Genomic DNA, 56,353 nt, shown 5'->3' on the forward strand with positions numbered 1-56,353 from the left:
CCCTCGTCGACGAACTGGAACGCCAGGACAAGCGCTACGGCCTCGCCACCCTGTGCGTCGGCGGCGGCATGGGCATCGCCACGATCGTCGAACGCGTCTGACCACCCCGGCGGAACCAAGAGACTGCTACGGAGACCCTGTCATGACACAGAGCACCACCATCCGCTGGGAACAGGACCGCACCGGCCTCGTCACCCTCGTCCTCGACGACCCCGACCAGTCCGCCAACACCATGAACCAGGCGTTCCGCGCCTCGCTCGCGGCGGTCGCCGACCGTCTGGAGGCCGAGAAGGACACCGTCCGGGGCGTCATCGTCACCTCCGCGAAGAAGACCTTCTTCGCGGGCGGCGACCTGCGCGACCTGATCCGCGTCACCCCCGACACCGCCCAGGAACTGTTCGACGGCGGCATGGAGATCAAGCGCCACCTGCGCCGCATCGAGACCCTCGGCAAGCCCGTCGTCGCGGCCCTCAACGGCGCGGCCCTGGGCGGCGGTTACGAGATCGCCCTCGCCTGCCACCACCGCGTCGCCCTCGACGCGCCCGGCTCGAAGATCGGCTGCCCCGAGGTCACCCTCGGACTGCTCCCGGGCGGCGGCGGCGTCGTCCGCACGGTCCGCCTGCTCGGCATCGCCGACGCCCTCCTCAAGGTCCTCCTCCAGGGCACCCAGTACAGCCCGCGGCGCGCCCTGGAGAACGGCCTGGTCCACGAGGTCGCCGCCACCCACGAGGAGATGCTCGACAGGGCCCGCGCCTTCATCGACGCGAACCCCGAGTCGCAGCAGCCCTGGGACCGGCCGGGCTACCGGATCCCCGGCGGCACCCCGTCGAACCCGAAGTTCGCGGCGAACCTGCCCGCCTTCCCCGCCACCCTGCGCAAGCAGACCAACGGCGCCCCCTACCCGGCGCCCCGCAACATCCTCGCCGCGGCCGTCGAGGGCGCCCAGGTCGACTTCGAGACCGCCCAGGTCATCGAGGCCCGCTACTTCGTCGAGCTGGCCGCCGGACAGACGTCGAAGAACATGATCCAGGCGTTCTTCTTCGACCTGCAGGCCGTCAACTCCGGGGTCAGCCGGCCCCGGGGCGTCGCGCCCCGCCAGGTCCGCAGGGTCGCCGTCCTCGGCGCCGGGATGATGGGCGCCGGCATCGCCTACGCGTGCGCCCGCGCCGGCATCGACGTCGTCCTCAAGGACGTCTCCCTGGAGGCGGCCCTCAAGGGGAGGGGCTACTCCGAGAAGCTCTGCGCCAAGGCCGTCTCCCGCGGCCGCACCAGCCAGGAGAAGGCGGACGCCCTCCTGGCCCGCATCACGCCCACCGCGGACCCCCAGGACCTGGCCGGCTGCGACGCCGTCATCGAGGCCGTCTTCGAGGACACCTCGCTCAAGCACAAGGTGTTCCAGGAGATCCAGCACATCGTCGAGCCCGACGCCCTGCTCTGCTCCAACACCTCCACCCTGCCCATCACCGTCCTCGCCGAGGGCGTCGAGCGGCAGGCCGACTTCGTGGGGCTGCACTTCTTCTCACCCGTCGACAAGATGCCGCTCGTGGAGATCATCAAGGGCGGCCGCACCGGCGACGAGGCCCTCGCCCGCGCCTTCGACCTGGTCCGCCAGATCAAGAAGACACCGATCGTCGTCAACGACTCCCGCGGCTTCTTCACCTCACGGGTCATCGGCCACTTCATCAACGAGGGCGTCGCCATGGTCGGCGAGGGCATCGAACCCGCCTCCGTCGAGCAGGCCGCCGCCCAGGCCGGCTACCCGGCCAAGGTCCTCGCCCTGATGGACGAGCTCACCCTCACCCTGCCGCGCAAGATCCGAAACGAGTCGAAGCGGGCCGTCGAGGAGGCCGGCGGCACCTGGCCGGGCCACCCCGCCGAGGCCGTCATCGACCGCATGGTCGACGAGTTCGGCCGCCCCGGCCGCTCCGGCGGCGCCGGCTTCTACGACTACGACCAGGACGGCAGGCGCACCGGACTCTGGCCGGGCCTGCGCGAGCACTTCACCCGCGACGACGCGCAGAACCCCTCCGGGACCGTGCCCTTCGAGGACATGCAGGAACGCATGCTGTTCTCCGAGGCCCTCGACACCGTCCGCCTCCTGGAGGAGGGCGTCCTGACGTCCGTCGCCGACGCCAACATCGGTTCCCTGTTCGGCATCGGCTTCCCCGGCTGGACCGGCGGCGTCCTGCAGTACGTCAACGGCTACGACGGCGGCCTGCCCGGCTTCGTGGCCCGCGCGCGTGAACTCGCCGAGCGCTACGGCGACCGCTTCACCCCGCCCGCACTGCTGGTGGCCAAGGCGGAGCGGGGGGAGACCTTCACGGACGCCCGCTGAGCGGCCCGCCCGCCACGGGCCGCCGCCCGCGAGGGGGCGCCGCCGGTCACGGGGCGCCGCCGGTCACGGGGAGTCGCCCGTCACGGGGAGTCGCCGGTCTCCGTGACGGGCGGCTCCCCGAGCCACTCGCGCACCTCCTCGGTCAGCGACCGCTGGAAGGCCGTCAGCAGCGCCTGCACGACCAGCGGCTGCAGGTGCGCCGACAGCGACCGCACCGCCCGCGCGTCCCGCTCCGCCACGTCCTCGCGCAGCAGCCGCGACAGCTCGTGGGCCGCCGCCCGCGCGTGGTCCACCAGGACGGTGCGGGCCGCGAGGATCGCCTCCTGGGACAGCGGTACGTCGAGGAGGCGGACGCCCAGCCTGAGCAGCCCGGCGTCGACGCGGTACGCGCCGTCGCCGGCCCGCTCGCCCAGCACACCCATGGCGGCGAGCCGCGCCACGTCCTCGTCGTCCAGCGCCCGCCCCGCCCGCCGCTCCAGCTCCTCCGGCTCCACCGTCTCCACGGCGTCCGGCGCCCAGGACGCCACCACCGCCCGGTGCACGGCCAGGTCGCGGGCGTCGAGGCCGGGCGGCAGCCGGTCCAGGTAGCGCTCGATCGCCGCCAGCGTCAGGCCCTGCCGCTGCAGCTCCTCGATCAGCGCGAGGCGCGCGAGGTGCTCCTGCCCGTAGCGCCCCACCCGGCGCGGACCGATCACCGGCGGCGGCAGCAGTCCCTTGGTGCTGTAGAACCGCACCGTCCGCACGGTGACCCCCGCGCGCGCGGCCAGCTCGTCGACCGTGAGGTCCGGCTCCTCGGTCTCGATCGTCATGTGCAGCAGTATCGCTGTCACACCAGTGCTGTGAAACCCGTGGCGCCGACGGCCGCCGAACCGCGGACCTGAGCCGCTGTCAGCGGCGTCCCTTACGGTGGCGTCATGCCGGGGATCACGTACGTCCGGGGGGACGCCACCACGCCGTCGGTCAAGGGCGTCGAGGTGATCGCCCACGTCCGCAACGACATCGGGGGACGGGGCAAGGGCTTCGTCCTGGCGCTGTCGCGCCGCCGGCCCGAGCCGGAGAAGGCCTGCCGCGCCTGGCACCGCGACCGCGCGTCCGACGACTTCGGGCCGGGCGCCGTCCAGCTCGTGCGGGTCGAGCCGTACGTGTGGGCGGCCGACATGGTGGGCCGGCGCGGCGTCCGGACCGGCGGCAAGGGCGTACCCGTGCGCCACGAGGCGATCGACGCGGCGCCGGCACGCCTGGCGGAGGGGGTCGTCGAACTCGGTGCCTCCGTCCACACGCCCCGCATAGGGTGTGGTCCGGCCGGCGGCACGTGGTCCCGCGTCGAGCCGTTCGTCCGCGGGCGGCTCGTCGAGCGGGGGATCTCCGTCGCGGTCCACGACCACGGGGAGGGGCGCAAGTGAGCAGGGACATCGACGTGCTCGTGCTGGGCGGCGCGGGGGTGGACACCATCGTGTACGTGCCGGAGCTGCCGCTCCCGTACGCCGACAGCTACATGATCGACAGCGGGGTCCGCACCCGCGCGGGACAGACGGGCGACTTCGTCGCGCTGGGGCTGAGCAGCCTGGGCCTGCGCACCCACCACCTCGACTTCCTCGGCGACGATCCCGAGGGCGACCTGGTGCGCGCCCTGCACGAGGACCGGGGCATCGGCCTCACCGCGGTCCCGCAGCCCGCCGGCACCAAACGCGCGGTCAACCTGGTCGGCCCGGACGGCCGGCGCCTCTCCCTGTACGACACGAGCCGTTCCCACCCCGACGACCGGTTCCCCGACGACATCCTGCGCACCCTCGCCGGCGCCGGCCGGCACGCGCACGTGTCCATCACCCAGCCCTGCGCCCAGGCCCTGCCCGCTCTGCGCGAGAGCGGCGTGGGCATCTCCACCGACCTGCACGACTGGGACGGCGAGAACCCCTACCAGGCGGAGTTCGCGTACGCCGCCGACGTCGTCTTCCTCTCCACGACCGCCCTGGCCGACCCCGAGCGCACCATGCGCCGCGTCGCCGAGCGGGGCCGCGCCGAGGTGGTCGTCGCCACGGCCGGCGCCGAGGGCGCGTACCTGCTGGCCGACGGCGAGCTGACCCACGTACCGCCGGCGACGCCCCCGGCCCCGGTGGTGGACAGCAACGGCGCCGGTGACGCCTTCGCCGCCGCCTTCCTCTACGGCCGCCTCACCGGCGAACCCCCGCACCGGTGCGCCCGCTACGGCGCGGTCGCGGGGGCGTACGCCTGCACGGTGCCGTCCACGCGGGCGGCCGCCATCGGCCGCGACGCACTCCTCGCCGGTGCGGCCCGGGAGAGTCCCGTCCACTGAGCCGCCCGCACGCTCCGGCGCCCCGTCCGTCCGTCAATCGCCCTCTTCTGCACGGGAGTTGACCGCTGTACCGTCCCGCGCATGCCGACTCGCATGCGCTTCACGATCTGGAGACCGTTCGCGACCGCCGCCGTCGCCGCCCTGACGGCGGCCCTCCTCACCCCGGCGGCGGCCCACGCCGCGCCGCGCGAGAGCCTGCCCCGCTACTCCTACGACGACGCGATCCGCGAGGCCGTCTGGGTGGACACCCGCCTCGACGGCGACGGCGACGGCCGCACCGACCGGGTCGCCGTCGACATCGTGCGCCCCCGCGAACCCGCCCGGCAGGGCCGTGAGGTGCCCGTCATCATGGACGCCAGCCCCTACTACTCCTGCTGCGGCCGCGGCAACGAGAGCCAGCGCAAGACGTACGACGCCCAGGGCGCCGTCGACCTGATGCCGCTGTTCTACGACAACTACTTCGTGCCCCGCGGCTACGCCTTCGTCGGCGTCGACCTGGCCGGCACCAACCGCTCCGACGGCTGCGTCGACGTCGGCGGCCGCTCCGACGTCCTCTCCGCGAAGGCCGTCGTCGACTGGCTCAACGGCCGTGCCACGGCGTACACCACCCGCACCGGCACCACCACCGCCACCGCGGACTGGACCGACGGCCGCACCGGCATGATCGGCAAGAGCTGGGACGGCACCATCGCCAACGGCGTCGCCGCCACCGGCGTGAAGGGGCTGAGGACCATCGTCCCGATCAGCGCCATCTCCTCCTGGTACGACTACTACTTCCAGCAGGGCGCCCCGCTCTACGACTCCGGCCCCGACCGGCTCTCGTACTACGTCGACAGCCCCGACGCCCGCACCAGGTGCGACGCCGTCCAGCGCGAACTCGTCGACGGGGCGCCCCGCACCGGCGACCTGACCGCCCTGTGGGGCGAGCGCGACCACGTCCCCGACGCGAGCAGGGTGAAGGCCAGCGTCTTCCTCGTCCACGGCCTCCAGGACCTCAACGTCCGGATGAAGCACGTCGGCCAGTGGTGGGACGCCCTCGCCGAACACGGGGTGAAGCGCAAGATCTGGCTTTCCCAGACCGGCCACGTCGACCCCTTCGACTTCCGCCGCGCCGCCTGGGTCGACACCCTGCACCGCTGGTTCGACCACGAACTCCTCGGCTACGACAACGGCGTCGACCGCGAACCCGTGGCCGACGTCGAACGCCGGCCCGACCAGTGGGAGACCTCCAGGGCCTGGCCGCCGAAGGCCACCTGGCCCGTCACCCTGCGCCCCGCCGCCGGCGGACAGCCGGGCGTCGGCACCCTCGGCCTGCGCGAGGGCGGGGGCACCGCGACCTTCACCGACGACCCCGCGCTGAGCGAGACCGACTGGGCCGCGGCCGTCGACACCCCGACCCCCGCCAAGGCCGCCTTCACCACCGTGCCCCTCACCCGCGACCTGCGCCTGGCCGGCTCCTCCCGCGTCACCGTCACCGCCACGCCCACCACGCCCACGGCCCACCTGAGCGCCGTCCTGGTCGACCTCGGCCCCGACACCGTCCGCGACTACGCGGCGAGCGGCGAGGGCGTCACCACCCTCACCGACCGCACCTGCTGGGGCCTGAGCACCGCCGGCGACAGCGCCTGCTTCAAGGAGACACGGGCCGACACCACCGACGTCGAGCACACCGTCCTCAGCCGCGGCTGGGCCGATCTCGGCACCCACGCCGACCCCGGGAAGGGCGTCCCGCTCACACCGGGCAGGGCGTACACGATCACTCTCGACCTGGCCGCCACCGACCACGTCGTCCCGGCGGGCCACCGCCTGGCGCTGATCGTCGCCGGCACCGACAAGGAGCTCATCGACCCGCCCGCCGACACCCCGACCCTCACCCTCGACCTGTCCCGCACCACCGCCCGCGTCCCGTTCGTCGGCGGCACCCGGGCCTTCGCGGCCGCCACGGCCGGCGCGGCCGCGGCCGCCGCGCACTCCGGGCCGCTGGACGGCGTCGCGGCCCCACGGCCCGCGCCCCGCGTCCCGTAGGGGCACGGGTCCCGCAGGAGTGCCGCTCTCAGGAGGGGGCGGCCAGCCCGGCCGCCTCCTCCGCGCACCCCCACGCCACGGTCACCCCCGCACCGCCGTGCCCGTAGTGGTGCACCACCGCCCGGCCGTCCGGCAGCACCTCCCGCTCCAGCCGCACCGCCGGCCGCACCGGCCGCAGCCCCACCCGGTGCTCCAGCACCCGCGCCCCGGCCACCTCCGGCCGCAGCGCCGCACACCGCCGGACGATCGCCGCCGCCACCGCCGGGTCCGGCTCCAGGGACCACACCCCGTCCTCGGCCGTGCCGCCCAGCAGCAGCCGCCCCGGCTGCGGGAAGAGGTAGGCCATCTCGCCGTCCGGCGCGGTGGAGACGAGCCAGGTGCGCACCCCCGGGTTCGCCACGACGACCAGCTGCCCGCGCACGGGCCGTACCGAGGGGTCCGCGGCCAGCTCGCGCGCGCCCAGACCGGTGCAGTTCACCACCACCGGGGCGTCGGCCTCCGCCAGATCCCGCACCGTGCGCTCCTCGACCGTGCCGCCCGCACGCCGCAGCCGCTCCCGCAGCCAGGGCAGGTGCACCGCCATGTCGATCAGTGGCAGCCGGGCCCGGACGGCGGCGCCGCCGGGGTACTCCGCGGCCGTCGCCCGGCGCAGCCCGGCGAGCCGCCCGACGGCCCAGCCCTCCACGTCGTCCAGGCCGGTCTCGCCCATCACCCCGTCGACCAGGCGCACCCCCGTCGACTCCGGCCGCCGCGCCAGCTCCTCGTACACCTCCAGCGAACGCAGCGCCCACGTCCGCGCCGCCTCCACCGGCTCGATGTGGTACGGCCACCACAGCGCGCCCGCGACCGCCGAGGTGGTCCGCTCCACCGGGTCCCGCGTCCACACCCGGACCCGCCGGCCCCGCTCGGCGAGGACGACCGCCGTCGCCAGCCCGACGACCCCGCCCCCGACCACCACCACGTCTTCGCCGCACCCGGTCTCCACACCCGGACGGTAGCCGGTCACCGGCCGCCCGGCGAGGGGGCGGAGCCACCGCGCCCCGGCACCGGCGGTACGACTAGGATCTACCGTCTGATGACTGCCACCCTCGTCGCCAAGAACCTCGCCGCCGGCCACGGCGACCGCTCCCTCTTCTCCGGGCTCGACCTCGTCGTCGCCCCCGGTGACGTGATCGGGCTGGTCGGAGCCAACGGCGCGGGCAAGTCCACCCTGCTGACGCTCCTCGCCGGGCTCACCGCACCCGAGCAGGGCGAGCTGCGCCTGTCCCCGCCGACCGCGACCGTCGGCCACCTGCCCCAGGAGCCCGAGCGCCGCCCCGGCGAGAGCGTGCGGGAGTTCCTGGCCCGCCGCACCGGCGTCGCCGAGGCCCAGCGGACCATGGACGAGGCCACCCAGGCCCTCGTCGAGGGGGCGCCGGGCTCCGACGACGCGTACGCCACCAGCCTGGAGCGCTGGCTCGACCTCGGCGGCGCCGACCTCGACGAGCGCGCCGCGGAGATCGCCGACTCCCTCGGCCTCGGTGTCGACCTGGACCAGCCGATGACCTCGCTGTCCGGCGGCCAGGCGGCCCGCGCGGGCCTGGCCTCCCTGCTCCTGTCCCGCTACGACGTCTTCCTCCTCGACGAGCCCACCAACGACCTCGACCTGGACGGCCTGGAGCGCCTGGAGCGCTTCGTGACCGGCCTGCGCGCCGGCACCGTCGTCGTCAGCCACGACCGCGAGTTCCTCACCCGCACCGTCACCAAGGTCCTCGAACTCGACCTCGCCCAGCAGCGGATCAGGCTCTACGGCGGCGGCTACGACGCCTACCTGGAGGAGCGGGAGGTGGGCCGCCGGCACGCCCGCGAGGACTACGAGGAGTACGCCGACAAGAAGGCCGCCCTCCAGGACCGCGCGCAGACCCAGCGCTCCTGGATGGACAAGGGCGTCAAGAACGCGCGCCGCAAGGCGGCCGACGACAACGACAAGATCGGCCGCAAGTTCCGCAGCGAGGCCAGCGAGAAGCAGGCCGCGAAGGCCCGCCAGACCCAGCGCATGATCGAACGCCTGGAGGTGGTCGAGGAACCGCGCAAGGAGTGGGAGCTGCGCATGGAGATCGCGTCCGCCCCGCGCTCCGGCGCGGTCGTGGCGTCCCTGCGCGACGCCGAGGTGCGGCGCGGCGACTTCGCCTTCGGCCCCGTCACCCTCCAGATCGACTGGGCCGACCGGGTCGCGGTGACCGGAGCCAACGGCGCGGGCAAGTCGACCCTGCTGGGCGCGCTCCTCGGCCGGGTCCCGCTGGACGCCGGACACGCCGCCCTCGGCTCGGGCGTCCTGGTCGGCGAGGTCGACCAGGCCCGCAAGCTGTTCCACGGACCCGAGGCGCTGCTGGACGCGTTCGGCGCGGCCGTCCCCGACACCGAGCCGGCGGAGGTGCGCACCCTGCTGGCCAAGTTCGGCCTGAAGGCGGAGCACGTGCTGCGCCCGGCGGCCACCCTGTCACCGGGGGAACGCACCCGCGCGGCCCTCGCGCTCCTCCAGGGCCGGGGGGTGAACCTCCTCGTCCTCGACGAGCCCACCAACCACCTCGACCTGCCGGCCATCGAGCAGCTGGAGTCGGCCCTCGACGCCTACCGGGGCACCCTCCTGCTGGTCACCCACGACCGCCGGATGCTGGACGCGGTCCACGTCACCCGCCGCCTGGAGGTCGCCGCCGGCAAGGTGACGGAACGCTAGGACGCCTCCCGTCGGGCGTGCGGCGTCCGGCACGGTTCCCTCACGCTCGGCTCCGCTCGCGCGGGAGGGACTCCCACCGCCGCGTCGTCGGACCATCCGGGTGCGTCCGGTGCACGGGCGGTCCTCCGCCGTGCGACGCTCCCTCACTGCCGAACGGCGTGGGAGGTGTCCCCGGCACCGGACGCCGCGCGCCGACCCGACGCGAAAGGCCGGACACGCCCTGGGCACGCCACGACGGGTCCGTCGGAGCAGCTCGACCGCCGGGTCCGGTTCCCCGCGCTCCGCGGGGAACCGGACCCGGCGCGCGCGTCCTACCGCTTGCCCTTCGGGCCGTCGGTCAGGCCCGCCCGGCGCAGGGCGTCCGCCATCGCGCTGTTGGCCGGCGGCGGGGCCTGGCGAGAGCCGTCGGCCCGCCCGCCCCCGCCGCGCTGCCCGCCCTGCCGGCGCTGCTGCGGCGGACGGCCGCCGCGCTGCGGCCGGCCCTCGCCCGACGGCTCGCCCTTCGGGGCCGCCTCGTCGTCCAGCCGGAGCGTCAGCGAGATCCGCTTGCGCGGGATGTCGACGTCCAGGACCTTCACCTTGACGATGTCGCCGGGCTTGACCACCTCCCGCGGGTCCTTGACGAACGTCCTGGACAGCGCGGAGACGTGCGCCAGCCCGTCCTGGTGGACGCCGACGTCGATGAACGCCCCGAAGGCCGCCACGTTCGTGACCACGCCCTCCAGGACCATCCCGGACTCCAGGTCGGAGATCTTCTCCACGCCCTCCTTGAACGAGGCCGTCCTGAACGCCGGCCGCGGGTCGCGCCCCGGCTTCTCCAGCTCCTTGAGGATGTCGGTCACGGTGGGCAGGCCGAACGTGTCGTCCACGAAGTCGGCCGGCCGCAGCGAACGCAGCACCGCCGTGTTGCCCACCAGCGAGCCGACCTCCTGACCGGACGTCCTCACCATCCGACGCACCACCGGGTAGGCCTCGGGGTGCACGCTGGAGGCGTCCAGCGGATCGTCGCCGCCGCGGATCCGCAGGAAGCCCGCGCACTGCTCGTACGCCTTCGGGCCGAGCCGGGGCACCTTCTTCAGCGCCTGCCGGGACGTGAAGGGACCGTGGGAGTCGCGGTGCGTCACGATGTTCTCGGCGAGGCCGGAGGAGATGCCGGAGACGCGGGCGAGCAGCGGGGCCGAGGCGGTGTTGACGTCGACGCCGACGCCGTTCACACAGTCCTCCACCACCGCGTCCAGCGAACGCGACAGCTTCACCTCGGACAGGTCGTGCTGGTACTGCCCGACGCCGATCGACTTCGGGTCGATCTTCACCAGCTCGGCGAGCGGGTCCTGCAGCCGGCGTGCGATCGACACCGCGCCGCGCAGCGACACGTCCATGTCGGGCAGCTCCTGCGAGGCGAACGCGGACGCCGAGTACACGGAGGCGCCGGCCTCCGACACCATCACCTTGGTGAGCTTCAGCCCGGGGTGCCGGTCGATGAGTTCACCGGCGAGCCGGTCGGTCTCGCGGGACGCGGTGCCGTTGCCGATCGCGATCAGCTCCACCGCGTGCCGCTCCGCCAGCCGCGCGAGCTTGGCGATCGCCTCGTCCCACCGGTTGGCCGGGACGTGCGGGTGGACGACGTCCGTGGCCACCACCCTGCCGGTCGCGTCGACGACGGCCACCTTCACGCCCGTGCGGAAACCGGGGTCGAGACCGAGCGTCGCGCGCGTGCCCGCCGGGGCGGCGAGCAGCAGGTCGCGCAGGTTCGCCGCGAAGACGTCCACCGCCTCGTCCTCGGCGGCCGTGCGCAGCCTGAGCCGCAGGTCGATGCCGAGGTGCACCAGGACACGGGTGCGCCAGGCCCAGCGGACCGTGTCCTTCAGCCACTTGTCGCCCGGCCGTCCCCGGTCGGCGATGCCGAACCGGTGCGCCACGATCCCCTCGTACGACGACGGCCCGTCCGTCGGCTCCTCGGGCTCCAGGACGAGGTCGAGGACCTCCTCCTTCTCGCCGCGCAGCATCGCCAGGATCCGGTGCGAGGGCAGCTCGGTGAACGGCTCGGCGAAGTCGAAGTAGTCGGCGAACTTCGCGCCCGCCTCCTCCTTGCCCTGCCGCACCTTCGCGGCGAGCCGGCCCCGCACCCACATGCGCTCGCGCAGCTCGCCGATCAGGTCGGCGTCCTCCGAGAACCGCTCGGTGAGGATCGCCCGCGCCCCGTCCAGGGCGGCCTGCGGATCGGCGACGCCCTTGCCGGCGTCGACGAAGGCGGCCGCCGCGGCGAGCGGCTCCACGGACGGGTCGCCGAGCAGCCCGTCGGCGAGCGGCTCCAGACCCGCCTCCCGGGCGATCTGCGCCTTCGTCCGCCGCTTCGGCTTGAACGGCAGGTAGATGTCCTCGAGCCGCGCCTTGGTCTCGGCGCCCCGGATGCGCGCCTCCAGCTCGTCGCTGAGCCTGCCCTGCTCGCGAACGGACTCCAGGATCGCCGCCCGGCGCTCCTCCAGCTCCCGCAGGTAGCGCAGCCGCTCCTCGATCGTGCGCAGCTGCGCGTCGTCGAGCATCTCGGTCGCTTCCTTGCGGTAGCGGGCGATGAAAGGCACCGTGGAGCCGCCGTCGAGCAGCTCCACGGCGGACTTCACCTGCCGCTCCCGTACGCCGAGTTCCCCGGCGATCCTGCCTTCGATGGACCCTGCTTCGATGAACCCGGGTGTCGTCACGATCCCGTACCGCCTTCTCCACTGAGGTTGCGCGGCAATTGTGGCAGGTGGCGCCGACACCCGGGATCAGGGCGGGGCCGGGCGGCCCTCAGGCCCGGCCGTGCGAGGCTCCGCCGAACAGCCTGGCCAGGGCCCGGAAGGGCAGCGTCACCACAGTGGCGATGGCTCCACCGATCTGCCGCAGTACGTCTGCGATCGCACGGAACACGGAGGTCTCCTCTCGTCCCCGGCCGCGACGGCCGGACGGTGTCTTCTCCCGGCCCTCGCGGCCGGACCCTCCGTCTACCTCGACCGCGGCCGATCATGCCCGCCCCGGCACGGTCGTCTTCGCGGCCGGGCCGTTCGTCCCTTTTCGCCGGTGACGGGCCGGCCTGCGGCCCGTGGACGCCGACCGGCCGCCCCGGCCTCGGCTCCCGCCCCGGCCCGGCCTCGGCTCCCGCCCCGGTCCCGATCCCGTCACCGCGCCCCGGCCGTCCGCCGGTTCCTCGGGGAAGGCGGCGCGTGCGGACCGCCGTCGTCCTCCTCGGCCGCTTCACCGCCCTGGACACCGCCGGCCCCCGCGGTCGCCCCGCGACGCCGGATCACCGCACGGGGCGCCGGCCCGCCTCGTCGGAGAGTCTCGTCGGGGAGTTCGGCGCCCCGTGCCGGTTCATCCCGACGTGGTCCAGGTGAAGCGCGGCTCGCGGCGTTCCAGGAAGGCGGCGACCCCCTCCGCGGCGTCGCCGCCGCCGCGCGCCTGTGCCGCCCAGTGGGCGTCGCGGTCCGTGCGGCCGTCGGCGAACTCCTTCGCCGCGGCCTGCGTCAGCCGCGAGCGGGACACCAGCACGCGCGTGAACTCCTCCACCCGGCCGTCGAGCTCGCCGGACGGCAGCACCTCGTCGACCAGGCCCGTGCGCAGCGCCCGTGCCGTGTCGATCAACTCGCCGGAGAACAACAGGTACTTGGCGGTGGCGGGCCCCACCAGCGCCACCAGCCGCCGGGTGGCGGAGGAGGAGTAGACGATCCCGAGCCGGGCCGGCGTCACCCCGAACATCGCGCCCTCCTCGGCGAACCGCAGGTCGCAGGCGCCCGCCAGCTGCGCGCCCCCGCCCACGCAGTGCCCCTTCACGGCGGCCAGCGTCGGCTTGGGGAAGGCGGCGAGGGCCTCCTCGGCCTGTACGGCCAGCGCCTGGGCCTCGTCCGGCGAGCCCTGGAGCGTGGAGATGTCGGCCCCCGCGCAGAACGTCCCGCCCGCGCCGGTCAGCACCAGCGCCCCCACCCCGGGATCGGCGGCCAGCTTCGCCAGCAGCGGCGGCAGCGCCCGCCACATCGCGGCCGTCATGGCGTTGCGCTTGGCCGGGTGGTGCAGGACGACGGTGGCGACAGCGCCGGTGACACCGTGCAGAAGTTCGGGCTCCATGGCCCGGATGCTAATCGTGCCCCCGCGGGGCCGATCGGGCCCGGTGGGGTGAGCGGCACGACATCGAGGGAAGAATCGAGGGCAAAGAGGATCAAAGGGGGGGGCGACACGAGGAGGCGCCCATGGACACGTCCACCCGGCCCCGGGGCGAGGCGGCCAAACTTCGCAGGGGGTTCGGCTGGCTCGCCGTGCTCGGGGTGATCCTGGTGGCGGCCGGGCTCGTCGGGCTCGTCTACACCGGCGTCGCCACCCTGACGTCGATGCTGCTGTTCGGCTGGCTGCTCCTGATCGGCGGCGTCGTCGGCCTGCTGCACGCGATCCAGGCCCGGGGCACCAGCTTCCTCTGGCTCGGCGTGATCGTGGCGGCCCTGAACATCGCCGCCGGTGTCGTGATCATCCGCAAGCCCGACGAGGCCGCCGCCGCGCTCACCATGTTCGCCGCCCTGCTGTTCCTCACCGGCGGCCTCTTCCGGCTGGTCGGCAGCATGGTCGTACGGGGCCCGCAGTTCGGCTGGACCCTCCTGCTGGGCGCCTTCGACCTGCTGCTGGGCGTCCTGGTGCTGATCGACTGGCCGAGCAGCAGCCAGTACGTCATCGGCTGCTTCTTCTCCCTCGCCCTGCTCTTCGACGGCCTCGGCCTGCTCGCCACCGGCTTCGGCGGCCGGCGCATCGTGGGCATGGTCTCCGAACGCATGGCCGCCGAGCACGCGGTCCCCGAAGGCACGGCCGGCGGGACCGGTGCCGGGGTCGCGCCGGGCGGCCGCGCCGCCGAACCCGTACAACCCGAAGAGTGAGCGAAAGCGACACGAGCACGACAGAAGCGGTCGGTTCTCCGGCGGAAGGGGGCCGGAGCGGTCGGGAACGCTCCATATCGGCTGACTTCTGTTCAGGCACCCGGGGCGAAGCGCCGCGTTACCAACACTCGACGTGTGGTGACAATCGAGCGCAAGGACGGGGACCGGACGATGGAGAACCAGGGGCGCGGGCCCGGCCCACGCCCGGAGGGCGAGGCGGGGGCGCCCCCCGGGACGTCGGAGGACCCCCCGGCCGGCAGAGTGCCGCAACCGCAACCGCGCCCCCTGCCGTACGAAGGCGTGTGGCGGTTCACCGCGTCCGCCGTGGACGCCTCGGTCCCGCAGGCGAGACACGCCGTGCGGGATCTGCTGTACCGGCAGGGGGTACCGGCCTCGGACGACCTGGTCCAGGGACTCCTGCTGATCGTCTCCGAGCTGGTGACCAACGCCGTGCGGCACGCGGCCCTGCTGTCACCGGTCCTCGCGGTGGAGGTGGCCGTCGGGGCCGACTGGGTGCGGGTCTCCGTGGAGGACAGCCACCCCTACCGCCCGACCGCCCTGGAGACCGACCACGGCCGGACGGGCGGCCGGGGGCTGCTGCTGGTGCGGGAGATCACCCGGGAGGCGGGCGGGGTGTGCGACATCGAGCACACCGCGAGCGGCGGCAAGGTGATCTGGGTCGCCCTGCCGCTCAAGCCCGCGGGGAACCGTTAGGGTCTTTCGTTCGGATCACGCCGGGCTCGCGGGCCCCGGCACCGCACCCCGCAGCGTCGTCGGTCGCCAGGGCTCCGCCCCGACTCCCTCCTCCGCCTCGCGAGGCACGGCACCGGACCCCGCTCCCGATCCGGCCCGATCCGGCCCGGTCCGAACGAAAGACCCTGCCTCACCAGCCGGCCGAGGGGCCCGTCAGCTCCCGCACCGCCGGCCTGGCCGCGTCCAGCACGGTCATGAACCAGGAGGAGAACACGTCCTTCGCGTGCCGCTCCGCCAGCTCGGCGGGCGTCACGAAGGCCGTGCCGCCGACCTCCTCCGGGTCCGGCCGCAGCGCGGACTGCACCATCCCCACGAACAGGTGGTTGTACTCCTGCTCCACCAGGCCCGAGGCCGGGTCCGGGTGGTTGTAGCGGACCGTGCCCGCCTCCGCCATCAGCGAGGGGGACACCCCCAGCTCCTCGAACGTGCGCCGCGCGGCCGCCGCGAAGGGCGCCTCACCCGGGTAGGGGTGACCGCAGCAGGTGTTGGACCAGACACCGGGGGAGTGGTACTTGCCCAGCGCCCGCTGCTGCAGCAGCAGCCTGCCCCGCTCGTCGAAGAGGAACACCGAGAACGCCCGGTGCAGCCGCCCCGGCGCCTGATGGGCCGAGAGCTTCTCCGCGGTGCCGATGGTCACGCCGTCCTCATCGACCAGTTCCAGCAAAATCGCGTCCGCGGTGCCGTTCGACGACCCGGTCGTCGCGGTGGCAGGTGTGATCGGCATACCCATCCTTAACATCGGTCCTCGCGCCCCCAGTCTGCCGTACGCGCACGGCGCCCCCGGCACTTCCCCGCGAACGCCCGCATGTCCCGCCGCCCGGCGTGACCGCGGCCGTCGCCGCTCCGCCACCGGAAACGGGGCCCGGTGGGTGATCTTGCCCGGCGCCGCGGGCGCGGAACCGCGCGGAACGGATGTGCGAACGCCGGGCCGCCCGGGTCCTCAGTGGCAGAGCCGCGCCTCGTGCTGCGCGTGGCCGCGCGGCTCCAGCTGGAAGGTGCAGTGCGCCACGTCGAAGTGGTCGCCCAGGCAGCCCTGGAGCTCGTGCAGCATCTTCTCGTGGCCGATGGCGTCCAGCACGTCCGAGCGCACCACCACGTGCGCCGACAGCACCGGCATCCCCGAGGTGATCGTCCAGGCGTGCAGGTCGTGCACGTCCTCCACCCCGTCCAGGGCGAGCATGTGGCTGCGCACCTCGGCCATGTCGACGCCCTTCGGGGCCGCCTCCAGCAGCACGTCCAGCGTCTCGCGCAGCAGCTTCACGGTCCGCGGCACGATCATCAGGCCGATGACCAGCGAGGCGACCGGGTCGGCGGCCTGCCAGCCCGTCGTCAGGATCACCACCGCGGACAGCAGCACCGCGACCGAGCCCAACGCGTCCGCCGCCACCTCCAGGAACGCGCCCCGCACGTTGAGGCTGTCGGCCTGCCCGCGCATCAGCAGCGTCAGCGAGACCATGTTGGCCACCAGGCCGATCCCGCCGAACACGAGCATCGCGGCGCCCTCGGTGGGGGCCGGCGTGAAGAACCGCTGCACGGCCTCGTACAGGACGTACCCGCCCACGCCGAGCAGCAGCAGGCAGTTGGCGAGGGCGGCCAGAATCTCGGCGCGGGCGTACCCGAAGGTGCGGTTCCCGGTCGGCGGGCGGGCCGCGAAGTGGATCGCGAGCAGCGCCATGCCCAGCCCGAGCGCGTCGGTCGCCATGTGCGCCGCGTCGGCGATCAGGGCGAGGGAGTCGGCGACCACACCGCCGACGATCTCCACCACCATGACGGTGAGCGTGATCGCCAGCGCGGCGCGCAGCCGGCCGCGGTACGCCGCCGCGGCCGTGCCCGTGACCGGCGCGTGCGTGTGACCGTGCCCGTGATCGTGCCCAGCCCCCATGGGAAACAGCCTCCTGCGATCGGCCCGGGACCCCAGTGAACTACGGGTGCGGGGCATCCGGCAACGCGGCACTGAACACCGTTGTCATCTGCCCTGACCTGCGGAAACGAAGTCCAGGTCAGGCGCCCGCCGACAGCTCGGCCGACCGGTGCAGCCGCCAGCCCCGCCAGGCCGACCCGACCATCTCGCGCACCCCGCGCGAGGCGGTCCAGCCCAGCTCCCGGGCGGCCAGCTCGGCCGAGGCCACCGCGCGCGGCGCGTCCCCGGGGCGGCGCCCCTCGACCACGGCCGGCCGGGCGTCGCCGGTGACCTCGCCGATCAGGGTGACCAGCTCGCGCACCGAGACGCCCTCGCCGCGGCCGATGTTCACCGTCAGGTCGCCGCCCGCGTCCGGCGCGCCGAGCCGGCGGGCCGCCGCGAGATGTGCCTCGGCCAGGTCGGCGACGTGGATGTAGTCCCGTACGCAGGTGCCGTCCGGGGTCGGGTAGTCGTCGCCGAAGATCCGCGGGGCCTCGCCGCGGGTGAGCCGGTCGAAGACCATCGGGACGATGTTGAAGACGCCCGTGTCGGCCAGCGCGGGCTCGGCCGCCCCGGCCACGTTGAAGTAGCGCAGGCACGTCGTCGCCATGCCGTGCGCCTCGCCCGCCGCGCGCACCAGCCACTCCCCGGCGAGCTTGGTCTCGCCGTACGGGTTGACCGGGGCGCAGGGGGTGTCCTCCGTGATGAGGTCCACGTCCGGGTTGCCGTAGACGGCCGCGGACGAGGAGAACAGGAACCGCCGGACACCGGCCCCGGCGGCGGCCTCCAGCAGGGTGACCAGACCCCCGAGGTTCTCCCGGTAGTAGAGCGTGGGCCGCGCCACCGACTCGGCGACCTGCTTGCGGGCCGCCAGGTGCACCACCCCGGTCACCGCGTGCTCGGCCAGCACCCGCTCGAGCAGGCCGGCGTCGAGCGCCGAACCCGTCACCAGGGGCACCTGTGCCGGAAGCCGCGCGGGAACGCCCGCCGACAGGTCGTCCAGGACGACGACGCGTTCGCCGGCGCCGGTCATGGCCCGCGCCACATGTGCCCCTATGTATCCGGCCCCGCCGGTGATCAGCCACGTCATGGCCGCCCACCCTATGCCGAGGTCCCGGGTCCGTGCGCAATGTCGCGGATGTCCGCCGTGGGGGAGCGCGGTTTGTGGGCGGGGCCGCCGATCGCCCATGATGATCTCGGCGAAGGCCGCTCCGAGCGGTGTGGAGCGGACCTGAACGGCCGGTGAACACGGTCTTCCCGGCATCCGATAGCCTCTGCCGAATGCCGCGCGCCCGGTGCCGTCACCGGCGCCGTACAGGGGCGCCCGCCACGCAGAGCCCACCATGCAGAAGACCGGCGCGCACGCGCCGGGCCCCAGGGAGTGAGTTCGGTTGTCGACCGCCATCCTCACCGGTCAGCCGGTCCCCGGTTCGTCGATCGAGGCCGACCTGCGGTCCCTCGGCTTCGACGTCCGGACCGCCGCCGGCGCCGCCGAAGCGGAGACACTGCTCGCCGCCGTCCCGGAGAACCAGCGGGTCGCCGTCGTCGACAGCCGCTTCGTGGGCCACCGGCACGCGCTGCGCCTCGGCCTCACCGACCCCCGCTTCCCGCTCGCCGCGGTCCCCGGCGCCGTCACCGCCCAGCCGGCCGCCCGGCAGGCCCTGACCCGCGCGATGGCCCGCGAGAACTCCGCGAGCGGCGGCACCGCGCACGGCAGTGCCCCCGCACAGGTGAAGCCGGACGCGGGCGACGTGGACGCCCTCGCCGTGCACGGCGCCGCGGACGGCCTCACCGAGGACGGTCTCGCCGACCGCGTCGCCGCCGCCCTCGGCGCCGACGGCGGCGAGGTCCACCGGCCCGAGCTGGGCAGCCTGGTCGCCGCCGTCCCCGCCGACCCGCAGGCCCGCAACGAGGCGCGGCAGGCCGTCGGCGCCGTCGACGACGAGGCCGTACGCCTGAAGTCGGCCGTGAAGGCCCGCGACGGCTTCTTCACGACGTTCTGCATCAGCCCCTACTCGCGCTACCTGGCCCGCTGGTGCGCCCGCCGGGGCCTCACCCCCAACCAGGTCACCACCGCCTCGCTGGTCACGGCCCTGATCGCGGCCGGCTGCGCGGCCACCGGCACCCGCGCCGGCTACGTCGCCGCCGGACTGCTGCTGATCCTCTCCTTCGTGCTGGACTGCACCGACGGCCAGCTCGCCCGCTACTCGCTCCAGTACTCCACCCTCGGGGCCTGGCTGGACGCCACCTTCGACCGGGCCAAGGAGTACGCCTACTACGCGGGCCTCGCCCTCGGGGCGGCCCGCGGCGGCGGCCATGACGATGTATGGGCGCTCGCCCTCGGCGCGATGGTGCTGCAGACCTGCCGGCACGTGGTGGACTTCTCCTTCAACGAGGCCAATCACGACGCCACCGCCAACACCAGCCCCACCGCCGCCCTCTCCGGCAAGCTGGACAGCGTCGGCTGGACGGTCTGGGCGCGCCGGATGATAGTGCTGCCCATCGGTGAACGATGGGCCATGATCGCCGTCCTGACCGCGGCCACCACCCCGCGCGTCACTCTCTCCGTCCTGCTCGTCGGCTGCGCCCTGGCCGCGACGTACACGACCGCGGGCCGCGTCCTGCGCTCGCTGACCCGCAGGGCCAGCCGTACCGACCGGGCCGCGCAGGCCCTCGCCGACCTCGCCGACAGCGGGCCGCTGGCCGGCCCGGCGGCCCGCCTCCTGTCCGGCGCGCCCCGTCCCACGGCCCCCCTGAGCGCCGCCGTCGGTGCCGTCCTCGTCACCCTCGGGGCCTGGCTGTGGGGACCGAGCTGGTGGGTCGTGCTGATGGCCGCCGCCTACGTCCTGCTCTCCGCCGAAGCCGTCGCCCGCCCCCTCAAGGGCGCCCTCGACTGGCTCGTCCCCCCGCTCTTCCGCGCCGCCGAGTACGGCACGGTGCTGATCCTCGCGGCGAAGGCCGACGTGAACGGGGCGCTACCGGCCGCTTTCGGGCTGGTTGCCGCCGTCGCCTACCATCACTACGACACGGTGTACCGCATCCGCGGTGGCGCCGGAGCGCCGCCGGCCTGGCTGGTGCGCGCCGTCGGGGGACAGGAGGGGCGGACGCTGCTGGTGGCCGTGCTCGCCGCGGTGCTCACCGCCGGGCAGTTCACGGTCGCGCTCACGGTTCTCGCCGTGGCCGTCGCCCTCGTGGTGCTCGCCGAGAGCATCCGCTTCTGGGTCGCCGCCCACCGGGCAGGCGCCCCGTCCGTACACGATGAAGGAGAACCCGCATGATCGGCCTCGTGCTGGCGGCCGGCGCCGGACGGCGTCTGCGCCCCTACACCGACAGCCTTCCCAAGGCGCTGGTGCCGGTGGGGCCCGCGGGCATAGAGGGCGGACCCGATGCGGTCACCGTGCTGGACCTGACCCTCGGCAACTTCGCCGAGATCGGTCTGACCGAGGTCGCGGTCATCGTCGGCTACCGCAAGGAGGCCGTGTACGAGCGCAAGGCGGCCCTGGAGGCCAAGTACGGCCTGAAGCTCACCCTGATCGACAACGACAAGGCCGAGGAGTGGAACAACGCCTACTCCCTGTGGTGCGGGCGTGACGCGCTCAAGGACGGCGTGATCCTCGCCAACGGCGACACCGTGCACCCGGTCTCCGTCGAGAAGACCCTGCTCGCCGCCCGCGGCGACGGCAGGCGGATCATCCTCGCGCTCGACACCGTGAAGTCCCTCGCCGACGAGGAGATGAAGGTCGTCGTCGACCCCGCGAAGGGCATGACGAGGATCACCAAGCTCATGGACCCGGCCGAGGCGACCGGCGAGTACATCGGCGTCACCCTCATCGAGGGCGACGCCGCCCCCGAACTGGCCGACGCGCTCAGGACCGTCTGGGAGAAGGACCCCCAGCAGTTCTACGAGCACGGCTACCAGGAGCTGGTGAACCGCGGCTTCCGCATCGACGTGGCGCCGATCGGCGACGTCGCGTGGGTCGAGATCGACAACCACGACGATCTCGCCCGGGGACGGGAGATCGCGTGCCAGTACTGACCCGGCTGATCCCCTCGCCGGTCGTCGTCGACATCCGTCCGGGTGCCCTCGACGACCTCGTCGGGGTCCTCGCCGACGAGCGCATCTCGCACTCGGGCAAGCTCGCCGTCGCCGTCAGCGGCGGCTCGGGCGCCCGGCTGCGCGAGCGCCTCACCCCCGCCCTGTCCGGCGCCACCTGGTACGAGGTGGACGGCGGCACCCTCGACGACGCCGTACGGCTCGCCGGCGACATAAAGGCCGGCCACTACGACGCCGTCGTGGGCCTGGGCGGCGGCAAGATCATCGACTGCGCCAAGTTTGCCGCGGCGCGGGTGGGCCTGCCGCTGGTCGCGGTACCGACGAACCTCGCGCACGACGGACTGTGCTCCCCGGTCGCCACCCTCGACAACGACGCGGGGCGCGGCTCCTACGGGGTGCCGAACCCGATCGCCGTCGTGATCGACCTGGACGTCATCCGGGACGCGCCGGTGCGCTACGTGCGGGCCGGCATCGGTGACGCCGTCTCCAACATCTCCGCGATCGCGGACTGGGAGCTGGCCCACCGGGTCAAGGGCGAGAAGATCGACGGACTGGCCGCCGCCATCGCCCGGCAGGCCGGCGAGGCGGTCCTGCGGCACCCGGGGGGCGTCGGCGACACCGGCTTCCTCCAGGTGCTCGCCGAGGCGCTGGTCCTCAGCGGCATCGCGATGTCGGTGTCCGGGGACTCCCGCCCGTCGTCCGGCGCCTGCCACGAGATCAACCACGCCTTCGACCTGCTCTACCCCAGACGCGCCGCCGCCCACGGCGAGCAGTGCGGACTGGGCGCGGCCTTCGCGATGTACCTGCGCGGAGCCCACGAGGAGTCGGCGTACATGGCCGAGGTGCTGCGCCGGCACGGACTGCCGGTGCTGCCCGACGAGATCGGCTTCACGACGGAGGAGTTCGTCAAGGTCGTGGAGTACGCCCCGCAGACCCGCCCCGGCCGCTACACCATCCTCGAACACCTCGACCTCAAGACCGACCAGATCAAGGACACCTACGCCGACTATGTCAAGGCCATCAGTAGCTGAACTCAGACCGGTCGTCCACCCCGCGGGGGTAAAGGACCGGCGCAGCGGTGAGCATTGGATGGGACGCCTCTACATGCGTGAGGTGTCCCTGCGGGTCGACCGCTATCTGGTCGGCACCAGGGTCACGCCCAACCAGCTCACGTACCTGATGACCGTCTTCGGCGTGCTCGCGGCCCCGGCGCTGCTGGTGCCGGGGATCACGGGCGCGGTGCTCGGCGTGGTCTGCGTCCAGATGTACCTGCTGCTGGACTGCGTCGACGGCGAGATCGCCCGCTGGAAGAAGCAGTACTCCCTCAACGGCGTCTACCTGGACCGGGTCGGCGCCTACCTGACCGACGCCGCCGTGCTGGTCGGCTTCGGCCTGCGCGCCGCCGACCCGTGGGGCACCGGGCGCATCGACTGGCTGTGGGCCTTCCTCGGCACGCTCGCCGCGCTCGGCGCGATCCTGATCAAGGCGGAGACCGACCTCGTGGGCGTCGCCCGCCACCAGGCCGGGAAGCCCCCCGTGCAGGAGGCGGCCGCGGAGATGCGCTCCTCCGGCATGGCACTGGCCCGCCGGGCCGCCGCCATGCTGAAGTTCCACCGCCTCATCCTCGGCATCGAGGCCTCCCTGCTCATCCTGGTCCTGGCGGTCGTGGACCAGATGCGCGGCGACCTCTTCCTCACCCGGCTCGGGGTCGCCGTCCTCGCGGGCATCGCCCTGCTCCAGACCGTGCTGCACCTGGTGTCCATCCTCGCGTCGAGCAGGCTGAAGTGAGCACGCCCATGAAGGTCGGCGCGGTGATCATCACCATGGGCAACCGCCCCGACGAGCTGCGCGCCCTGATCGACTCGATCGCCGAGCAGGACGGCGACCGGGTCGAGGTGGTCGTCGTCGGCAACGGCGCGCCCGTCCCCGACGTCCCCGACGGCGTCCGCACGGTCGAGCTGCCCGAGAACCTCGGCATCCCCGGCGGCCGCAACGTGGGCATCGAGGCGTTCGGCCCGAGCGGGCGCGACGTCGACGTGCTGCTCTTCCTCGACGACGACGGCCTCCTCGCGCACCGCGACACCGCCGAGCTGTGCCGCCGGGCCTTCGAGGAGGACCCGGGGCTCGGCATCATCAGCTTCCGCATCGCCGACCCGGAGACCGGCGTCACCCAGCGCCGTCACGTGCCCCGGCTGCGCGCCTCCGACCCGATGCGCTCCTCCCGCGTCACCACCTTCCTCGGCGGCGCCAACGCGGTGCGCACCCAGGTCCTCGCCGAGGTCGGCGCCCTCCCCGACGCGTTCTTCTACGCCCACGAGGAGACCGACCTGGCCTGGCGGGCCCTCGACGCGGGCTGGATGATCGACTACCGGTCCGACATGGTGCTGCACCACCCGACGACCGCGCCCTCGCGGCACGCCGTCTACCACCGCATGGTCGCCCGCAACCGGGTCTGGCTGGCCCGGCGCAACCTTCCCGCGCCCCTGGTCCCGGTCTACCTCGGCGTGTGGCTGCTGCTCACCCTGCTGCGCCGCCCCTCGCGCCCGGCCCTGAAGGCGTGGTTCGGTGGTTTCCGGGAAGGGTGGACCACATCGTGCGGACCGCGCCGGCCCATGAAGTGGCGTACGGTGTGGCGGCTGACCCGACTGGGCCGGCCTCCCGTCATCTGACAAGCTCGTCCCCGAGGGCCCCGGGCCGTTCCGCGGCCCCCCGGCACGTGCCGGCCCGGTTCAGGCCGCGCATCCCGAAGACGAAAGTTTCCTACTGGTGAGTGAGACAACGCATGACGGCGGAGTCGCGGTGAGCGCGCCGCCGTCGCCCGACGAGGGCCTCACGGCGGAGCAGCTGGCCGCCAGGTACGGGCTGGCCGTGAGCGGCGCCCGGCCCCCGCTGCGGGAGTACGTCCGCCAGCTCTGGGGGCGCCGTCACTTCATCCTGGCCTTCTCCCGGGCGAAGCTGACCGCTCAGTACAGCCAGGCCAAGCTGGGGCAGCTGTGGCAGGTGGCCACGCCGCTGCTGAACGCCGCCGTGTACTTCATGATCTTCGGCGTGATCCTCAACGCCAGCCGCGGCATGGAGAAGGAGGTGTACATCCCGTTCCTCGTCACGGGCGTGTTCGTCTTCACCTTCACCCAGTCCTCGGTGATGAGCGGCGTCCGGGCGATCTCCGGCAACCTCGGCCTGGTCCGCGCCCTGCACTTCCCGCGCGCCTCGCTGCCGGTCTCCTTCGCGCTCCAGCAGCTCCAGCAGCTGCTGTACTCGATGGCCGTGCTGTTCCTGGTGGTGATCGGCTTCGGCAGCTACCCGGACGCCTCCTGGCTCCTGATCGTCCCGGTGCTGGTGCTCCAGTTCTGCTTCAACACCGGCCTGGCCCTGATCTTCGCGCGGGCCGGCGCGAAGACCCCGGACCTGGCGCAGCTGATGCCGTTCGTCATGCGGACCTGGATGTACGCCTCCGGCGTCATGTTCTCCATCCCGGTCTTCCTCGCCGACAAGCCGCAGTGGGTGGCGAACGTCCTCCAGTGGAACCCGGCGGCCGTCTACATGGACCTGATGCGCTTCGCCCTCATCGACCAGTACGGCGCCGAGAACCTGCCCCAGCACGTGTGGGCGGTCGCCGGCGGCTGGGCCGCGCTGTTCGCGATCGGCGGCTTCGTCTACTTCTGGCAGGCGGAGGAGAGGTACGGCCGTGGCTGAGCAGCCGCCGGGCAACCGGGTCCCCACCGTCATCGCCGACGACGTGCACATCGTCTACCGCGTCAACGGCGCCCGGACGGGCAAGGGCAGCGCCACCGCCGCCCTCAGCCGGATCGTCAGGCGAGGCGAGGAGCGGGGGGTGCGCAAGGTGCACGCGGTGCGCGGCGTCTCCTTCGTCGCCCACCGCGGCGAGGCCATCGGCCTGATCGGCTCCAACGGCTCCGGCAAGTCGACGCTGCTGCGCGCCATCGCCGGCCTGCTGCCGCCGGAGAGCGGCAAGGTCTACACCGACGGCCAGCCCTCCCTGCTCGGGGTGAACGCCGCCCTCATGAACGACCTCACCGGCGAGCGCAACATCGTCCTCGGCGGGCTCGCCATGGGCATGTCCCGGGAGCAGATCAAGGAGCGCTACCAGGAGATCGTCGACTTCTCCGGCATCAACGAGAAGGGCGACTTCGTCACCCTGCCCATGCGCACCTACTCCTCCGGCATGTCGGCCCGGCTGCGGTTCTCCATCGCCGCCGCCAAGGACCACGACGTCCTCATGATCGACGAGGCGCTGGCCACCGGTGACGCGAAGTTCCGCAGGCGCTCCGAGGAGCGGATCCGCGAGCTGCGCCGGCAGGCCGGGACGGTGTTCCTGGTCAGCCACAGCAACAAGTCGATCCGCGACACCTGCGACCGCGTGCTGTGGCTGGAACGCGGCGAACTGCGCATGGACGGACCGACCGAAGAGGTCCTCAAGGAGTACGAGAAGTTCACCGGGAAGTGAGCCGGTGCCGCCGGGGCCCCGCCGGAACCTTCCGGTGGGGCCCCGCGTCTGCAAAGGAAGCGTCAACTCCCGCCTGTCGTAGGAATCTTGACGCGAATCGGTGTGTTGTTGTGATGTCCGGGACACCCGCGCGGACCCCGGTGCGTTGTACAACGTAAGCTGTACCGGTCCCGAAACGCGGCAAGTGGGGCGATAATGCGCGACACCCTCGAGCGCCGACGCCGCGCGGGCGGTTGGGCGGCGTGTCCGAAATAGTGGGTGTCGGGTTGTCGGTGTAGAACGGGAGATGTGACGGCAATGGCTACGGAAACTCCCCAGCTCAACGCAGCATGTGCCGTCCCTGTCACGGGCAGTCGGCGATGACGGCGCCGGGCGTCGCGGACACGGAGCGCTCCACCCTCGCCAAGGCCGCCGACGAGAACTTCCCCGTGGCCCCCTTCTTCCTGCCCCGGGCCTGGCGCGAGGACCTGGTCGCCGTGTACGGCTTCGCCCGCCTCGTCGACGACATCGGTGACGGCGACCTCGCGCCCGGCGGCGCCGACGCCCGGCTGCTCGGCGTGCCGGCCGCCGAGGCCGAGGACCGGCTGGTCCTCCTCGACGCCTTCGAGGCCGACCTGCGGCGCGTCTTCGACGGCACGCCCCGCCACCCCCTGCTGCGCCGCCTCCAGCCGACCGTGCGCCGCCGCTCGCTCACCCCCGAGCCCTTCCTCGGCCTGATCGCCGCCAACCGCCAGGACCAGCTCGTCACCCGGTACGAGACCTACGACGACCTGCTGGCCTACTGCGAGCTGTCCGCCAACCCCGTGGGCCGGCTGGTCCTCGCCGTCACCGGCACCACGACCCCCGAGCGCGTCCGCCGCTCCGACGCGGTCTGCACCGCGCTGCAGATCGTCGAGCACCTCCAGGACGTGGCCGAGGACCTCGGCCGCGACCGCGTCTACCTGCCCGCCGCGGACATGAAGCGTTTCCACGTCCAGGAGGCGGACCTCGCCGCCGCGACCGCGGGGGCGTCGGTGCGCGCCCTGGTCGCCTTCGAGGCCCGGCGCGCCGCCGACCTCCTGGACGAGGGCGCCCCCCTCGTGGGCAGCGTCCACGGACGGCTGAGGCTGCTGCTCGCGGGCTTCGTGGCCGGCGGCAGGGCGGCGCTCCACGCGATCGCCGCCGCCCACCACGACGTCCTTCCCGGCCCGCCCAGGCCCGGCAAGCTCCGGCTGCTGCGCGAGGTGGGCACGACCCTGCGAGGAGAGGGGTGATCCGGACCGTGGACTCTCCGCCACCCGTGTCCGCACCGGTGCTCGCCGCCTACGGCTACTGCGAGACCGTCACCGGACAGCAGGCGCGCAACTTCGCCTACGGCATCCGGCTGCTGCCCACCGCGAAGCGCCGCGCCATGTCGGCGCTGTACGCGTTCTCGCGCCGCGTCGACGACATCGGTGACGGCGCGCTGGACGGCCGGGTCAAGAGCGCCCGGCTGCAGGACACGCGCGCGCTGCTCACCCGGGTCCGCGCGGGCGAGGTCGAGGAGGACGACACCGACCCCGTCGCGGTCGCCCTCGCGCACGCCGCCCGGACCTTCCCGATCCCGCTGGGCGGCCTGGACGAGCTGATCGACGGCGTCCTGATGGACGTCCGCGGCGAGACCTACGAGACCTGGGACGACCTGAAGACGTACTGCCGCTGCGTGGCGGGTGCCATCGGACGGCTCTCCCTCGGCGTCTTCGGCACCGAACCCGGAGCACGCGGCGCCGAACGGGCGCCGGAGTACGCCGACACCCTCGGCCTCGCCCTCCAGCTGACCAACATCCTGCGGGACGTCCGCGAGGACGCCGTCGGCGGGCGCACCTACCTGCCCGCCGACGACCTCGCCAAGTTCGGCTGCTCGGCCGGCTTCGACGGGCCGACGCCGCCGGAGGGATCCGACTTCGCGGGCCTCGTGCACTTCGAGGTGCGGCGCGCCCGCGCCCTGTTCGCCGAGGGCTACCGGCTGCTCCCCCTGCTCGACCGGCGCAGCGGCGCCTGCGTCGCCGCCATGGCCGGCATCTACCGCCGCCTGCTGGACCGCATCGAGCGCGACCCCGGGGCCGTCCTGCGCGGCCGGGTCTCCCTGCCCGGCCGGGAGAAGGCCTACGTCGCCGTCCGCGGCCTCTCCGGCCTGGACACCCGCCACGTGTCCCGGCTGACCGGCAGGAGGCCGATCTGATGGACCCACAAGGCGATGCGGACCACGGTGACGTCACCGGCGGGAAACGGCACGCAACCCTCCGCCGCGACGCCGCGTCCCTGACGGCGACGGCACGCCGTACCGGGTCCGACCGGCAGGGCGGGCGCGCAGGGGAGGGCGCACGATGAGCGACGAGCCGGGCTCCGGCATCCCGGAGACCTCCGGGCGGGACGCCGTCGTGATCGGCGGCGGGCTCGCCGGCGTCACCGCCGCGCTCGCGCTCGCCGACGCGGGCGCGCGCGTCACCCTGCTCGAGGGCCGGCCCCGGCTCGGCGGCCTGGCGTTCTCCTTCCGGCGCGACGGACTCACCGTCGACAACGGCCAGCACGTCTACCTGCGCTGCTGCACCGCCTACCGCTGGTTCCTCGACCGCATCGGGGGCGCCGCGCTGGCGCCGCTGCAGGACCGGCTCGACGTGCCCGTCGTCGACCTCGACAAGCCCGCGGGGCGACGGCTCGGCAGACTGCGGCGCGACGCGCTGCCCGTCCCCCTCCACCTGGGCCGCAGCCTCGCCACCTATCCACACCTCTCGCTCGCCGAACGCGCCTCGGTCGGCCGGGCCGCGCTCGCGCTCAAGGGCCTCGACCTCACCGACCCCGCCCTGGACTCCCAGGACTTCGGCGGCTGGCTGGCCGCCCACGGGCAGTCGCCGCGGGCCGTGGAGGCCCTGTGGGACCTGGTCGGGGTCGCCACCCTCAACGCGGTCGCCGGCGACACCTCCCTGGCACTGGCCGCGATGGTGTTCAAGACCGGCCTGCTGTCCGACCCGGGCGCCGCCGACATCGGCTGGGCCCACGTCCCGCTGGGCGAACTCCACGACCGGCTGGCCCGCGAGGCCCTCGACTCCGCGGGCGTGCGCACCGAGGTCCGTGCCCGCGTCACGGCCGTCTCGGCCGCCGCCGACGGCACGTGGACCGTCCGCGCTCCCGGCGTGCCCGGCGAGACGCTCCGCGCGGACGCCGTCGTGCTCGCCGTACCGCAGCGCGAGGCCCACGGCCTGCTGCCGGCCGGGGCGCTCGACGCCCCCGAGCGGCTCCTGGAGATCGGCACGGCGCCGATCCTGAACGTGCACGTCGTCTACGACCGCAAGGTGCTCGGCGTCCCCTTCCTCGCCGCCCTCGGCACCCCCGTGCAGTGGGTCTTCGACCGCACCGGCGCCTCCGGGCTGCGCGAGGGCCAGTACCTCGCCCTGTCGCAGTCCGCCGCGCAGGACGACATCGACGCGCCCGTCGCCGCCCTGCGCGAGCGCTACCTGCCCGAGCTGGAACGGCTGCTGCCGGGCACCCGCGGCGCGACGGTGCGGGACTTCTTCGTGACCCGGGAGCGCACGGCCACCTTCGCTCCCGCCCCCGGCGTCGGACGGCTCAGGCCCGGCGCCCGCACCAAGTCACCCGGCCTGTACCTGGCCGGGGCGTGGACCGCCACCGGGTGGCCCGCGACCATGGAGAGCGCGGTCCGCAGCGGCGTGAGCGCGGCGGACGCCGCCCTCGCCGCGCTCGGCCGGCCCCGCCCCCGCCACCTCTTCGCGTTCGAGGAGGCGGCCCACTGCATCGTCCCGGAGGACGCTGCGTCCGACAGCGGCCGCGCCGCGGGCCGGGCCCCCGGCCGAGAACCGGAGGGCCCCGGTGTTCCCCTGCGAGGTGGGACCCGGTGACGTTCGATCAGCACGGCCCGGCACACCCCCGCACGCCCTCCGGTACCGCGACAAGAGGAGAAACTGTGCCCACTGTGCCCCCGGTCGAGAAGACCGCAAGGAGGACCGCGGTGGACGTGACCGCACTGCTGGAGCGCGGCCGGACCCTGGCCACACCGGTGCTGCGCGCGGCCGTCGACCGCCTGGCGTCTCCGATGGACACGGTCGCCGCCTACCACTTCGGCTGGATCGACGCCCAGGGCAACCCGACCGACGGGGACGGCGGCAAGGCCGTACGCCCCGCGCTCGCCGTGCTCTCCGCCGAGGTCACCGGTGCCGCGCCCGAGGTGGGCGTGCCCGGCGCGGTCGCCGTCGAACTGGTCCACAACTTCTCGCTCCTGCACGACGACCTGATGGACGGCGACGAGCAGCGCCGCCACCGCGACACCGTCTGGAAGGTGCACGGTCCCGCCCAGGCCATCCTGGTCGGCGACGCGCTGTTCGCCCTGGCGGGCGAGGTCCTCCTCGAACTCGGCACGGTCGAGGCGGGCCGGGCCGCCCGGCGACTGACCGCCGCCAGCCGCGCCCTGATCGACGGCCAGGCCCAGGACATCTCCTACGAGCACCGCGACCGCGTCAGCGTCGCGGAGTGCCTGGAGATGGAGGGCAACAAGACCGGCGCCCTGCTGGCCTGCGCCAGCTCCGTCGGCGCCGTGCTCGGCGGCGCCGACGCGCACACCGCCGACAGCCTGGAGCGCTACGGCCACCACCTCGGCCTGGCCTTCCAGGCCGTCGACGACCTCCTCGGCATCTGGGGCGACCCGGAGGCCACCGGCAAGCAGACCTGGAGCGACCTGCGCCAGCGCAAGAAGTCCCTGCCGGTCGTGGCCGCGCTCGACGCCGGCGGCCCCGCCTCCGAACGGCTCGGGGAGATGCTCGCCGCCGACGCCGAGCGCAGCGACTTCGCGAACTTCTCCGAGGAGGAGTTCGCGGCCCGTGCCGCGCTCATCGAGGAGGCCGGCGGCCGCGAGTGGACCGCCGAGGAGGCACGCCGTCAGCACGCCGTCGCCCTCGAGGCCCTGAACGCCGTCGACATGCCCGAGCAGGTGCGGGAACGGTTCACGGCGCTCGCCGACTTCGTCGTCGTACGAAAGAGATGATCACTATCGGTCGAATAACCCTCGCGTAGTCGCCGGCCGGTGTCGCGGGAAGAGACGCACCGGCCGACGGCGGACCCACAGCAGACGCAACGCCATGCACACTGCACGAAGGGGAAGCCATGACAGCGACGACCGACGGAAGCGCCGGGGCCCTCCCGCCCCGCGCTGCCGCGGCCAGCGAAACCCGTATCGACGTCCACATCGACATCCCCGCGGCGGCCGGGGTACAGGAAGCCGCCGTGCGCGCCGTAAGGCGCGCGACCGACCTCCTGCTCGCCCGGCAGGACATCGAGGGCTGGTGGAAGGGCGACCTCGAGACGAACGTCACGATGGACGCCGAGGACCTGCTGCTCCGTCAGTTCCTGGGCATCCGGGACGAGGCGACCACCCGCGCCGCCGCCCTGTTCATCAGGGGCGAGCAGCGCGAGGACGGCACCTGGGCCACCTTCCACGGCGGCCCCGGCGACCTGTCCGCCACCGTCGAGGCCTACGTCGCCCTGCGGCTGGCCGGGGACGAGCCGGACGCGCCGCACATGGCGAGGGCCTCCGCCTGGGTCCGCGACCGGGGCGGGATCGCCGCGGCCCGGGTCTTCACCCGGATCTGGCTGGCGCTGTTCGGCTGGTGGAAGTGGGAGGACCTGCCCGAACTCCCCCCGGAACTGCTGTACTTCCCCAGATGGTTCCCGCTCAGCATCTACAACTTCGGCTGCTGGGCCCGGCAGACCATCGTGCCGCTCACCGTCGTCTCGGCCAAGCGCCCGGTGCGCCCGGCGCCCTTCGGACTCGACGAGCTGCACACCGACCCGGCCGACCCCAACCCGCCCGGACCGCCGGCACCGCTGGCCAGCTGGGACGGGCTGTTCCAGCGGCTGGACAAGGTCGTGCGCGGCTACCGCGCGGTCGCGGTGCGCAGACTGCGCAGGGCCGCCCTCAACTCGGCCGCCCGCTGGATCATCGAGCGGCAGGAGAACGACGGCTGCTGGGGCGGCATCCAGCCGCCCGCCGTGTACTCGATCATCGCCCTGTACCTGCTCGGCTACGACCTCGAACACCCCGTGATGCGGGAGGGACTGAAGTCGCTGGACCGGTACGCGGTGTGGCGCGAGGACGGGGCCCGCATGGTCGAGGCCTGCCAGTCGCCTGTGTGGGACACCTGCCTGGCCACCATCGCGCTGGCCGACGCGGGGGTGCCGGCCGACCACCCCCAACTGGTCAAGGCCGCCGACTGGATGCTGGGCGAACAGGTCGTGCGGCCCGGCGACTGGTCCGTGCGACGGCCCGGACTGCCGCCCGGGGGATGGGCGTTCGAGTTCCACAACGACAACTACCCCGACATCGACGACACCGCCGAGGTGGTCCTCGCGCTGCGCCGGGTCCGCCACCACGACCCGGAGCGGGTGGAGAAGGCGATCGGCCGCGGGGTGCGCTGGAACCTGGGCATGCAGTCGAGGAACGGCGCCTGGGGGGCGTTCGACGTCGACAACACCAGCCCCTTCCCCAACCGGCTGCCGTTCTGCGACTTCGGGGAGGTCATCGACCCGCCGTCGGCGGACGTCACCGCGCACGTCGTCGAGATGCTCGCCTTCGAGGGGCTCTCCCGCGACCCGCGCACCCGGCGCGGCATCACCTGGCTGCTCGCCGAACAGGAGCCCGACGGTTCGTGGTTCGGGCGCTGGGGCGTCAACTACCTGTACGGCACCGGCTCGGTGGTGCCCGCGCTCGTCGCCGCCGGACTCTCCGTCCGGCACCCGGCGATCCGGCGGGCGGTCGCCTGGCTGGAGCGCGTCCAGAACGACGACGGCGGCTGGGGCGAGGACCTGCGCTCCTACGACGACCGGGCGAAGTGGAGCGGCCGGGGCGCCTCGACCGCCTCGCAGACGGCCTGGGCGCTGATGGCGCTGCTGGCGGCGGGGGAGAGGGACTCGAAAGCCGTCGAGCGGGGCGTCGCCTGGCTCGCCGGGACCCAGCGCGAGGACGGCTCCTGGGACGAGCCCCAGTTCACCGGCACCGGCTTCCCCTGGGACTTCTCCATCAACTACCACCTGTACCGGCAGGTCTTCCCGCTGACCGCGCTCGGCCGGTACGTCCACGGCGAGCCCGCCGCCCCGAAGACACCGGCTCCCCCCGAGGCCGAGGGGAACTGATGAACACGCGGCCCGCCCCCGCCCCGCTGCTGATCGCCTGCGCGCTCGGCATCGAGCACCTCGCCCTGCGCATGGGCGACCGCGGCGGGGCGGGCGGGCCGGTGACCGTCCTGCGCACCGGGATGGGACCGAAGGCGGCCGAGCGCTCCGTGACCCGGGTCCTCGGCGACCCGGTGCTCGGCGGAGCGGTCGTGCTCGCCACCGGCTTCTGCGCGGGACTGGCCCCCGGTATGCACCCCGGCGACCTGGTGGTCGCCGAGGAGACCCGCGACCCGCGCGGCACCGTGCCGTGCGTGAACACCGAACTGCTCGTCAAGGAACTCGTGCGCACCCTGCCCGGGCGCACCGTCCACACAGGCCCCCTGACCGGCTCCGACCACGTGGTGCGCGGACCGGAGCGGTCCGACCTGCTCGCCACCGGCGCGATCGCGGTCGACATGGAGTCGGCGGCCACGCTCCTGAGCGCCGTCCGTACGGGCGCGCGCCCGGTTGCGGCCGTCCGGGTGGTCGTGGACGCTCCTGAACATGAACTCGTCCGGATCGGCACGGTGCGCGGTGGAATATCGGCTTTCCGCGTCCTTCGTTCCGTCCTGCCCGCATTCTTCGAATGGCACCGCAACGTGCTGCTCCCCCGGAGGTGAGCCAGATGGCCATGCCGCTGCGCCAGTCCATCAAGGTCGCTACTTACCTGGCTGAACAAAAGCTCCGCAAGCGGGAGAAGTTCCCGCTCATCGTCGAGCTGGAACCGCTCTTCGCCTGCAACCTCAAGTGCGAGGGCTGCGGCAAGATCCAGCACCCGGCGGGAGTGCTCAAACAGCGCATGCCGGTCGCCCAGGCCGTGGGGGCGGTGCTCGAATCCGGCGCGCCCATGGTGTCGATCGCCGGCGGCGAACCGCTGATGCACCCTCAGATCCACGAGATCGTCCGCCAGTTGGTGGAGAGAAGAAAGTTCGTCTTCCTCTGCACCAACGCGCTGCTGATGCGCAAGAAGATGGACAGGTTCACGCCCTCGCCCTACTTCGCGTTCGCCGTGCACATCGACGGGCTGCGCGAGCGGCACGACGAGTCGGTCGCCAAGGAGGGCGTGTTCGACGAGGCCGTGGAGGCGATCAAGGAGGCCAAGCGGCGCGGCTTCCGGGTCACCACCAACTCGACCTTCTTCAACACCGACACCCCGCAGACCATCGTCGAGGTGCTCGACTTCCTCAACGACGACCTCAAGGTCGACGAGATGATGATCTCGCCCGCCTACGCCTACGAGAAGGCCCCCGACCAGGAGCACTTCCTCGGCGTGGAACAGACCCGCGAGCTGTTCAAGAAGGCCTTCTCCGGCGGCAACCGGCTCCGCTGGCGGCTCAACCACTCGCCGCTCTTCCTGGACTTCCTGGAGGGCAAGGTCGACTTCCCGTGCACGGCCTGGGCGATCCCGAACTACTCCCTCTTCGGCTGGCAGCGCCCCTGCTACCTGATGAGCGACGGCTACGTGCCGACGTACCGCGAGCTGATCGAGGAGACCGACTGGGACAAGTACGGCCGCGGCAAGGACCCGCGCTGCGCCAACTGCATGGCGCACTGCGGCTACGAGCCCACCGCCGTCCTCGCCACCATGGGCTCGCTCAAGGAGTCGCTGCGCGCCCTGCGCGAGACGGTCTCCGGGAACAGGGAGTGAGGCCGTGACCGCCGTCTCCCTGGGCGTCCCCGAGGTGCCGCCCCGGCCGGTCGCCGAGCGCCGCAGGAGCCGGCGGATCCAGGTCGGGTCCGTGGCGGTGGGCGGGGACGCTCCCGTCTCGGTGCAGTCGATGACGACGACGCGGACCTCGGACATCGGGGCGACGCTGCAGCAGATCGCGGAGCTGACGGCGGCGGGCTGTCAGATCGTGCGGGTGGCGTGTCCGACGCAGGACGACGCGGACGCGCTGGCGACGATCGCGCGCAAGTCGCAGCTGCCGGTGATCGCGGACATCCACTTCCAGCCCAAGTACGTGTTCGCCGCGATCGAGGCGGGCTGCGCGGCGGTGCGGGTCAACCCGGGCAACATCAAGCAGTTCGACGACAAGGTCAAGGAGATCGCGAAGGCGGCCAACGAGCACGGCACCCCGATCCGCATCGGCGTCAACGCCGGCTCGCTGGACCGCCGACTGCTGCAGAAGTACGGCAGGGCCACCCCGGAGGCGCTGGTGGAGTCGGCGCTGTGGGAGGCGTCGCTGTTCGAGGAGCACGACTTCCGCGACATCAAGATCTCCGTCAAGCACAACGACCCGGTCGTGATGATCGAGGCCTACCGCCAGCTCGCCGCCCAGTGCGACTACCCCCTCCACCTCGGCGTCACCGAGGCCGGCCCCGCCTTCCAGGGCACCGTCAAGTCGGCCGTCGCCTTCGGCGCCCTGCTCTCGCAGGGCATCGGCGACACCATCCGCGTCTCCCTCTCCGCCCCGCCGGTGGAGGAGGTCAAGGTCGGCAACCAGATCCTGGAGTCCCTCAACCTCAAGCAGCGCGGACTGGAGATCGTCTCCTGCCCGTCCTGCGGCCGCGCCCAGGTCGACGTGTACAAACTGGCCGAGGAGGTCACCGCGGGCCTGGAGGGCATGGAGGTCCCGCTGCGGGTCGCGGTCATGGGCTGTGTCGTCAACGGCCCCGGCGAGGCGCGCGAGGCCGACCTCGGAGTGGCCTCCGGCAACGGCAAGGGCCAGATCTTCGTCAAGGGCGAGGTCATCAAGACCGTCCCCGAGTCCAAGATCGTGGAGACCCTCATCGAGGAGGCCATGAAGATCGCCGAACAGATGGAATCCGACGGCGCCGTCCCGGGGGAGCCGGCCGTCACCGTGAGTTGAACAGCACGGACCGAGAGGGGGCCCGAGCGTGACGATCCTGGAGAACATTCGGCAACCACGCGACCTGAAGGCGCTGTCCGAGGCGGAACTCGGCGAACTGTCCGGTGAGATCAGGGAGTTCCTGGTACACGCGGTCGCCAGGACCGGCGGACACCTCGGGCCCAACCTGGGGGTGGTGGAACTGACCGTCGCCCTGCACCGGGTCTTCGAGTCGCCGGTCGACCGCATCCTGTGGGACACCGGCCACCAGAGCTATGTGCACAAGCTCCTGACGGGACGTCAGGACTTCTCCAAGCTGCGCGGCAAGGGCGGCCTGTCCGGCTATCCCTCGCGCGAGGAGTCCGAGCACGACGTCATCGAGAACAGCCACGCCTCCACCGTCCTCGGCTGGGCCGACGGCCTCGCCAAGGCCCGCCAGGTGCGGGGCGGGACGGGCCACGTCGTCGCGGTCGTCGGCGACGGCGCGCTCACCGGCGGCATGGCCTGGGAGGCGCTGAACAACATCGCGGCCGCCCGGGACCGGCCGCTGATCATCGTCGTCAACGACAACGAACGCTCCTACGCCCCGACCATCGGCGGCCTCGCCGACCACCTCGCCACCCTGCGCACCACCGACGGCTACGAGAAGGTGCTGGCCTGGGGCAAAGAGGTGCTGCTGCGCACGCCCGTCGTCGGCCACACCGTCTACGAGTCGCTGCACGGCGCGAAGAAGGGCTTCAAGGACGCCTTCGCCCCGCAGGGCATGTTCGAGGACCTCGGCCTGAAGTACGTCGGTCCCATCGACGGCCACGACGTCCGGGCCGTCGAGTCGGCGCTGCGGCGGGCCAAGCGCTTCCACGGGCCGGTGCTGGTGCACTGCCTCACCGAGAAGGGCCGCGGCTACGGACCCGCCCTCGCGCACGAGGAGGACCGCTTCCACACGGTCGGGGTGATGGACCCGCTGACCTGCGCGCCGCTCGTCCCGGCCGGCGCCCCCTCCTGGACGTCCGTGTTCGGCGACGAGATCGTGCGGATCGGCGAGGAACGCGACGACGTCGTGGCGATCACCGCCGCCATGCTGCACCCCGTCGGCCTGGGCGCGTTCGCCGCCCGCTTCCCCGACCGGGTGTGGGACGTGGGGATCGCCGAACAGCACGCGGCGGTGTCCGCGGCCGGCCTGGCCACCGGGGGCCTGCACCCCGTCGTCGCCGTCTACGCCACCTTCCTCAACCGGGCCTTCGACCAACTGCTGATGGACGTGGCCCTGCACCGCTGCGGGGTGACGTTCGTCCTCGACCGCGCCGGGGTGACCGGGGCCGACGGCGCCTCCCACAACGGCATGTGGGACATGTCCGTCCTCCAGGTGGTCCCCGGCCTCCGGATCGCGGCCCCGCGGGACGCCGGCCAGCTGCGCGCGCAACTGCGCGAGGCGGTCGCCGTGGACGACGCGCCCACCCTGGTCCGCTTCCCGAAGGAGTCGGTCGGGCCCCTGATCCCGGCCGTCGACCGCGTCGGCGGCATGGACGTCCTGCACCGCGGCACGGCGCCGGAGGTCCTCCTCGTCGCCGTCGGCGTCATGGCGCCGACCTGCCTCGGCGCCGCCGAACTGCTCCAGGCCCGCGGCATCGGCTGCACGGTGGTGGACCCGCGGTGGGTCAAACCGGTCGACCCGGCGCTGCCCGCCCTGGCCGCCGAACACCGCCTCGTCGCCGTGGTGGAGGACAACAGCCGCGCCGCGGGCGTCGGTTCGGCCGTCGCCCTGGCCCTGGGGGACGCCGAGGTCGACGTGCCCGTACGGCGCTTCGGGATCCCGGAGCAGTTCCTCGCCCACGCCAAGCGGGCCGAGGTGCTCGCCGACATCGGGCTCACGCCGGTCGAGATCGCCGGACGGATCGGCGCGAGCCTGGCCGCCCGCGAGGCGCGCGGCACGACCGGCGGCCCGGCCGGGCGGGCGGCGCGGGACACCGCCGGGAAGGCGGCCGCCGGCCCGGCACGGGGGACGGCCGGGAACCCGGCCGACAACACCTCCGACAGGACCACCGAAGCCCCCGGCGAGGAGACAGCGCGATGACCACGGAGTTCGACCTCGGCGCGCTGCTGGCCGAGCGCGGAGCCGAACGCTACGAGCTGCACGGCAGGTACCTCAACCACCAGCTGCCGCGCATGCTGCACACCATCGGCTTCGACAAGGTCTACGAGCGGGGCGAGGGCGCCTACTTCTGGGACGCGGACGGCAACGACTACCTGGACATGCTCGCCGGGTTCGGGGTGATGGGCCTCGGCCGCCACCACCCCGTCGTCCGCAAGGCGCTGCACGACGTCCTCGACGCCTCGCTCGCCGACCTCACCCGCTTCGACTGCCAGCCGCTGCCCGGACTGCTGGCCGAGAAGCTCCTCGCCCACAGCCCGCACCTGGACCGGGTCTTCTTCGGCAACAGCGGCACCGAGGCCGTGGAGACCGCGCTGAAGTTCGCCCGGTACGCCACCGGCAGACCCAGGGTCCTGTACTGCGACCACGCCTTCCACGGACTGACCACGGGCTCCCTGTCGGTCAACGGCGAGGACGGGTTCCGGGACGGCTTCGCGCCGCTGCTGCCCGACACCGCCGTCCCCCTCGGCGATCTCGACGCGCTGGCGCGGGAACTGCGCCGGGGCGACGTGGCCGCGCTGATCGTCGAGCCGATCCAGGGCAAGGGGGTGCACGAGGCCCCGCCCGGCTACCTGCGCTCCGCCCAGGAGCTGCTGCACCGCCACAAGGCGCTGCTGATCGCCGACGAGGTGCAGACCGGCCTCGGCAGGACCGGCGACTTCTACGCCCACCAGCACGAGGAGGGCGTCGAACCCGACCTGGTCTGCGTCGCCAAGGCGCTCTCCGGCGGCTACGTGCCGGTGGGCGCCACGCTCGGCAAGGACTGGATCTTCAAGAAGGTCTACTCGTCCATGGACCGGGTGCTGGTGCACTCGGCGAGCTTCGGTTCCAACGCCCAGGCCATGGCGGCCGGGCTGGCCGTGCTGTCCGTCATGGAGAACGAGCAGGTCGTCGCGAACGCCCGCGCGACCGGAGAGCTGCTGAAGTCCCGGCTCACGGCGCTGGTCGACGAGTACGAGCTGCTCGCCGACGTCCGCGGACGGGGCCTGATGATCGGCATCGAGTTCGGCAGGCCCCGCTCGCTGAAGCTGCGCGGCCGCTGGACCATGCTCCAGGCGGCCCGCAAGGGCCTGTTCGCGCAGATGGTGGTCGTCCCGCTGCTCCAGCGGCACCGCATCCTCACCCAGGTCTCCGGCGACCACCTGGAGGTGATCAAGCTGATCCCGCCGCTGGTCGTGGGGGAGCGGGAGGTGGACCGGTTCGTGGACGCCTTCACCGAGGTGATGGACGACGCGCACCATGGCGGGGGGCTCGTCTGGGACTTCGGCCGGACGCTGATCAAGCAGGCGGTGGCCGACCGGTAGGCCTGCGAGCGACCGGCGGCCGACCGGAAGGGCGGCCGCCGGGCCTCTCCGGAAATCCTTTGCCTCTCAGGCAATAAATTTGCCACAGAGGCAAAGGTGCGGCTGAATGAGGGTATGAGCCACCCCGCTTCGGAGACCGGGCCCGAGCCCGGGCCGGCGGACGACCTCGGCGTCGTCGCCCCGCAGCTGCGCGCCCTGCGCCGTCGCGCCCTCCTCACCCTGGAGGCCGCGGCCCGCACGGCCGGACTGTCGCCCGCCCACCTCTCCCGGCTGGAGACCGGGCAGCGCCAGCCCTCACTGCCGATGCTGCTCGCGCTCGCCCGTGTCTACGGTACGACCGTCTCGGAACTGCTCGGCGAGACGGTCGCCGACCGCGACGCCGTCGTGCGCGCCGCCGACATGGAGCCCACCCACGCGGGCGGCTGGACCTACCGGCAGTCCGGCGCCCCGGGACGGGGCATGCAGGCGCTGCACGTGCAGGTGCCGTACGGCTCACAGGGCGACATCGTGCGGGTGCATCCCGGCGAGGAGTGGCTGCACGTCCTGCGCGGGCGGCTGCGACTGCGGCTCGGGGACGCCACGCACCTGCTCGGGCCCGGCGACAGCGCGCACTTCGACTCGCTGACCCCGCACCGCATCGCCGCCCAGGACCCCGAAGGGGTCGACCTGTTGTTCGTCCACACCCTGTTGCAGAGCCCGACGGCCGCGCTGTGCCTCGGCCCCACCCCTGGAGAGACGCCATGACCGACATGGAGGAGAAGTTCCCCCGGAGCCTATGGATCCGGCTGATCATCTACATCGCGGTGGGGCACCTCTTCGCCGGGTTCCTCTGGCTGCTGTTCGAGGTCGGAGCCAAGCAGTAGACGCCAAGCAGTAGACGCCGAGCAGCGCAGGCCGAGCAGCGGACACCGGGCGATGGGCCCGGTCCGGTGCTCGCCGGCCGGCCGGCACCGGACGCCGGGAGCGCCCGCTCAGTCGAGCAGGCGCTCCCGGAGCCGTTCGCGGGTCTCCGGGGCCAGCCCGAGGCCCTGCTCGAGGTAGGCGTCGACGCCGCCCCAGGTCTCCTCGACGGTGCGGAAAGCGGCCGCCAGGTACTCGGCGCGGGCGTCGAAGAGGGGGCTCAGCAGTTCCATGACCTCGGGGGAGTACGCCTCGGCGGAGGTGCCGTTGCGGCGCACCCGGTAACGGCGGTGCTTGGCGTTGGACTCCAGGTAGTCGGCCAGGATCGCCTCGTGCTCCACGCCCACCGCGAGCAGCGTCACGGCGATGGACAGGCCGGCCCGGTCCTTGCCCGCCGCGCAGTGCATGAGCGCCGGGACGCTGTCCTCGGCGAGGGAGTGCAGCACGCGCGAGTGCTCGCCCGTGCGCTCCGTCACGATCGAACGGTAGGAGGCGATCATCCGGCCGGCCGCCTTGCCGTCGCCGAGGATCTCCCGCAGCTGGTCGATGTCGCCGTCGCGGACCATCTTCCAGAACTCGGCCCCGTCCGCCGGGTCGGAGAGCGGCAGGTTCACGTTGCGCACGCCCGGCAGCTCGACGTCCGGGCCCTCCAACCGCTGGTCCGCCGCGTTGCGGAAGTCGAAGACCGTGTGCAGGCCCAGCGAGGCCAGGAACGCGGCGTCCTCGTCGGTGGCGTGCGCGAGGTGTCCGCTGCGGAACAGCACGCCGTGACGGACCCGTCGGCCGTCGACGGTCGGCAGGCCGCCCACGTCCCGGAAGTTCCGCACTCCGGCCAGCTCGGGCTCGGTCGACGGGATCTGCTGCGTCACGGGGGCTCCTCCCGGTCGTCGGTCCCGGCCGGCGCGGCTCGACGTGGCCGACGGAACACCTCCCTGACCATACGACACGCACGCCCGGGGCAGACGGGTCCCGGGCCGGGCCTTCGAGAGCTCCGCCGGCCCCGCGCGCACCGGCGTCCGGCGCGCGGACGTGCCGGCGGCGGCCGCCCCGGAAGGACCGGCCGGGCACGTGGCCGAGGTGCGTCCGGGGCGTGTCCGGCCGCGTGGTGTCCCTGATGCGGAAGTTGTCCATCCGCGCCGCATATGCGAATTCCGTCCGAATTGAAGCATTCGCTCCAACTGGCTCCGGAATAAGGGGTTCTGGATCCAGGTCGCGTGAGCAGCGTCATATCCGTGACCCTCAGTCGCCCGTCATGTTCACGTAATACGCCTGTTTCACCGAGCTGTTCACCGGAAAACAGGCCTCTCGATTCACGCAGGGTCACCGGCGATCCCTCCGGGGGATCAAGAGAAATGCCCGGCGGGTACAACCTTCGCTTGTCCCCGTGCGTCGCGGTCGCTTACGTTCCAGACCAATCCGGACGGACGCCCAATCCTGCCGCCGACCGGAAGTCCGCACACCCACCCGTGAACGGCAGGAGCGGGGGACCCACAGGCAGTACCGCCTGTTCCGGTCTCCGGAACGGCTAGGGGTAAAGCCGCGCCCCGGCGCGGCCGGACATCTCCAGTCCGCACCCGACAGCTCACCTCGCAGGCGCCGGAGAGGAATTCGTCATGCCCGCCAAGGGTAAGCACCGCCGTCCGAAGACCCAGCGCTTCACCCGCTCCATCGCCGCCGCCGGAACCGGTGGCGCCGCGCTCGCCCTCCCCCTCATAGGGGCCACCGGTGCGCACGCCGCACCGTCGCAGTCGGCGGCGCAGGCGGTCTCCGAGGCCTCCGGACCCTCCGCCGCCCAGGAGAAGGCCGTCCAGGCCGCCCCCGTGGCGCAGAAGTCCGCGAAGTCCGCCACGACCTACACGGTGCGGTCCGGCGACTACCTCTCGAAGATCGCGGACGAGCAGGACGTCAGCGGCGGCTGGAGCCGGCTCTACGCGGACAACCGTGAGGCCGTCGGGAGCGACCCGTCGCTGATCCACCCGGGTCTGAAGCTGTCCATCGGCAAGAAGGCCGCGACGGGCACGACCGGGTCGCCGTCCGGTTCCTCCGCTTCCTCCGGTTCCTCTGCTTCCTCCGGTTCCGCCTCCTCCTCGTCGAAGCAGTCCTCGGGCTCCTCCGCGAAGTCGTCGGCGTCCTCGAAGTCGTCGTCGTCCTCCTCGGACTCCGCGAACCAGGGCTCCACGAAGTCCTCCTCGCAGGCGTCCACCTCGCAGGCCGCCGGGAACGCCGCCGGCTTCGCCCTCCCGGTCTCCGGCGCCACCGTCGGCACCCCGTACAAGATGTCCGGCAGCATGTGGTCCAGCGGGTACCACACCGGTGTCGACTTCGTCGTCCCCACCGGCACCTCGCTCAAGGCCGTCGGCGCGGGCACGGTCGTCTCCGCGGGCTGGGGCGGCGCGTACGGCAACCAGGTGGTCATCAAGCTCGCCGACGGCTTCTACGCCCAGTACGCCCACCTGTCCTCGCTCTCCGTCTCGGCCGGCCAGTCCGTCTCCGGCGGTCAGCAGATCGGCCTCTCCGGCGCCACCGGCAACGTGACCGGCCCGCACCTGCACTTCGAGATCCGCACCGGTCCCGGCTACGGCTCGGACGTCGACCCGCTCGCCTACCTCCGCTCGCACGGCGTCTCCGTCGGCTGACCCACCGTCCGGCCTCCCGCCCGACGCGCCGCCGAAGGCCGGCCCCGAACCCCGGGGCCGGCCTTCGGCGTTCCCGCACGCGCGCACCGGCGCACACCGGCACCGGCACCCGCACTCACCGGCGCCCGCGCCCGCGTACCCCGGTGCCCGCACCCGCGCACACCCACACCCGCGCCCGCGCGACCTGGAGCCATTTCCGGATCGAGGACTTCCGGGTGTGGTCGTCGTACCGGCATCGGTGACGAGGGGCTTATTCCCGCATTGGCCAAGTCTTTAGGAGTGGCTTATCTCACCGACCGTCAACCCCTTCCTACGGTCGCGTAAGTCACATTCGAAGGTGAATCATGAACGGCTGTGGCAGACGATTCGAAGAATGACGACAGTTCAGTGATCGGGTCGTACGTGGCGGTGGGGGACAGCTTCACCGAGGGCGTCGGCGACCCCGGTCCCGACGGGAGGTTCGTCGGCTGGGCCGACAGGTTCGCGGTGCTCCTCGCGGACCGGCGGCCCGAAGGCGACTTCCGGTACGTCAACCTCGCGGTGCGCGGCAAACTGCTCGACCAGATCGTGGAGGACCAGCTTCCGCGAGCGGCCGAGATGGCGCCGGACCTGGTCTCCTTCTGCGCGGGCGGCAACGACATCCTCCGTCCCGGCACCGACCCCGACGAGGTCGCCGAACGCTTCGAGCGGGCGATCGCGGCCCTCACCGCGGCGGCCGGCACCGTGATGGTGACGACCGGGTTCGACACCCGTGGCGTCCCCGTGCTCAAGCATCTGCGCGGCAAGATCGCCACCTACAACGGACACGTGCGCGCCGTCGCCGACCGGTACGGCTGCCCAGTCCTCGACCTGTGGTCCCTGAAGTCCATCCAGGACCGACGGGCCTGGGACGGCGACCGGCTCCACCTGGGGGCGGAGGGCCACACGCGGGTGGCGCTGCGCGCCGGCCAGGTCCTCGGCCTGGAGGTGCCCGCCGACCCGGAGCAGCCCTGGCCGCTGCTCCCGCCGCGCGGCACCCTGGAGATCCGGCGCGACGACGTGCAGTGGGCGCGCGAGTACCTGGTGCCGTGGATCGGGCGGCGGCTGCGCGGGGAGTCCTCGGGCGACCACGTGACCGCCAAGGGCACGCTCTCGCCCGACGACATCAGGATGCGGATCGCCGCGGTGGCCTGAGCCCGGCGCGAGCCCGACCGGCGCGGCCGGCCGTTCCCCCGGGGGGCGGCCGGCCACGCCACGGGCGAGGCGGACGCGCGTGGTGCGGGCCCGTGCCGCCCGCGACGATGCGGCGGTGCCGCCCGCGACGATGCGGCGGTGTCACCCGCGACGGTGTGCGGACCCGCCCGCGACGCGGTGTGCGGACCCGCCCGATCCGGCCTCAGCGCTCCCGGGCGTCCGACGGCTCCGCCACCGGACCCAGTTCCCGGGCCAGCGCCTCCTCCACCCACTCCTGCGCGCGGCTGCGGGACACCGCGCCGTCGTAGGACGTCAGCTGTACGGCGAGGCCGTCGAGGAGCGCCGTCAGGCGCAGGGCCGTCCCGGCCGGGTCGGGACAGCGGAACTCGCCCGCGGCCACCCCCTCCGCGATCACCTCGGCGAGCGCCGCCTTCCACCGCCGGTCGAGGTCGCGGGCGACCTCCCGCAGCGCGGGTTCGCGCAGCGACACCGCCCAGCCCTCTATCCACAGCCGCCAGCCCTTGGCCGGCCCCGTGGGGGCGTACCAGCGCACCGCCGACCGCAGCCGGCGCAGCGCCGTCGTCCGGCGGCCGAGCAGTTTGCGCAGGTGGGCCAGGTCGCCCTCGGCGGCGTAGGCGAACGCCTCGGCGACGAGCCGTTCCTTGGTGGAGAAGTGGTAGAGCACCAGCGCGTTGCTCACGCCGAGCGTCGAGGCCACGTCGGCGATCCTGACCGCCGCCACGCCCCGTGCCTCGATCTGCTCGATGGCCGCCCGCAGCAGCTCCTCGCGCCGCTCGGCCACACTCAACCGGACCCTCGCCACGCCGTCACCCTACACAGGGTCCGCGACCTGCGCGGACGTCCTCGGAGGTGGTGCCGAAGCGCTCCGCGACGACCGGCAGCCGCCGCTCGGCGATGGCGTGCGCGGCCTGACGGGGGGTCGTTCCGTCGGCCTCCGCGCGCGCCAGTACGCGTTCCGTCAGCGCGCGCATCGAGCGGCGCGTGTGGGCGAAGGCCTCCCCGGCGTCCGCGCCGATGTCGCCGAAGAGCGTCCACCACCACCAGGCGTTCGTCGCGGAGTTGACGACGACGTCCGGCAGCACGCTCACCCCGCGCGCGTGCAGCAGCCTCTCCGCCTCGGGCAGGACCGGCATGTTGGCCGCCTCGGCGATCCAGCGCGCGGTGATCCGCTTCTGCTCCCGCGGCCCGATCGCGTACGACACGGCGGCCGGCACCAGCACCTCCGCCCCGGCCGACAGCCAGGCGTCGCCGGGGAGTTCGTCGAAGCCCGGACGCAGCGCGCCGCGGTCGACGGTGCCGTGGGCGTCCCGCGCGGCCAGCAGCGCCTCCACGTCGAGGCCCGCCGGGTCGGCGATCGTGCCCTTGACGTCGGCGACGGCCACCACCGTCAGCCCCGCGCGCGCGAGGAAGCGCGCCGTCGCCCCGCCCATGGTCCCGAACCCCTGGAGGGCCACCCGGGTGCCGCCGTACGGCACCCCGGCCCGGTCCAGAGCCGTGAGCACGGACTCGGCGACCCCGCACCCGCCCACCAGCTCGTCCAGGCCGATCCCGTCCACCTCCACCGCGAAGGCGTCCGCGAGCCGTCCGCGGGCCGCGCGCTCGTCGTCGAGCAGCGGATAGACGGCCTGGATCGACGACACCAGCCCGGCCTCGGCGGCGGCCCGGTCGACGACGTCCTGAGCGAGCCCCAGGTCCTCACCGGTGGTCCAGCAGCTCTCGACGTACGGCCGTACCGCCCGCAGGTACCGCACCAGCAGCCCGTACGCCTCCGGGTCCCGGGGATCGCAGTCGATGCCGCCCTTCGCCCCGCCCAGCGGGACGTAGCGCGCCTTCGGGTCGTAGTGCAGGACCTCCTTGAGGCTCATGCCGCGGGCGAGGCCGGTCACCTCCTCGAGGGTGCAGCCCTCCCGCATCCGCAGACCGCCGCTGCAGACGCCGCGCACCAGCCGGTCGACGACCAGGTAGCCCCGACGGCCGGTGAGGTGGTCGGTCCAGGTGAGGGACAACAGGGGGGCGGTCATACGGGCTCCTCGCCAGGGACCTTTACTGAACAATGGGTCAGTATCAGGAGCCTCCGGGCGTCCTGTCAACGCGCTGCGGCCGGCCCTCCGAACGGGTGAGCGGGGGTTTGTCGGACCGGCCGACCATAATGGGAATCCTCAGCGACTCCACCTGGAGGTACCGTGGCCGGATTCCGTTCCCTGAGCCCCGGGCTCCGCGCACTGCAGCCCGAGGCCTTCGGCGCGGACCCGAGCGGTGAGCGCATGGCGCGCATCCGCAGATCACCCCACTTCGCGAACGGGGTCTTCCAGAACCCCGGCGGTCCGGCGCGGACCCGGCCCTCGGGCTCCGCCCTCGACTTCGCCAAGGCCTTCTTCGACAAGGACACCCGCCCCCGCCGTGCCCCCTCCGGCACGATCCCGGTGCACCCCACCACCCTCGCCGACCTGGCCCGGCCGCCCGCCACGGGCCTGCGCCTGACCTGGATGGGGCACTCCAGCGTGCTCGCGGAGATCGACGGGCACCGGGTGCTGTTCGACCCGGTCTGGGGCGAGCGCTGCTCCCCGCTCCCCTTCGCCGGCCCCAGGCGGCTGCACCCGGCCCCCCTGCCGCTGGCCGCGCTCGGCCCGGTCGACGTCGTCGTCATCTCGCACGACCACTACGACCACCTCGACCTGCCCACCGTCAAGGCGCTGGCGGACACGGACACGCTGTTCGCGGTGCCGCTCGGCGTCGGCGCCCACCTCGAGCACTGGGGTGTGTCCGCCGACCGGCTGCGCGAGCTGGACTGGCACGAGGCGACCCGGATCGGCGGCCTCACCCTCACCGCCACCCCGGCCCGCCACTTCTGCGGCCGGGGCCTGCGCAACGGCCAGCACACCCTGTGGGCCTCCTGGTCCGTCGCCGGTGACGAGCACCGGATCTTCCACAGCGGGGACACCGGCTACTTCGACGGCTTCAAGGAGATCGGCGCCGAGCACGGCCCGTTCGACGCCACGATGATCCAGATCGGGGCGTACTCCGACCTGTGGCCGGACATCCACATGACCCCCGAGGAGGGGCTGCGCGCCCACCTCGACCTCCAGGGCGGTCCGGGCGGGGTGGTCCTGCCCATCCACTGGGCCACCTTCAACCTCGCCACGCACGCGTGGTCCGACCCGGGGGAGGGCACCCTGGCCGCCGCGCGTGCCGCCGGCGCCCGGATCGCGCTGCCCCGCCCCGGCGAGCCCTTCGAGCCGGCCGCGGAGACGGTGCCCGCCGAGCCGTGGTGGCGCGGCGTGGCGGTCGCCCCGGCGGGCGGCTGGCCCGAACCGCGACCGGAAGCCAAGGCCATGGCCGATACGGTGAGTGACATCTCGAAGGGTGCGGCCGAGGACGGGGGCACCCCGGAGGCCGTCCCGGCGGGCTGACCCGGCCCTCCGGGCCGGACCGGACCACCCGCCGACGGGGCCGGGGAGCGAACCGCTCCCCGGCCCCGTCGGCCGTGCTGGAACATCCCTGACCAGGTCTGATCGTTTTCTTTGCCTCGCCCGCCCGAGTGCTGCGCGAACTCATCGGTCTGTTGTACGAAGCCTCATACCAGAGTGGGACGCTCGCCGGGAGACTTCGCCGACTGCCCCTCGCGCGTCCCGGATCGACGACTACGGTGAGTGTCCGTCGGGCGGGAAGGCGTCGAGGGCTCTCGGCCGCCCCGGCCGACACCGCGATGGCGCAAGCCCGAGGACGCACCCCACGCGAGCCCCGGGCCCGACGGACAGTACGAGGACACCGATGTCTCACCTCCGCGCACCGGCCGCACGCGCAGACCGCCGTGAGGGCGGACGGCACGGAAGGCCGGCAGCAGGCACCGCACCCGCACCGGCCGAGAGGCACATACGGTCCCAGCTGCTGCGACTCGCCGTGCTGCCCCCGACCGCCGTCGCCCTCAGCGCCTGCGCGGCCGTCCTGTTCACCGTGCGCTCCACCGGCGCCAGGCCGGGACCGACCCTGTGGGCCGTCCTCGCCGGGGCCGTCGCGGTGACCGGCGTCGGCATCGTCGTCGCCGCCGTGGCCGCCGGCCGGGCCGCCCGCTCCGTCAGCGACCGCGTCACCGCCCTGCGCCGCGGCAGCGCGCGGGGCGAGGCCGAGCTGCGGGCCCTGCTCGACGCGCTGCGCCGCGGCGAGACCCCGCCGCAGCGCAGGACGCGCGGCGGCCCGTCCGGCGACGCCGACGAGTTCGAGCTGCTCGCCGCCGACCTGTCCCGCGCCCACGACGGGGCCGTCACCGCCGTCGTCCAGGCCGCCCGGCTCTCCAGCCGGACCGGCAGCGAACAGAAGCTGGAGGTGTTCGTCAACCTGGCGCGGCGCCTTCAGTCCCTCGTGCACCGCGAGATCTCCACCCTGGACGAGCTGGAGAACGAGATCGAGGACCCCGACCTCCTCAAGGGCCTCTTCCACGTCGACCACCTCGCCACCCGGATCCGCCGGCACGCCGAGAACCTCGCCGTCCTCGGCGGCGCCGTCTCCCGGCGGCAGTGGAGCAACCCCGTCCCCATGACCGAGGTGCTGCGCTCCGCCATCGCCGAGGTCGAGCAGTACTCGCGGGTCAGACTCGTCCCGCCGGTCGACGGCGAACTGCGCGGGCACGCCGTCGCCGACGTCATCCACCTGCTCGCCGAACTCGTCGAGAACGCCACGGTGTTCTCCGCCCCGCACACCCAGGTCCTGCTGCGCGCCAACCTGGTCACCTCCGGGCTGGCCGTCGAGGTCGAGGACCGCGGCCTCGGCATGCCCGTCGACGAACAGGACCGCATGAACGCCCTGCTCGACGACCCCGACCAGGTCCACGTCGGCCGCCTGCTCGCCGACGGCCGCATCGGCCTCTACGTCGTCTCGCAGCTGGCCCGCCGCCACGGCATCCGGGTCCGGCTCCAGAACAACATCTACGGCGGCATCCAGGCCGTGCTCGTCGTCCCGCAGGCCCTCCTGGGGCCGGCCGGGCCGCCGTCGCCACGCGCCGAGGAGAGCGGCGCGGGCGTGGTGCCGGCGGGCACGGCGGACGGGCAGGCACAGCGGGGCGGGGAGCGGCCGCCCCTGGCCCTCCAGGCCGGCCCGCCGCCCCAGGAGCAGGTTCAGGAGCAGGTTCAGGTCCGGATCCAGGGGCAGGGCCACGTCCAGGGCCGGCCGGGCACGTGGCCGCAGCCGCCACAGCAGCAGCCGTACGGCCGGGGACAGGTCCCGTCCGGGTCTCGGCACGGGCATCGGCTCCAGCCCCAGGCACCCTCACCGGCGTCCGCTCACGTCGCCCCCACGGAACGACCGCTGTCGGAGCGTCAGTCGCGACCCCCCGCTCCCCGGCCCTCCCGGAACGACTCCCCGGTCCGTCCGCCGACCGCCTCCCCCCAGGCCGCCCCCGGGAACCCCCACCTCGCCCCGGAAGGGCATCCGCACAGCGGCACCGGTCACGCGCCCTCCGCCCCCTCGTCGCCCGCCCCGCCCTCCGTCCCGTCCCCCGCCGCCCCACCTCCCGTCCCGTCCTCCGTCCAGCACGACACCGCCGACCCGGTCGGCGACCGCCAGGTCCCGCTGCCCGTGCGCGGCGCGCACGAGGAGCGGCCCAACCCGGCCGAGGCGGTGCCCGGGATCCGGCCCGGCGACCGGGCCGCCGTGGAGGAGGTGGCGGGCCTCGTGCCCACCCCGCGCGCCGGCGCCGTGCGCGGCACCATGGGCAAGCCGCGACTGCCCCGCCGCCGCGCCCGGGAGCACATCGCCCCCCAACTGCGCGGCGGCCCCGCCCCCCGCCCGGACACCGAGCGGCCCGTCGGCCACGACCCCGGTCTGATGGCCGCCTTCCAGCGCGGCATCGGCCTCGCCGAGACCCGGCAGAGCCTGGAGGCGGACGTCCTGCCGGGCCGGACCGACCCGGCCGCCGCGGACGTACCGCACCCGACGGCCCCCTTCCTCCGGCCCGACGCCGGGGCACCGCCCGCGCCCGGCCCGCCCGGCCGCCTCGACCACCGGTCCACCACCCGGCACGACGGGAGCGCACCAGCCGGATGAGCACCCCCCTCACCACCCCTTCCCCCACCGCTCCCGCCGACCTTCGTACCCCACCAAGGAGTCGATCCACCATGGCGAGCGATGCGCCGACCGGCCAGGTATCCGATCTCGACTGGCTGATGAGCGGCCTCGTGCAGCGCGTACCGCACACCAGGAGCGCGGTCCTGCTCTCCTGCGACGGCCTCGTGAAGTCCGTCCACGGCCTCGACCACGACAGCGCCGACCACATGGCGGCCCTGGCCTCCGGGCTGTACTCGCTCGGCCGCAGCGCCGGGCTCCGCTTCGGCGACGGCGGGGAGGTGCGGCAGGTCGTCGTCGAACTCGACTCGACGCTGCTGTTCGTCACCACCGCGGGGTCGGGCACCTGTCTCGCGGTGCTGGCCGGCCGCGAGGCCGACGCCGCCGTGCTCGGCTACGAGATGGCCATGCTCGTCAAGAGCGTGCGTCCCTACCTGGTGACCGCGCCCCGGCGGCACGCCGTCGAACCCTCGGTGACGGGACCTTGAGGGCGGTGACGGCCGGCGACGGGCCCTGGCTCGACGACGCGGCCGGACGGCTGGTGCGTCCGTTCACGGTCAGCAACGGCCGCACCAGACCGACCGTCGCCCTGGACCTCATGTCACAGGTGCGAGCCACCGGCACGACCCCCCTCGGCTACCTCGGTCCCGAGCACGCGCAGGCACTGGACCTGTGCCGGGCCCCCGTCCCGGTCGCCGAGGTCGCCGCCCACCTGAGGCTGCCGGCGGCCGTCACCAAGGTGCTGCTGGCGGACCTCCTCGACTGCGGGGCGCTGACCACCAGGCCCCCCGAGTTCCACCACCGCCCCACCGACCGGGCCCTACTGGAGGCAGTGCTCGATGGACTACGACGACAGCTCTGACCACGACGACGGCTCTGACCACGACGACGGCTCCGCCCCCTTCCCGACCGCGCTGAAGATCCTGGTCGCGGGCGGCTTCGGGGTCGGCAAGACCACGTTCGTCGGCGCGGTGAGCGAGATCGCGCCCCTGAGCACCGAGGAACTGCTCACCACCGCCGGCGCCGCGACCGACGACCTCGACGGCATCGAGAACAAGGTCGAGACGACCGTGGCCATGGACTTCGGCCGCATCGGCCTCGACCCGCAGCACGTCCTGTACCTGTTCGGCACCCCCGGACAGGAACGGTTCTGGTTCATGTGGGACGAGCTGTCCGAGGGAGCCCTCGGCGCCGTCGTCCTCGCCGACACCCGCCGCCTGGAACAGTGCTTCGCGGCCGTCGACTTCTTCGAGGAGCGCGGCCTCGCCTTCATCGTGGCCGTCAACGAGTTCGACGGCGCCCACCGCTACGACCCCGAGGAGGTGCGCGCCGCGATGGACCTCGACCCGGCCGTGCCCGTCGTGCGCTGCGACGCCCGCATCTCCGCCTCGGGTGTGCAGACCCTGCTCGCCCTCGTCCGCCACCTCATCGCCCACGCACCGGCGGCGCCCCGGCCGAGCCGCGGCGCCCACCGGTGATCCCGCACCATCACCCCGTACCCCCGTGACCGGAGCCGCACATGCCCCACGTCCCCAGCGACGGAGCCCGCCCATGAGCTACGACCCGTCCCGCCCGGCCGGTCGCCTGCTGCTCACCCCCGAGGACGAGGAGGCTCCCGCCCGTACCCTGCGGCTGCGCGGCCTCGGTCTGGGGGAGCGGGCCGAGCCCGGTCTGGACGCCTTCGCCGACCGCCTCGCCGAGGTGACCGGCGCACCGTACGCGATGGTCAACTTCATCGACGTGGAACGGCAGTTCTTCGCCGGTCTGCGCACACCGCCCGGCGGCCGGGCCGCCCGCGGCGGCAAGCCGGAGCTGGGCCGCCGGCTCGCCCGCGAGTACGGCTACTGCCCGTACGTCGTCGCGCGGCGCAAGGCGCTGGTCCTGGAGGACGTCCGCGACTACCCGCGGTTCGCGGGCAATCCGGTCGTCGAGGAGTACGGCATCCACTCCTACCTCGGCGCCCCGCTGATCGACACCGCCGGCATGGTGCTCGGCACGGTGTCCGTGGCGGACCTGACGCCCCGGCCCTGGGGCAGGGCGGGGCTGGAGACCATCAAGGCGACCGCGGCGGACCTCGCCGCACGGCTGGAGCACGGGGAGGCCTGGGGGCCGCCCCGGTGAGCCGGACCGGCCTCCGTCACCGGCCTCCCGTCACCAGCCCCGCCACACGTTGTCGAAAGCGGCGTCCTCCACGGACCGCCGCTGCCGTACGGCGGTCAGCTCCGTCACCGCGTCGCCGACGGCCACCAGCACCGTCGCCACCCGGTCGGTCAGCGGGCCGGGGAAGCCGTCGCCCTCCTCCTCGCGGACACCGGTGGTGACGGCCAGGCCCGCGAGGACGGGCTCGTCCGCGGCCCAGCGCTCGACGGCCCGGCGCCGCACCGGTGAGTCCTCGTCCCCGCCCCGGCCGGAGCGCCCGGCGGACCTGCGGCCGCGCGGGCGCGTCAGCACGCCGTCGGCCTCCATCCGGGCGGTGTAGGCCGCGGCCAGCCCGCGGCCCCGGCGCCACAGCCACTCCTCGACCGACTCGTACGGCTCCCGCCGCACCACCGAGGCCGCGGCCTCCGCGAGGAGCCCGTCGGCCGGGGCCGGGGCCGGGGCCGCGCCGGGCGTCACCCGGTCGCCGTCGAGGGCGAGCACGTCCGCCTCCACCAGGTCGATCAGCTCGGCCCCCGCGAGGGCGAGCGAGAGTTCGCCCCGCTCCACGGGGCGCGCGGGCGGCACGTCCAGCGAGACGATCAGCAGGTCCTGCGCCGTGGTCATGGGCTGTTCCCCCTCGGTCGGCTCCCCGGGGCGTTTCCCCCGGTCGGTTCCCCCTCCAGAGTGGCACGGGAGCGGCCCGGCGGCCGGGGCGTGAAGCGCAGCTGTGGCGCCGCTTAAGAAAGTCTCGATGGACCACGCCGCCGCGGTACGGCAGATTGCTACCGGATTCCACCCCTCTTCCCCCGCCACGGGCCTCCTTCGGCATGCCCGGCGCGGGGATCTCACCGTCAGGAGCCGTAGCGTTGAAGGCGCTGGTCAAGGAGAAGGCGGAGCCGGGACTGTGGCTCGCGGACGTGCCCGAGCCCACCGTCGGGCCCGGTGACGTACTGATCAAGGTGCTGCGCACCGGTATCTGCGGCACCGATCTGCACATCCGGGCCTGGGACGGCTGGGCCCGGCAGACGATCCGCACCCCGCTCGTGCTCGGGCACGAGTTCGTCGGCGAGGTCGTCGGGACCGGACGGGACGTCGGCGACATCAAGACCGGCGACCGGGTGAGCGGTGAGGGGCACCTGGTCTGCGGCCGGTGCCGCAACTGCCTGGCCGGGCGCCGTCACCTGTGCCGGGCCACCGTCGGGCTCGGCGTCGGCCGCGACGGCGCGTTCGCCGAGTACGTGGCGCTGCCCGCCGCCAACGTCTGGGTGCACCGGGTCCCCGTCGACCTCGACGTGGCGGCGATCTTCGACCCGTTCGGCAACGCCGTCCACACCGCCCTGTCCTTCCCGCTGGTCGGCGAGGACGTGCTGATCACCGGGGCCGGCCCGATCGGCCTGATGGCCGCCGCCGTCGCCCGGCACGCCGGTGCCCGCAACGTCGTCGTCACCGACGTCAGCGAGGAGCGCCTGGAACTCGCCCGCAAGATCGGCGCGAGCCTCGCGCTGAACGTCTCGCGGGCGACCGTCGCCGACGGACAGCGCGAACTGGGCCTGCGCGAGGGCTTCGACGTCGGGCTGGAGATGTCCGGCCGCCCCGAGGCGATGCGGGACATGATCGCCAACATGACGCACGGCGGCCGGATCGCCATGCTGGGCCTGCCGGCCGAGGAGTTCCCGGTCGACTGGGCCCGGATCGTCACCTCGATGATCACCATCAAGGGCATCTACGGCCGCGAGATGTTCGAGACCTGGTACGCGATGTCCGTGCTGCTGGAGGGCGGCCTCGACCTCGCCCCGGTGATCACCGGCCGGTACTCCCACCGCGACTTCGAGGCGGCGTTCGCCGACGCCGCGAGCGGCAGGGGCGGCAAGGTCATCCTCGACTGGACCGCGTAAGTCATCTGCTTTCCTAGGAGCTTCTGAGATGTTCGACTCCGTGCGCGACGGCCTGCGCGCCACCCTCGACGAGATCCGCGCCGCCGGCCTGCACAAGCCCGAGCGGGTCATCGGCACCCCGCAGTCCGCCACCGTCGCCGTCACCGCCGGCGGCCGGCCCGGCGAGGTCCTCAACTTCTGCGCCAACAACTACCTCGGCCTCGCCGACCACCCCGAGGTGATCGCCGCCGCCCACGAGGCCCTGGACCGCTGGGGCTACGGCATGGCGTCCGTGCGCTTCATCTGCGGCACCCAGGAGGTCCACAAGGAGCTGGAGGCGCGGCTGTCGGCGTTCCTCGGCCAGGAGGACACGATCCTGTACTCCTCCTGCTTCGACGCCAACGGCGGTGTCTTCGAGACGCTGCTCGGCCCCGAGGACGCGGTGATCTCCGACGCCCTGAACCACGCGTCGATCATCGACGGCATCCGGCTCTCCAAGGCCCGCCGCTTCCGCTACGCCAACCGCGATCTGGCGGACCTGGAACGGCAGTTGAAGGAGGCCGTCGAGGGGGGCGCCCGCCGCCGGCTGATCGTCACCGACGGCGTCTTCTCCATGGACGGCTACATCGCCCCCCTCGCCGGGATCTGCGACCTCGCCGACCGCTACGACGCGATGGTCATGGTCGACGACTCCCACGCCGTCGGCTTCGTCGGCCCCGGCGGCCGCGGCACCCCCGAGCTGCACGGCGTGATGGACCGCGTCGACATCATCACCGGCACCCTCGGCAAGGCCCTCGGCGGCGCCTCCGGCGGCTACGTCGCGGCCCGCGCCGAGATCGTCGCCCTGCTGCGCCAGCGCTCCCGCCCCTACCTCTTCTCCAACACCCTCGCCCCGGTCATCGCCGCCGCCTCCCTCAAGGTCCTCGACCTGCTGGAGTCGGCCGACGACCTGCGCGTCCGGCTCGCCGAGAACACGGCCCTCTTCCGCCGCCGCATGACCGACGAGGGCTTCGACATCCTCCCGGGCGACCACGCCATCGCGCCCGTGATGATCGGCGACGCGGCGCGGGCGGGCCGGATGGCCGAGCTGCTGCTGGAACGCGGGGTGTACGTGATCGGCTTCTCCTACCCGGTCGTCCCGCAGGGGCAGGCCCGCATCCGGGTCCAGCTCTCCGCCGCGCACTCCACGGCCGACGTCGACCGTGCCGTGGACGCCTTCGTGGCGGCGCGGGCGGAACTGGAGGCCTGACCGGGCCGGTCCGGACACCCGGGGATAATCGACCCATGATCGAAGCGCGGCGGCTCCACATCCTTCGTGCGGTGGCCGACCACCGCACGGTGACGGCGGCTGCCGCCGCGCTGTACCTCACCCCGTCCGCGGTCTCCCAGCAGCTCACCGCCCTGGAGCAGGAGACCGGCCACCGCCTGGTGGACCGCAGCGCCCGGGGCGTACGGCTCACCCCGGCCGGTGAGATCCTGCTCGTCCACACCCACGCGGTCCTCGCCCAGCTGGAGCGGGCGGAGGCGGAACTGGCCGCCTACCGCTCGGGCGCGGCCGGCACGGTCACCGTGGCCGCCTTCGCCACCGGCATCGCCCTGGTCGTCGCGCCCGCCGTGACCCGCCTCGCCGGCAGCGACCCGGGCATAAGGATCCGCGTCCAGGACGCCGAGGGCGACGCCAGCCTGCCGATGGTCCTCGACCGGCAGGTCGACGTCGCCGTGGCCGTCGAGTACCGGGGGGCGCCCGCCGCCGACGACCCCCGCCTCGCGCACTTCCCGCTCTACGCCGAGCCCTTCGACGCGGTCGTACCGGTCGCCCACCGCCTCGCCGAGTGCGCCGAGGTGCCGCTGGCCGAGCTGGCCAAGGACCCCTGGATCGGCCCGTACCCGGGCAACCCGTGCCACGACGTGGTCGTACTGGCCTGCGAGCACGCCGGGTTCCAGCCCCGCCTGGAGCACTCCTCGGACGACTTCCGCGCGGTCGTGGCGCTGGCCGCGGCCGACGCGGGCGTGGCGCTGGTCCCGCGTTCGGCCCTGCGCGGCATGGACCTGACCGGAGTGGTCGTCCGCCCGGTCGACGGGGCGGCCCCGACCCGCCGCGTCTTCGCGGCCGTACGCCGCGGGTCCGAGGAGCACCCGCTGATCCGTCCGGTGCTGGAGGCACTGGCGGAGGTCACCCCGGTCTGATTCTCCCGTATTCGGGATACCGTCCCGGATACGAGACAGCCCATCGAGGGACGGCCTGCCGGGGAACGGATCGACGCCCGGCCGGCCGGGCTGCGCGCCGAGCGCGGCTGGTCGCCGGGGGAACCGGCCGAGCGCACCGGGGCGAGCCGCTCCACCCCGTCCCGTGCCGAGTGCGCCGAGACCGGCCCCGCCGCCCTGCTCGACCGCCCGTGCCACGCCTACGGCCGGACCATGTCCCGGCTGCTCGGCGAGGTGGAGGCCGAGGCGGGACCGGTGCCCCCGGTGCGGGCCGGGGAGCAGTCCGTCCGGGAGGACCGGGCCTCCGGGTTCGTCCGGCGCTCCGTGTCGCCGCCGCACCCCGCGCTGCGCGGCGAACTCGTCGAGGGCCGGCTCGCCGCGGGCGCCGGCCTCGCCCACGACCGGCCGCCCGTACCCGGCCTGGAACAGCACATCCGGGTCCTGGAGGGCGTCCTGGAGGTGACGGAGCA

Annotated in this window: 51 protein-coding genes, 1 pseudogene and 1 riboswitch (1 of these 53 cut by a window edge); of the genes and pseudogenes, 40 read left to right on the forward strand and 12 right to left on the reverse strand. The window is 73.6% G+C overall.

Translation table 11 applies throughout. From position 1 onward, the window contains the following. Both ACZ5FU_RS21080 and ACZ5FU_RS21085 read left to right on the forward strand, forming a co-directional pair. Window positions 1-101 (forward strand): annotated as a pseudogene (locus ACZ5FU_RS21080) (beta-ketothiolase); the annotation flags it as partial. 41 nt (window positions 102-142) lie between these two features. Then, window positions 143-2,335 carry a 3-hydroxyacyl-CoA dehydrogenase NAD-binding domain-containing protein gene (locus ACZ5FU_RS21085; protein WP_468836589.1) on the forward strand — a complete coding sequence of 731 codons (2,193 nt, stop codon included), beginning with the start codon at window positions 143-145 and terminating at the stop codon, window positions 2,333-2,335. An 80-nt stretch (window positions 2,336-2,415) separates the two neighbouring features. Here ACZ5FU_RS21085 and ACZ5FU_RS21090 read toward each other — a convergent pair whose 3' ends face one another. Beyond that, window positions 2,416-3,144 (reverse strand): MerR family transcriptional regulator, encoded by a 729-nt coding sequence (locus tag ACZ5FU_RS21090; protein WP_451530917.1) that lies wholly within the window; start codon window positions 3,142-3,144, stop codon window positions 2,416-2,418. A gap of 105 nt (window positions 3,145-3,249) precedes the next feature. Here ACZ5FU_RS21090 and ACZ5FU_RS21095 point away from each other — a divergent pair, with 105 nt between their 5' ends. The 3 genes from ACZ5FU_RS21095 (at window position 3,250) to ACZ5FU_RS21105 (ending at window position 6,674) form a co-directional block, all read left to right on the forward strand. Further along, entirely contained in the window at window positions 3,250-3,738 is a 489-nt protein-coding gene (locus ACZ5FU_RS21095) for a macro domain-containing protein (protein ID WP_468646689.1), read from the forward strand. Further along, complete coding sequence (locus tag ACZ5FU_RS21100; protein WP_451530919.1) at window positions 3,735-4,649, forward strand: PfkB family carbohydrate kinase; 915 nt, start codon at window positions 3,735-3,737, stop codon at window positions 4,647-4,649. The genes ACZ5FU_RS21095 and ACZ5FU_RS21100 overlap by 4 nt, the downstream gene beginning before the upstream one ends. An 81-nt stretch (window positions 4,650-4,730) precedes the next feature. Beyond that, the gene (locus tag ACZ5FU_RS21105) at window positions 4,731-6,674 is read left to right on the forward strand and encodes a Xaa-Pro dipeptidyl-peptidase (RefSeq protein ID WP_468836594.1); all 1,944 of its coding nucleotides are present in this window, start codon (window positions 4,731-4,733) and stop codon (window positions 6,672-6,674) included. A 28-nt stretch (window positions 6,675-6,702) separates the two neighbouring features. Here ACZ5FU_RS21105 and ACZ5FU_RS21110 read toward each other — a convergent pair whose 3' ends face one another. After that, on the reverse strand, window positions 6,703-7,659 hold the full coding sequence (locus ACZ5FU_RS21110; protein WP_451781942.1) for an FAD-dependent oxidoreductase: 957 nt from the start codon (window positions 7,657-7,659) through the stop codon (window positions 6,703-6,705). 90 nt (window positions 7,660-7,749) lie between these two features. Here ACZ5FU_RS21110 and ACZ5FU_RS21115 point away from each other — a divergent pair, with 90 nt between their 5' ends. Continuing rightward, window positions 7,750-9,390 (forward strand): ABC-F family ATP-binding cassette domain-containing protein, encoded by a 1,641-nt coding sequence (locus ACZ5FU_RS21115; RefSeq protein WP_451781944.1) that lies wholly within the window; start codon window positions 7,750-7,752, stop codon window positions 9,388-9,390. A 311-nt stretch (window positions 9,391-9,701) separates the two neighbouring features. Here the strand turns inward: ACZ5FU_RS21115 and ACZ5FU_RS21120 are convergent, their stop codons facing one another. The 3 genes from ACZ5FU_RS21120 to ACZ5FU_RS21130 form a co-directional block, all read right to left on the reverse strand. Then, a complete protein-coding gene (locus tag ACZ5FU_RS21120) occupies window positions 9,702-12,089 on the reverse strand; it encodes a Tex family protein (protein ID WP_468836599.1) in 2,388 nt (795 codons plus the stop codon). Between the two features lie 88 nt (window positions 12,090-12,177). Continuing rightward, window positions 12,178-12,297, reverse strand: a complete 120-nt coding sequence (locus ACZ5FU_RS21125) for an LPFR motif small protein (RefSeq protein WP_451530924.1) — start codon at window positions 12,295-12,297, stop codon at window positions 12,178-12,180. 441 nt (window positions 12,298-12,738) lie between these two features. Then, window positions 12,739-13,488 carry an enoyl-CoA hydratase/isomerase family protein gene (locus tag ACZ5FU_RS21130; protein ID WP_451781947.1) on the reverse strand — a complete coding sequence of 250 codons (750 nt, stop codon included), beginning with the start codon at window positions 13,486-13,488 and terminating at the stop codon, window positions 12,739-12,741. 122 nt (window positions 13,489-13,610) lie between these two features. On the opposite strand from ACZ5FU_RS21130, the gene ACZ5FU_RS21135 reads away from it, so the two are divergent. Together ACZ5FU_RS21135 and ACZ5FU_RS21140 are read left to right on the forward strand one after the other, a co-directional pair. Continuing rightward, window positions 13,611-14,282, forward strand: coding sequence for an HdeD family acid-resistance protein (locus ACZ5FU_RS21135; RefSeq protein ID WP_468836606.1), 672 nt, complete (start codon window positions 13,611-13,613; stop codon window positions 14,280-14,282). A gap of 171 nt (window positions 14,283-14,453) precedes the next feature. Beyond that, entirely contained in the window at window positions 14,454-14,996 is a 543-nt protein-coding gene (locus ACZ5FU_RS21140) for an ATP-binding protein (protein ID WP_451781962.1), read from the forward strand. Between the two features lie 169 nt (window positions 14,997-15,165). On the opposite strand, the gene idi is transcribed toward ACZ5FU_RS21140, so the two are convergent. The 3 genes from idi to galE form a co-directional block, all read right to left on the reverse strand. After that, a complete protein-coding gene (idi, locus tag ACZ5FU_RS21145; protein WP_451530927.1) occupies window positions 15,166-15,759 on the reverse strand; it encodes an isopentenyl-diphosphate Delta-isomerase in 594 nt (197 codons plus the stop codon). A 216-nt stretch (window positions 15,760-15,975) separates the two neighbouring features. After that, on the reverse strand, window positions 15,976-16,917 hold the full coding sequence (locus tag ACZ5FU_RS21150; protein WP_451530928.1) for a cation diffusion facilitator family transporter: 942 nt from the start codon (window positions 16,915-16,917) through the stop codon (window positions 15,976-15,978). 118 nt (window positions 16,918-17,035) lie between these two features. Beyond that, a complete protein-coding gene (gene galE, locus ACZ5FU_RS21155) occupies window positions 17,036-18,025 on the reverse strand; it encodes a UDP-glucose 4-epimerase GalE (RefSeq protein WP_451530929.1) in 990 nt (329 codons plus the stop codon). 301 nt (window positions 18,026-18,326) lie between these two features. On the opposite strand from galE, the gene ACZ5FU_RS21160 reads away from it, so the two are divergent. The 20 genes from ACZ5FU_RS21160 (at window position 18,327) to ACZ5FU_RS21255 (ending at window position 39,741) form a co-directional block, all read left to right on the forward strand. Next, window positions 18,327-20,213 (forward strand): DUF5941 domain-containing protein, encoded by a 1,887-nt coding sequence (locus ACZ5FU_RS21160; protein WP_468836610.1) that lies wholly within the window; start codon window positions 18,327-18,329, stop codon window positions 20,211-20,213. Continuing rightward, window positions 20,210-20,971, forward strand: coding sequence for a phosphocholine cytidylyltransferase family protein (locus ACZ5FU_RS21165; RefSeq protein ID WP_451530931.1), 762 nt, complete (start codon window positions 20,210-20,212; stop codon window positions 20,969-20,971). The genes ACZ5FU_RS21160 and ACZ5FU_RS21165 overlap by 4 nt, the downstream gene beginning before the upstream one ends. Further along, window positions 20,959-22,020 carry an iron-containing alcohol dehydrogenase family protein gene (locus ACZ5FU_RS21170; RefSeq protein WP_468836615.1) on the forward strand — a complete coding sequence of 354 codons (1,062 nt, stop codon included), beginning with the start codon at window positions 20,959-20,961 and terminating at the stop codon, window positions 22,018-22,020. The genes ACZ5FU_RS21165 and ACZ5FU_RS21170 overlap by 13 nt, the downstream gene beginning before the upstream one ends. Then, window positions 21,998-22,777, forward strand: a complete 780-nt coding sequence (locus ACZ5FU_RS21175; protein WP_451530933.1) for a CDP-alcohol phosphatidyltransferase family protein — start codon at window positions 21,998-22,000, stop codon at window positions 22,775-22,777. Before ACZ5FU_RS21170 ends, ACZ5FU_RS21175 begins: the two co-directional genes overlap by 23 nt. Before the next feature lie 8 nt (window positions 22,778-22,785). Then, window positions 22,786-23,658, forward strand: a complete 873-nt coding sequence (locus ACZ5FU_RS21180) for a glycosyltransferase family 2 protein (RefSeq protein ID WP_451530946.1) — start codon at window positions 22,786-22,788, stop codon at window positions 23,656-23,658. Between the two features lie 97 nt (window positions 23,659-23,755). Further along, window positions 23,756-24,685 carry an ABC transporter permease gene (locus ACZ5FU_RS21185; RefSeq protein WP_451530934.1) on the forward strand — a complete coding sequence of 310 codons (930 nt, stop codon included), beginning with the start codon at window positions 23,756-23,758 and terminating at the stop codon, window positions 24,683-24,685. After that, a complete protein-coding gene (locus ACZ5FU_RS21190) occupies window positions 24,678-25,457 on the forward strand; it encodes an ABC transporter ATP-binding protein (protein WP_451530935.1) in 780 nt (259 codons plus the stop codon). Before ACZ5FU_RS21185 ends, ACZ5FU_RS21190 begins: the two co-directional genes overlap by 8 nt. 359 nt (window positions 25,458-25,816) lie before the next feature. Beyond that, window positions 25,817-26,710 (forward strand): squalene synthase HpnC, encoded by an 894-nt coding sequence (hpnC, locus tag ACZ5FU_RS21195; protein ID WP_451530936.1) that lies wholly within the window; start codon window positions 25,817-25,819, stop codon window positions 26,708-26,710. Beyond that, window positions 26,707-27,657: a presqualene diphosphate synthase HpnD gene (gene hpnD / locus ACZ5FU_RS21200; protein WP_451781952.1), complete on the forward strand. Its 951-nt coding sequence runs from the start codon at window positions 26,707-26,709 to the stop codon at window positions 27,655-27,657. The genes hpnC and hpnD overlap by 4 nt, the downstream gene beginning before the upstream one ends. Further along, window positions 27,657-27,806 carry a DUF6380 family protein gene (locus ACZ5FU_RS21205; RefSeq protein WP_451530938.1) on the forward strand — a complete coding sequence of 50 codons (150 nt, stop codon included), beginning with the start codon at window positions 27,657-27,659 and terminating at the stop codon, window positions 27,804-27,806. The genes hpnD and ACZ5FU_RS21205 overlap by 1 nt, the downstream gene beginning before the upstream one ends. Continuing rightward, entirely contained in the window at window positions 27,803-29,332 is a 1,530-nt protein-coding gene (gene hpnE / locus ACZ5FU_RS21210; RefSeq protein ID WP_451530939.1) for a hydroxysqualene dehydroxylase HpnE, read from the forward strand. Before ACZ5FU_RS21205 ends, hpnE begins: the two co-directional genes overlap by 4 nt. Before the next feature lie 65 nt (window positions 29,333-29,397). Beyond that, window positions 29,398-30,471, forward strand: a complete 1,074-nt coding sequence (locus ACZ5FU_RS21215; RefSeq protein ID WP_451530940.1) for a polyprenyl synthetase family protein — start codon at window positions 29,398-29,400, stop codon at window positions 30,469-30,471. Window positions 30,472-30,590: 119 nt separating this feature from the next. After that, window positions 30,591-32,615: a squalene--hopene cyclase gene (shc, locus tag ACZ5FU_RS21220; protein WP_451530941.1), complete on the forward strand. Its 2,025-nt coding sequence runs from the start codon at window positions 30,591-30,593 to the stop codon at window positions 32,613-32,615. Continuing rightward, window positions 32,615-33,256 (forward strand): phosphorylase family protein, encoded by a 642-nt coding sequence (locus ACZ5FU_RS21225; RefSeq protein ID WP_451781958.1) that lies wholly within the window; start codon window positions 32,615-32,617, stop codon window positions 33,254-33,256. The genes shc and ACZ5FU_RS21225 overlap by 1 nt, the downstream gene beginning before the upstream one ends. Window positions 33,257-33,261: 5 nt before the next feature. After that, complete coding sequence (hpnH, locus tag ACZ5FU_RS21230) at window positions 33,262-34,284, forward strand: adenosyl-hopene transferase HpnH (RefSeq protein ID WP_451530943.1); 1,023 nt, start codon at window positions 33,262-33,264, stop codon at window positions 34,282-34,284. Between the two features lie 4 nt (window positions 34,285-34,288). Continuing rightward, on the forward strand, window positions 34,289-35,446 hold the full coding sequence (gene ispG, locus ACZ5FU_RS21235; protein ID WP_468836631.1) for a flavodoxin-dependent (E)-4-hydroxy-3-methylbut-2-enyl-diphosphate synthase: 1,158 nt from the start codon (window positions 34,289-34,291) through the stop codon (window positions 35,444-35,446). Between the two features lie 28 nt (window positions 35,447-35,474). Further along, on the forward strand, window positions 35,475-37,496 hold the full coding sequence (gene dxs / locus ACZ5FU_RS21240) for a 1-deoxy-D-xylulose-5-phosphate synthase (protein WP_451531115.1): 2,022 nt from the start codon (window positions 35,475-35,477) through the stop codon (window positions 37,494-37,496). Continuing rightward, the gene (locus ACZ5FU_RS21245) at window positions 37,493-38,878 is read left to right on the forward strand and encodes an aspartate aminotransferase family protein (protein ID WP_451531116.1); all 1,386 of its coding nucleotides are present in this window, start codon (window positions 37,493-37,495) and stop codon (window positions 38,876-38,878) included. Before dxs ends, ACZ5FU_RS21245 begins: the two co-directional genes overlap by 4 nt. 114 nt (window positions 38,879-38,992) lie before the next feature. After that, entirely contained in the window at window positions 38,993-39,622 is a 630-nt protein-coding gene (locus ACZ5FU_RS21250) for a helix-turn-helix domain-containing protein (protein ID WP_451531117.1), read from the forward strand. Further along, a complete protein-coding gene (locus tag ACZ5FU_RS21255) occupies window positions 39,619-39,741 on the forward strand; it encodes a DUF6126 family protein (protein ID WP_363090670.1) in 123 nt (40 codons plus the stop codon). Before ACZ5FU_RS21250 ends, ACZ5FU_RS21255 begins: the two co-directional genes overlap by 4 nt. A gap of 108 nt (window positions 39,742-39,849) precedes the next feature. Here ACZ5FU_RS21255 and ACZ5FU_RS21260 read toward each other — a convergent pair whose 3' ends face one another. Beyond that, entirely contained in the window at window positions 39,850-40,647 is a 798-nt protein-coding gene (locus ACZ5FU_RS21260) for a tyrosine-protein phosphatase (RefSeq protein WP_451531118.1), read from the reverse strand. Between the two features lie 578 nt (window positions 40,648-41,225). Beyond that, a riboswitch (cyclic di-AMP (ydaO/yuaA leader) is annotated at window positions 41,226-41,387 on the forward strand. A 4-nt stretch (window positions 41,388-41,391) separates the two neighbouring features. Between ACZ5FU_RS21260 and ACZ5FU_RS21265 the strand changes: the two genes are divergently transcribed. Together ACZ5FU_RS21265 and ACZ5FU_RS21270 are read left to right on the forward strand one after the other, a co-directional pair. Next, on the forward strand, window positions 41,392-42,414 hold the full coding sequence (locus ACZ5FU_RS21265; RefSeq protein ID WP_451531119.1) for a M23 family metallopeptidase: 1,023 nt from the start codon (window positions 41,392-41,394) through the stop codon (window positions 42,412-42,414). 387 nt (window positions 42,415-42,801) lie between these two features. Beyond that, the gene (locus ACZ5FU_RS21270) at window positions 42,802-43,587 is read left to right on the forward strand and encodes an SGNH/GDSL hydrolase family protein (RefSeq protein ID WP_451531136.1); all 786 of its coding nucleotides are present in this window, start codon (window positions 42,802-42,804) and stop codon (window positions 43,585-43,587) included. Window positions 43,588-43,789: 202 nt separating this feature from the next. Here ACZ5FU_RS21270 and ACZ5FU_RS21275 read toward each other — a convergent pair whose 3' ends face one another. Together ACZ5FU_RS21275 and ACZ5FU_RS21280 are read right to left on the reverse strand one after the other, a co-directional pair. Further along, the gene (locus ACZ5FU_RS21275; RefSeq protein WP_451782026.1) at window positions 43,790-44,410 is read right to left on the reverse strand and encodes a TetR/AcrR family transcriptional regulator; all 621 of its coding nucleotides are present in this window, start codon (window positions 44,408-44,410) and stop codon (window positions 43,790-43,792) included. Window positions 44,411-44,414: 4 nt separating this feature from the next. Beyond that, the gene (locus ACZ5FU_RS21280; RefSeq protein WP_468646957.1) at window positions 44,415-45,629 is read right to left on the reverse strand and encodes a glutamate dehydrogenase; all 1,215 of its coding nucleotides are present in this window, start codon (window positions 45,627-45,629) and stop codon (window positions 44,415-44,417) included. Between the two features lie 162 nt (window positions 45,630-45,791). Here ACZ5FU_RS21280 and ACZ5FU_RS21285 point away from each other — a divergent pair, with 162 nt between their 5' ends. The 6 genes from ACZ5FU_RS21285 (at window position 45,792) to ACZ5FU_RS21310 (ending at window position 51,786) form a co-directional block, all read left to right on the forward strand. Then, entirely contained in the window at window positions 45,792-47,018 is a 1,227-nt protein-coding gene (locus tag ACZ5FU_RS21285; RefSeq protein WP_451782029.1) for an MBL fold metallo-hydrolase, read from the forward strand. A 490-nt stretch (window positions 47,019-47,508) separates the two neighbouring features. Continuing rightward, window positions 47,509-49,647 (forward strand): sensor histidine kinase, encoded by a 2,139-nt coding sequence (locus ACZ5FU_RS21290; RefSeq protein ID WP_469046217.1) that lies wholly within the window; start codon window positions 47,509-47,511, stop codon window positions 49,645-49,647. A gap of 71 nt (window positions 49,648-49,718) precedes the next feature. Then, window positions 49,719-50,153 carry a roadblock/LC7 domain-containing protein gene (locus ACZ5FU_RS21295; RefSeq protein ID WP_451531124.1) on the forward strand — a complete coding sequence of 145 codons (435 nt, stop codon included), beginning with the start codon at window positions 49,719-49,721 and terminating at the stop codon, window positions 50,151-50,153. Continuing rightward, a complete protein-coding gene (locus ACZ5FU_RS21300) occupies window positions 50,150-50,527 on the forward strand; it encodes a DUF742 domain-containing protein (RefSeq protein ID WP_451531125.1) in 378 nt (125 codons plus the stop codon). The genes ACZ5FU_RS21295 and ACZ5FU_RS21300 overlap by 4 nt, the downstream gene beginning before the upstream one ends. Continuing rightward, complete coding sequence (locus tag ACZ5FU_RS21305; RefSeq protein ID WP_468646952.1) at window positions 50,505-51,143, forward strand: GTP-binding protein; 639 nt, start codon at window positions 50,505-50,507, stop codon at window positions 51,141-51,143. The genes ACZ5FU_RS21300 and ACZ5FU_RS21305 overlap by 23 nt, the downstream gene beginning before the upstream one ends. A gap of 73 nt (window positions 51,144-51,216) precedes the next feature. Continuing rightward, window positions 51,217-51,786 (forward strand): GAF domain-containing protein, encoded by a 570-nt coding sequence (locus ACZ5FU_RS21310; protein WP_451531127.1) that lies wholly within the window; start codon window positions 51,217-51,219, stop codon window positions 51,784-51,786. Between the two features lie 30 nt (window positions 51,787-51,816). On the opposite strand, the gene ACZ5FU_RS21315 is transcribed toward ACZ5FU_RS21310, so the two are convergent. Next, window positions 51,817-52,428 carry a GOLPH3/VPS74 family protein gene (locus ACZ5FU_RS21315; protein WP_451531128.1) on the reverse strand — a complete coding sequence of 204 codons (612 nt, stop codon included), beginning with the start codon at window positions 52,426-52,428 and terminating at the stop codon, window positions 51,817-51,819. A gap of 242 nt (window positions 52,429-52,670) precedes the next feature. On the opposite strand from ACZ5FU_RS21315, the gene tdh reads away from it, so the two are divergent. The 4 genes in view from tdh to ACZ5FU_RS21335 are tightly spaced (at most 42 nt apart) and all read left to right on the forward strand, a layout consistent with a single transcriptional unit that may run on beyond the window. After that, window positions 52,671-53,699: an L-threonine 3-dehydrogenase gene (gene tdh, locus ACZ5FU_RS21320; RefSeq protein ID WP_451531129.1), complete on the forward strand. Its 1,029-nt coding sequence runs from the start codon at window positions 52,671-52,673 to the stop codon at window positions 53,697-53,699. Window positions 53,700-53,727: 28 nt separating this feature from the next. Further along, complete coding sequence (locus ACZ5FU_RS21325) at window positions 53,728-54,927, forward strand: glycine C-acetyltransferase (protein ID WP_451531130.1); 1,200 nt, start codon at window positions 53,728-53,730, stop codon at window positions 54,925-54,927. Window positions 54,928-54,962: 35 nt separating this feature from the next. Continuing rightward, the gene (locus ACZ5FU_RS21330; protein ID WP_469046219.1) at window positions 54,963-55,865 is read left to right on the forward strand and encodes a LysR family transcriptional regulator; all 903 of its coding nucleotides are present in this window, start codon (window positions 54,963-54,965) and stop codon (window positions 55,863-55,865) included. 42 nt (window positions 55,866-55,907) lie between these two features. Next, window positions 55,908-56,353, forward strand: the 5' portion of a protein-coding gene (locus ACZ5FU_RS21335; protein ID WP_469046497.1) for a transcriptional regulator. The gene runs 139 nt beyond the window's last position; 446 of the gene's 585 nt are visible here — the first part of the coding sequence; the start codon lies at window positions 55,908-55,910; the stop codon falls past the right edge of the window.

Source organism: Streptomyces sp. NPDC031554 (genome assembly GCF_055580685.1).

What these genes read in the sequence shown, in the direction of transcription:
- hpnC (WP_451530936.1), top strand. Translation starts at nt 25,817, where the DNA reads ATGACGGCGCCGGGCGTCGCGGACACGGAGCGCTCCACCCTCGCCAAG.
- ACZ5FU_RS21330 (WP_469046219.1), top strand. Translation starts at nt 54,963, where the DNA reads ATGATCGAAGCGCGGCGGCTCCACATCCTTCGTGCGGTGGCCGACCAC.
- ACZ5FU_RS21085 (WP_468836589.1), top strand. Translation starts at nt 143, where the DNA reads ATGACACAGAGCACCACCATCCGCTGGGAACAGGACCGCACCGGCCTC.
- ACZ5FU_RS21130 (WP_451781947.1), bottom strand. Translation starts at nt 13,488, where the DNA reads ATGGAGCCCGAACTTCTGCACGGTGTCACCGGCGCTGTCGCCACCGTC.
- ACZ5FU_RS21115 (WP_451781944.1), top strand. Translation starts at nt 7,750, where the DNA reads ATGACTGCCACCCTCGTCGCCAAGAACCTCGCCGCCGGCCACGGCGAC.
- ACZ5FU_RS21175 (WP_451530933.1), top strand. Translation starts at nt 21,998, where the DNA reads ATGTCAAGGCCATCAGTAGCTGAACTCAGACCGGTCGTCCACCCCGCG.
- idi (WP_451530927.1), bottom strand. Translation starts at nt 15,759, where the DNA reads ATGCCGATCACACCTGCCACCGCGACGACCGGGTCGTCGAACGGCACC.
- ACZ5FU_RS21205 (WP_451530938.1), top strand. Translation starts at nt 27,657, where the DNA reads ATGGACCCACAAGGCGATGCGGACCACGGTGACGTCACCGGCGGGAAA.
- hpnH (WP_451530943.1), top strand. Translation starts at nt 33,262, where the DNA reads ATGGCCATGCCGCTGCGCCAGTCCATCAAGGTCGCTACTTACCTGGCT.
- ACZ5FU_RS21310 (WP_451531127.1), top strand. Translation starts at nt 51,217, where the DNA reads ATGAGCTACGACCCGTCCCGCCCGGCCGGTCGCCTGCTGCTCACCCCC.
- ACZ5FU_RS21255 (WP_363090670.1), top strand. Translation starts at nt 39,619, where the DNA reads ATGACCGACATGGAGGAGAAGTTCCCCCGGAGCCTATGGATCCGGCTG.
- galE (WP_451530929.1), bottom strand. Translation starts at nt 18,025, where the DNA reads ATGACGTGGCTGATCACCGGCGGGGCCGGATACATAGGGGCACATGTG.
- ACZ5FU_RS21265 (WP_451531119.1), top strand. Translation starts at nt 41,392, where the DNA reads ATGCCCGCCAAGGGTAAGCACCGCCGTCCGAAGACCCAGCGCTTCACC.
- shc (WP_451530941.1), top strand. Translation starts at nt 30,591, where the DNA reads ATGACAGCGACGACCGACGGAAGCGCCGGGGCCCTCCCGCCCCGCGCT.
- ACZ5FU_RS21165 (WP_451530931.1), top strand. Translation starts at nt 20,210, where the DNA reads ATGATCGGCCTCGTGCTGGCGGCCGGCGCCGGACGGCGTCTGCGCCCC.
- ACZ5FU_RS21090 (WP_451530917.1), bottom strand. Translation starts at nt 3,144, where the DNA reads ATGACGATCGAGACCGAGGAGCCGGACCTCACGGTCGACGAGCTGGCC.
- ACZ5FU_RS21245 (WP_451531116.1), top strand. Translation starts at nt 37,493, where the DNA reads ATGACCACGGAGTTCGACCTCGGCGCGCTGCTGGCCGAGCGCGGAGCC.
- ACZ5FU_RS21095 (WP_468646689.1), top strand. Translation starts at nt 3,250, where the DNA reads ATGCCGGGGATCACGTACGTCCGGGGGGACGCCACCACGCCGTCGGTC.
- ACZ5FU_RS21105 (WP_468836594.1), top strand. Translation starts at nt 4,731, where the DNA reads ATGCCGACTCGCATGCGCTTCACGATCTGGAGACCGTTCGCGACCGCC.
- ACZ5FU_RS21135 (WP_468836606.1), top strand. Translation starts at nt 13,611, where the DNA reads ATGGACACGTCCACCCGGCCCCGGGGCGAGGCGGCCAAACTTCGCAGG.
- ACZ5FU_RS21305 (WP_468646952.1), top strand. Translation starts at nt 50,505, where the DNA reads ATGGACTACGACGACAGCTCTGACCACGACGACGGCTCTGACCACGAC.
- ACZ5FU_RS21180 (WP_451530946.1), top strand. Translation starts at nt 22,786, where the DNA reads ATGAAGGTCGGCGCGGTGATCATCACCATGGGCAACCGCCCCGACGAG.
- ACZ5FU_RS21280 (WP_468646957.1), bottom strand. Translation starts at nt 45,629, where the DNA reads ATGACCGCCCCCCTGTTGTCCCTCACCTGGACCGACCACCTCACCGGC.
- ACZ5FU_RS21150 (WP_451530928.1), bottom strand. Translation starts at nt 16,917, where the DNA reads ATGGGGGCTGGGCACGATCACGGGCACGGTCACACGCACGCGCCGGTC.
- ACZ5FU_RS21325 (WP_451531130.1), top strand. Translation starts at nt 53,728, where the DNA reads ATGTTCGACTCCGTGCGCGACGGCCTGCGCGCCACCCTCGACGAGATC.
- ACZ5FU_RS21315 (WP_451531128.1), bottom strand. Translation starts at nt 52,428, where the DNA reads ATGACCACGGCGCAGGACCTGCTGATCGTCTCGCTGGACGTGCCGCCC.
- hpnE (WP_451530939.1), top strand. Translation starts at nt 27,803, where the DNA reads ATGAGCGACGAGCCGGGCTCCGGCATCCCGGAGACCTCCGGGCGGGAC.
- ACZ5FU_RS21250 (WP_451531117.1), top strand. Translation starts at nt 38,993, where the DNA reads ATGAGCCACCCCGCTTCGGAGACCGGGCCCGAGCCCGGGCCGGCGGAC.
- ACZ5FU_RS21140 (WP_451781962.1), top strand. Translation starts at nt 14,454, where the DNA reads ATGGAGAACCAGGGGCGCGGGCCCGGCCCACGCCCGGAGGGCGAGGCG.
- ACZ5FU_RS21225 (WP_451781958.1), top strand. Translation starts at nt 32,615, where the DNA reads ATGAACACGCGGCCCGCCCCCGCCCCGCTGCTGATCGCCTGCGCGCTC.
- ACZ5FU_RS21295 (WP_451531124.1), top strand. Translation starts at nt 49,719, where the DNA reads ATGGCGAGCGATGCGCCGACCGGCCAGGTATCCGATCTCGACTGGCTG.